Origin of the sequence: Rhizobium sp. BR 249 (genome assembly GCF_047445895.1) — a bacterium.
Lineage (GTDB): Bacteria > Pseudomonadota > Alphaproteobacteria > Rhizobiales > Rhizobiaceae > Rhizobium.
In genome coordinates, this window is sequence record NZ_JARWKX010000035.1 from 1 (window position 1) to 45203 (window position 45203).

52 protein-coding genes and 2 pseudogenes are annotated in these 45203 nt (G+C 61.8%); 29 read left to right on the forward strand and 25 right to left on the reverse strand.

The features are described 5' to 3' along the window. Window positions 1-385 precede the first annotated feature (385 nt). Window positions 386-892 (forward strand): BA14K family protein, encoded by a 507-nt coding sequence (locus tag QD408_RS24675; RefSeq protein WP_414141103.1) that lies wholly within the window; start codon window positions 386-388, stop codon window positions 890-892. 163 nt (window positions 893-1055) lie between these two features. Here QD408_RS24675 and QD408_RS24680 read toward each other — a convergent pair whose 3' ends face one another. The 4 genes from QD408_RS24680 to QD408_RS24695 all read right to left on the reverse strand — a co-directional run bounded on the left by QD408_RS24680 (window position 1056) and on the right by QD408_RS24695 (window position 5068). Beyond that, window positions 1056-1916, reverse strand: a complete 861-nt coding sequence (locus QD408_RS24680; protein ID WP_414141104.1) for a DUF3313 domain-containing protein — start codon at window positions 1914-1916, stop codon at window positions 1056-1058. 104 nt (window positions 1917-2020) lie between these two features. Continuing rightward, window positions 2021-3367, reverse strand: a complete 1347-nt coding sequence (locus QD408_RS24685) for a sensor histidine kinase (RefSeq protein WP_414141105.1) — start codon at window positions 3365-3367, stop codon at window positions 2021-2023. Beyond that, window positions 3367-4038: a response regulator transcription factor gene (locus tag QD408_RS24690; protein ID WP_414141106.1), complete on the reverse strand. Its 672-nt coding sequence runs from the start codon at window positions 4036-4038 to the stop codon at window positions 3367-3369. Before QD408_RS24690 ends, QD408_RS24685 begins: the two co-directional genes overlap by 1 nt. 514 nt (window positions 4039-4552) lie before the next feature. Next, entirely contained in the window at window positions 4553-5068 is a 516-nt protein-coding gene (locus QD408_RS24695) for a winged helix-turn-helix transcriptional regulator (RefSeq protein ID WP_088685217.1), read from the reverse strand. Between the two features lie 89 nt (window positions 5069-5157). Between QD408_RS24695 and QD408_RS24700 the strand changes: the two genes are divergently transcribed. The 3 genes and pseudogenes from QD408_RS24700 to QD408_RS24710 all read left to right on the forward strand — a co-directional run. After that, window positions 5158-5799, forward strand: a complete 642-nt coding sequence (locus tag QD408_RS24700) for a dihydrofolate reductase family protein (protein WP_414141107.1) — start codon at window positions 5158-5160, stop codon at window positions 5797-5799. A 156-nt stretch (window positions 5800-5955) separates the two neighbouring features. Beyond that, window positions 5956-6159, forward strand: a complete 204-nt coding sequence (locus QD408_RS24705) for a hypothetical protein (RefSeq protein ID WP_414141108.1) — start codon at window positions 5956-5958, stop codon at window positions 6157-6159. A gap of 195 nt (window positions 6160-6354) precedes the next feature. After that, a pseudogene (locus tag QD408_RS24710) lies at window positions 6355-7237 on the forward strand (hypothetical protein); the annotation flags it as partial. Window positions 7238-7279: 42 nt separating this feature from the next. Here the strand turns inward: QD408_RS24710 and QD408_RS24715 are convergent. Beyond that, complete coding sequence (locus QD408_RS24715) at window positions 7280-7657, reverse strand: winged helix-turn-helix transcriptional regulator (RefSeq protein ID WP_414141109.1); 378 nt, start codon at window positions 7655-7657, stop codon at window positions 7280-7282. A 146-nt stretch (window positions 7658-7803) separates the two neighbouring features. Here QD408_RS24715 and QD408_RS24720 point away from each other — a divergent pair, with 146 nt between their 5' ends. After that, window positions 7804-8643, forward strand: a complete 840-nt coding sequence (locus QD408_RS24720) for an SDR family oxidoreductase (RefSeq protein ID WP_414141110.1) — start codon at window positions 7804-7806, stop codon at window positions 8641-8643. Between the two features lie 52 nt (window positions 8644-8695). Here QD408_RS24720 and QD408_RS24725 read toward each other — a convergent pair whose 3' ends face one another. Next, window positions 8696-8947 carry a hypothetical protein gene (locus QD408_RS24725; protein ID WP_414141111.1) on the reverse strand — a complete coding sequence of 84 codons (252 nt, stop codon included), beginning with the start codon at window positions 8945-8947 and terminating at the stop codon, window positions 8696-8698. A 274-nt stretch (window positions 8948-9221) separates the two neighbouring features. Then, the gene (locus tag QD408_RS24730) at window positions 9222-9689 is read right to left on the reverse strand and encodes an Lrp/AsnC family transcriptional regulator (RefSeq protein WP_414141112.1); all 468 of its coding nucleotides are present in this window, start codon (window positions 9687-9689) and stop codon (window positions 9222-9224) included. A 124-nt stretch (window positions 9690-9813) separates the two neighbouring features. Between QD408_RS24730 and QD408_RS24735 the strand changes: the two genes are divergently transcribed. After that, window positions 9814-11028 (forward strand): argininosuccinate synthase, encoded by a 1215-nt coding sequence (locus tag QD408_RS24735; protein ID WP_414141113.1) that lies wholly within the window; start codon window positions 9814-9816, stop codon window positions 11026-11028. Between the two features lie 228 nt (window positions 11029-11256). Here the strand turns inward: QD408_RS24735 and QD408_RS24740 are convergent, their stop codons facing one another. Next, complete coding sequence (locus QD408_RS24740; RefSeq protein WP_414141114.1) at window positions 11257-11787, reverse strand: 2'-5' RNA ligase family protein; 531 nt, start codon at window positions 11785-11787, stop codon at window positions 11257-11259. Window positions 11788-12038: 251 nt separating this feature from the next. Between QD408_RS24740 and QD408_RS24745 the strand changes: the two genes are divergently transcribed. Further along, the gene (locus QD408_RS24745) at window positions 12039-12212 is read left to right on the forward strand and encodes a hypothetical protein (protein WP_190237528.1); all 174 of its coding nucleotides are present in this window, start codon (window positions 12039-12041) and stop codon (window positions 12210-12212) included. A 70-nt stretch (window positions 12213-12282) separates the two neighbouring features. Here QD408_RS24745 and QD408_RS24750 read toward each other — a convergent pair whose 3' ends face one another. Both QD408_RS24750 and cax read right to left on the reverse strand, forming a co-directional pair. Then, entirely contained in the window at window positions 12283-13659 is a 1377-nt protein-coding gene (locus QD408_RS24750; protein ID WP_414141115.1) for a TIGR02594 family protein, read from the reverse strand. Between the two features lie 138 nt (window positions 13660-13797). Beyond that, complete coding sequence (gene cax / locus QD408_RS24755) at window positions 13798-14877, reverse strand: calcium/proton exchanger (protein WP_414141147.1); 1080 nt, start codon at window positions 14875-14877, stop codon at window positions 13798-13800. A gap of 150 nt (window positions 14878-15027) precedes the next feature. On the opposite strand from cax, the gene QD408_RS24760 reads away from it, so the two are divergent. From QD408_RS24760 to QD408_RS24770, 3 genes are all read left to right on the forward strand, one after another. After that, window positions 15028-15378 carry a hypothetical protein gene (locus QD408_RS24760; RefSeq protein ID WP_414141116.1) on the forward strand — a complete coding sequence of 117 codons (351 nt, stop codon included), beginning with the start codon at window positions 15028-15030 and terminating at the stop codon, window positions 15376-15378. Between the two features lie 19 nt (window positions 15379-15397). Next, window positions 15398-15820, forward strand: coding sequence for a potassium channel family protein (locus QD408_RS24765; protein ID WP_414141117.1), 423 nt, complete (start codon window positions 15398-15400; stop codon window positions 15818-15820). 334 nt (window positions 15821-16154) lie between these two features. Further along, window positions 16155-17327, forward strand: a complete 1173-nt coding sequence (locus QD408_RS24770) for an MFS transporter (protein ID WP_414141118.1) — start codon at window positions 16155-16157, stop codon at window positions 17325-17327. Between the two features lie 190 nt (window positions 17328-17517). On the opposite strand, the gene QD408_RS24775 is transcribed toward QD408_RS24770, so the two are convergent. Together QD408_RS24775 and QD408_RS24780 are read right to left on the reverse strand one after the other, a co-directional pair. Then, window positions 17518-18099, reverse strand: a complete 582-nt coding sequence (locus tag QD408_RS24775) for a hypothetical protein (RefSeq protein ID WP_414141119.1) — start codon at window positions 18097-18099, stop codon at window positions 17518-17520. 55 nt (window positions 18100-18154) lie between these two features. Next, a complete protein-coding gene (locus tag QD408_RS24780) occupies window positions 18155-18538 on the reverse strand; it encodes a VOC family protein (RefSeq protein ID WP_088685230.1) in 384 nt (127 codons plus the stop codon). Between the two features lie 338 nt (window positions 18539-18876). Between QD408_RS24780 and QD408_RS24785 the strand changes: the two genes are divergently transcribed. Beyond that, window positions 18877-19659, forward strand: a complete 783-nt coding sequence (locus tag QD408_RS24785; protein ID WP_414141120.1) for a phosphodiester glycosidase family protein — start codon at window positions 18877-18879, stop codon at window positions 19657-19659. A gap of 411 nt (window positions 19660-20070) precedes the next feature. Beyond that, a complete protein-coding gene (locus QD408_RS24790) occupies window positions 20071-20619 on the forward strand; it encodes a DUF2087 domain-containing protein (RefSeq protein ID WP_414141121.1) in 549 nt (182 codons plus the stop codon). A 7-nt stretch (window positions 20620-20626) separates the two neighbouring features. Here QD408_RS24790 and QD408_RS24795 read toward each other — a convergent pair whose 3' ends face one another. Beyond that, on the reverse strand, window positions 20627-20794 hold the full coding sequence (locus QD408_RS24795; RefSeq protein WP_190237529.1) for a hypothetical protein: 168 nt from the start codon (window positions 20792-20794) through the stop codon (window positions 20627-20629). A gap of 327 nt (window positions 20795-21121) precedes the next feature. Here QD408_RS24795 and QD408_RS24800 point away from each other — a divergent pair, with 327 nt between their 5' ends. Continuing rightward, on the forward strand, window positions 21122-21505 hold the full coding sequence (locus tag QD408_RS24800) for a VOC family protein (protein ID WP_088685233.1): 384 nt from the start codon (window positions 21122-21124) through the stop codon (window positions 21503-21505). A gap of 25 nt (window positions 21506-21530) precedes the next feature. On the opposite strand, the gene QD408_RS24805 is transcribed toward QD408_RS24800, so the two are convergent. The 3 genes from QD408_RS24805 to QD408_RS24815 form a co-directional block, all read right to left on the reverse strand. Continuing rightward, window positions 21531-22061 carry a dihydrofolate reductase family protein gene (locus tag QD408_RS24805; protein WP_414141122.1) on the reverse strand — a complete coding sequence of 177 codons (531 nt, stop codon included), beginning with the start codon at window positions 22059-22061 and terminating at the stop codon, window positions 21531-21533. A gap of 121 nt (window positions 22062-22182) precedes the next feature. Continuing rightward, window positions 22183-22683: a GFA family protein gene (locus QD408_RS24810; RefSeq protein ID WP_414141123.1), complete on the reverse strand. Its 501-nt coding sequence runs from the start codon at window positions 22681-22683 to the stop codon at window positions 22183-22185. Between the two features lie 226 nt (window positions 22684-22909). After that, window positions 22910-23575, reverse strand: a complete 666-nt coding sequence (locus QD408_RS24815) for a TetR family transcriptional regulator (protein ID WP_414141124.1) — start codon at window positions 23573-23575, stop codon at window positions 22910-22912. Between the two features lie 45 nt (window positions 23576-23620). Here QD408_RS24815 and QD408_RS24820 point away from each other — a divergent pair, with 45 nt between their 5' ends. The 3 genes from QD408_RS24820 to QD408_RS24830 all read left to right on the forward strand — a co-directional run bounded on the left by QD408_RS24820 (window position 23621) and on the right by QD408_RS24830 (window position 25696). Further along, window positions 23621-24052, forward strand: a complete 432-nt coding sequence (locus tag QD408_RS24820) for a VOC family protein (RefSeq protein ID WP_414141125.1) — start codon at window positions 23621-23623, stop codon at window positions 24050-24052. 440 nt (window positions 24053-24492) lie between these two features. Next, window positions 24493-25170 (forward strand): glutathione S-transferase family protein, encoded by a 678-nt coding sequence (locus QD408_RS24825; protein ID WP_414141126.1) that lies wholly within the window; start codon window positions 24493-24495, stop codon window positions 25168-25170. A gap of 217 nt (window positions 25171-25387) precedes the next feature. Next, window positions 25388-25696, forward strand: coding sequence for a DUF982 domain-containing protein (locus QD408_RS24830; protein ID WP_414141127.1), 309 nt, complete (start codon window positions 25388-25390; stop codon window positions 25694-25696). 64 nt (window positions 25697-25760) lie between these two features. Here QD408_RS24830 and QD408_RS24835 read toward each other — a convergent pair whose 3' ends face one another. The 4 genes from QD408_RS24835 to QD408_RS24850 all read right to left on the reverse strand — a co-directional run bounded on the left by QD408_RS24835 (window position 25761) and on the right by QD408_RS24850 (window position 29386). After that, entirely contained in the window at window positions 25761-26732 is a 972-nt protein-coding gene (locus QD408_RS24835; protein ID WP_414141128.1) for a DMT family transporter, read from the reverse strand. Window positions 26733-26874: 142 nt separating this feature from the next. Beyond that, on the reverse strand, window positions 26875-27555 hold the full coding sequence (locus QD408_RS24840; protein WP_088685239.1) for a redoxin domain-containing protein: 681 nt from the start codon (window positions 27553-27555) through the stop codon (window positions 26875-26877). Between the two features lie 90 nt (window positions 27556-27645). Next, a complete protein-coding gene (locus QD408_RS24845; RefSeq protein WP_414141129.1) occupies window positions 27646-28029 on the reverse strand; it encodes a hypothetical protein in 384 nt (127 codons plus the stop codon). Between the two features lie 178 nt (window positions 28030-28207). Next, window positions 28208-29386 carry an AAA family ATPase gene (locus tag QD408_RS24850; protein WP_414141130.1) on the reverse strand — a complete coding sequence of 393 codons (1179 nt, stop codon included), beginning with the start codon at window positions 29384-29386 and terminating at the stop codon, window positions 28208-28210. A gap of 586 nt (window positions 29387-29972) precedes the next feature. Here QD408_RS24850 and QD408_RS24855 point away from each other — a divergent pair. The 3 genes from QD408_RS24855 to QD408_RS24865 all read left to right on the forward strand — a co-directional run bounded on the left by QD408_RS24855 (window position 29973) and on the right by QD408_RS24865 (window position 33321). Then, window positions 29973-31763 carry an ABC transporter ATP-binding protein gene (locus QD408_RS24855; RefSeq protein WP_414141131.1) on the forward strand — a complete coding sequence of 597 codons (1791 nt, stop codon included), beginning with the start codon at window positions 29973-29975 and terminating at the stop codon, window positions 31761-31763. Window positions 31764-32019: 256 nt separating this feature from the next. Continuing rightward, complete coding sequence (locus tag QD408_RS24860) at window positions 32020-32532, forward strand: AAA family ATPase (RefSeq protein WP_414141132.1); 513 nt, start codon at window positions 32020-32022, stop codon at window positions 32530-32532. Between the two features lie 63 nt (window positions 32533-32595). Further along, a complete protein-coding gene (locus QD408_RS24865; RefSeq protein WP_414141133.1) occupies window positions 32596-33321 on the forward strand; it encodes an HAD family hydrolase in 726 nt (241 codons plus the stop codon). Window positions 33322-33394: 73 nt separating this feature from the next. On the opposite strand, the gene QD408_RS24870 is transcribed toward QD408_RS24865, so the two are convergent. Beyond that, window positions 33395-33937: a methylated-DNA--[protein]-cysteine S-methyltransferase gene (locus tag QD408_RS24870; protein WP_414141134.1), complete on the reverse strand. Its 543-nt coding sequence runs from the start codon at window positions 33935-33937 to the stop codon at window positions 33395-33397. Window positions 33938-33952: 15 nt separating this feature from the next. Next, a complete protein-coding gene (locus tag QD408_RS24875) occupies window positions 33953-35377 on the reverse strand; it encodes an MFS transporter (RefSeq protein ID WP_414141135.1) in 1425 nt (474 codons plus the stop codon). A gap of 15 nt (window positions 35378-35392) precedes the next feature. On the opposite strand from QD408_RS24875, the gene QD408_RS24880 reads away from it, so the two are divergent. The 10 genes from QD408_RS24880 to QD408_RS24925 all read left to right on the forward strand — a co-directional run bounded on the left by QD408_RS24880 (window position 35393) and on the right by QD408_RS24925 (window position 43743). Continuing rightward, complete coding sequence (locus QD408_RS24880) at window positions 35393-36046, forward strand: AraC family transcriptional regulator (RefSeq protein ID WP_414141136.1); 654 nt, start codon at window positions 35393-35395, stop codon at window positions 36044-36046. 86 nt (window positions 36047-36132) lie between these two features. Then, on the forward strand, window positions 36133-36387 hold the full coding sequence (locus QD408_RS24885; RefSeq protein WP_414141137.1) for a hypothetical protein: 255 nt from the start codon (window positions 36133-36135) through the stop codon (window positions 36385-36387). Window positions 36388-36642: 255 nt separating this feature from the next. Continuing rightward, window positions 36643-36810, forward strand: coding sequence for a hypothetical protein (locus QD408_RS24890; protein ID WP_414141138.1), 168 nt, complete (start codon window positions 36643-36645; stop codon window positions 36808-36810). A 133-nt stretch (window positions 36811-36943) separates the two neighbouring features. Further along, window positions 36944-37525 carry a dienelactone hydrolase family protein gene (locus QD408_RS24895; RefSeq protein WP_414141139.1) on the forward strand — a complete coding sequence of 194 codons (582 nt, stop codon included), beginning with the start codon at window positions 36944-36946 and terminating at the stop codon, window positions 37523-37525. A 46-nt stretch (window positions 37526-37571) separates the two neighbouring features. Further along, window positions 37572-38336 (forward strand): alpha/beta hydrolase family protein, encoded by a 765-nt coding sequence (locus tag QD408_RS24900; RefSeq protein WP_414141140.1) that lies wholly within the window; start codon window positions 37572-37574, stop codon window positions 38334-38336. Window positions 38337-38444: 108 nt separating this feature from the next. Continuing rightward, complete coding sequence (locus QD408_RS24905; RefSeq protein WP_414141141.1) at window positions 38445-39938, forward strand: FAD-dependent monooxygenase; 1494 nt, start codon at window positions 38445-38447, stop codon at window positions 39936-39938. Between the two features lie 239 nt (window positions 39939-40177). Then, entirely contained in the window at window positions 40178-41179 is a 1002-nt protein-coding gene (locus tag QD408_RS24910) for an ATP-binding cassette domain-containing protein (protein ID WP_088685245.1), read from the forward strand. A gap of 43 nt (window positions 41180-41222) precedes the next feature. Continuing rightward, entirely contained in the window at window positions 41223-42023 is an 801-nt protein-coding gene (locus tag QD408_RS24915) for an ABC transporter permease (protein WP_414141142.1), read from the forward strand. A 5-nt stretch (window positions 42024-42028) separates the two neighbouring features. Beyond that, entirely contained in the window at window positions 42029-42832 is an 804-nt protein-coding gene (locus QD408_RS24920) for an ABC transporter permease (RefSeq protein ID WP_414141143.1), read from the forward strand. Between the two features lie 683 nt (window positions 42833-43515). Further along, the gene (locus QD408_RS24925; protein WP_414141144.1) at window positions 43516-43743 is read left to right on the forward strand and encodes a hypothetical protein; all 228 of its coding nucleotides are present in this window, start codon (window positions 43516-43518) and stop codon (window positions 43741-43743) included. 82 nt (window positions 43744-43825) lie between these two features. Here the strand turns inward: QD408_RS24925 and QD408_RS24930 are convergent, their stop codons facing one another. The 3 genes and pseudogenes from QD408_RS24930 to QD408_RS24940 all read right to left on the reverse strand — a co-directional run. Further along, entirely contained in the window at window positions 43826-44011 is a 186-nt protein-coding gene (locus QD408_RS24930) for a hypothetical protein (RefSeq protein ID WP_414141145.1), read from the reverse strand. A gap of 12 nt (window positions 44012-44023) precedes the next feature. Beyond that, window positions 44024-44674: a glutathione S-transferase family protein gene (locus tag QD408_RS24935; RefSeq protein WP_414141146.1), complete on the reverse strand. Its 651-nt coding sequence runs from the start codon at window positions 44672-44674 to the stop codon at window positions 44024-44026. A gap of 303 nt (window positions 44675-44977) precedes the next feature. After that, a pseudogene (locus QD408_RS24940) lies at window positions 44978-45203 on the reverse strand (IS110 family transposase); the annotation flags it as partial.

Sequence of the window (45203 nt, forward strand, 5' to 3'; positions counted from 1 at the left end):
CCGCCTCCACCGCCGCCGCCATTCCCGCCACCGCCACCTCCGCCGCCGCCGTTACCACCACCGCCGCCGTTGCCGCCCTTGGCGAAAGCCGGGGTCAGATCGGTAAAGATAATGTTGAGAGGCGCCAGCGCCACGGTCGTTGAAAGACAGAGAACGCCGAGAATCCTGGAGAGCCGCATGATAGTCCTTCCGCTACGCATGAGAATGCCGTTACATCAGGAGTATTGAAGCAGCTTGCCCATAAAGATCTCATTGAGCATCTTCTTGCAATTTGAACGTTTCGCCGAATATTCCGCCCGTGAAAGGCCCATTCATCCCAAAATGAAACCAAATCCCTTCCGTTGCGTTATCCCCTCGATACATCCGTTTACCCAAGGTGAGTGACATGAAAAGATTCGCCATCATTGCCCTGTCGATAGCGACGGCCTTCTCCGGAATGCCGGCATCCGCAGGCCCCGCCTTCGTGCCGACGCCGGTACAGCAGGCAGTGCAGCCGGCGGCCGAAGGCAGCGATGCCCGGATCATCGCGGTCGGCTGCAACAACTTCACCAACTGCCCGGGCCAGTTCAACAATGGCCGCAGGTGGTATCCAAGACGCCACTACTATCGCGATCGGAACTACTATCGGGACGACCGCTATGGCCGTTATGATCGCCGTTATGACCGCCGCTATCGTCACTACCGCGACTATGACGATAACAATGCAGGCGCCATCATCGGCGGCCTCGCAGCCGGCGCCCTCATCGGCGGCATCATCGCCTCGCAGCCGCGCGCCTACAGTTCACGTGGCTACAGCTCGCATGCCGAATATTGCTACGCCCGCTACCGGTCCTACCGGGCCTACGACAACACTTACCAGCCGAACTACGGCCCACGCCGCCAGTGCCGATAACTCCAGTCCGCCGGCACTGCAGGAGCCCCGCATCACGTGCGGGGCTTTTTGCTGCCTCTCACCTGAGAAAAACACCCGAACGCAAAGACGGACGGAGCAAGGCGTGTCGTCCCTGCCCCATCCGTCCCGTCAGCCCAGCCTCGGGGTAAGGCCGGGCGTGTTGTCAGTAAGCCGACGCCTTCGGCTTCTTCTCGGTCCATTGCGGCGGTGCGCCGTATTTGGCGGCGACCGCGCCGATCAGCCCCGGCTCGCGGCCGAAGGCATCGCAGGCGACGTATTTCGGCTTGCCCCCGAACCAGGACTTCACGCGTTGGCCTGAGGGCAGCGAGAGATCCAGCCCTTTCGGCTCCTTGCCGGCAATCAGCATGCGGGAAAATTCGCCGCTGAATTTTGCCGCAAGGCCGTAGGCATCGCCCACCTGGGAAACGCGCGGGTTGTTCTGCAGCGAGTTCGCGCCCCGCGCCCAGACCATTGCCGCGCGCTGCGCGCCCGACTTGTCGACCGCCTCGGCCTCGACAGCCAGCCCGCCGAGCCCGACCGGCAGGCGCGGCACGCCGACCGGCAGCACGAAGCCCGTGCCGACGGTCACGACCGTGGAAACCCCTGCCATCGTCTTGCTGGTCGGCACGATGTCGGTGACGACCGAGCGGACCGTCAGGTCCGCGGGCGCGCCGGGCTGCACAATCTGATATCGGTCGCTGAGGGAAATGCAGAGCGCCCGGTCGAGCGCGTTCGACACCATCGCCCGGTCATCGGGCGATTTGATGCGGCTCGCGGCGCTGAAGGCGAAGCGCGTCGGTTCGATGGCGACCGTCTTCATCGGCGCGAGGCTGAGGCCATCGACATAGACGCGTGATTTCTGGAGCTTGCCCTTGGGCGCACCGAGATTGGAATAAGAGGTCAGCGTCCCGCCCTCCTTGAGCGGCACCGAGCTGCACCCCGCCGCGGCAAGCGCCAGCGGCAAGGCGATGAAAATGGTCTTCGAAGCCCTTGAAAGGGATGAAGGGAAGGAATTGCTGTGCACTCTGTCTGGCCTCCGTCGCCGATGATGTCAGGCGAAAGTGGCGGCCAAGAATTGCCGCAGCATTACACCGTTTCCGGCAGCGTCGGCTGCCGGAAACAACCGGCCTATCCCAGTTGGATCGCCACCTCGGCGCCGGCAGCGCGGCTCTCGATGCGGACCTCGCCGCCGTGGTTCAGCGCGATCTGCTTGACCAGGCTGAGGCCGAGCCCCGCCCCCTTGCTCTTCGGCGTCACACGGTAGAAAGGCTCGAACACCAGCTCGCGATGCTCGGCCGGAATGCCGGGTCCCTCATCGGTGACACTGATCCGCCCACCGCCGGAAGCCGACACCGAAACGGTGATCATGCCGCTCCCGCCCCCATGATCGATGGCATTGCGCACCAGGTTGCTGACTGCCCGCGGCAGGGCCGAAGGGCTGCCCTTGCGCTCCAGCCTCTCGACTTCGCTCTGAAACGAGATCTGGTAGCCGTCGCCGATCGCGAGCGGCGCAAGGTCGGCAACCACCGTGCGGGCGATTTCGACGAGATCGACATTCTCATGAAGATCGGTCGCCTGATCGTTGCGCTCGAAATCGAGCAGCTGTTCGGCCGTCTCGGCCAGACGCGCGACGTCGTCGAGCAGTCGCCGGCGGTCCTGCCCCTCGGCCGTTCCATCGATCCGCGTCTGCATGATCGCGATCGGCGTCCTCAGCTCATGCGCCGCATCCATCAGGAAGTGCTGCCGCTTGCGGTGCTCGTTCTCAAGCCGGTCGAGCGCCTCGTTGAAGGCGATCACCAGCGGAGCGACCTCTCTCGGAATGCCGTCCAGCGGCAGGCGCGCATCGTAGCGGCGCGGCTCGATTTCCGACGCCTTGCGGGCAACCTCGCTGACACTGGCAAGCCCGCGCCGCACGATCCTGGGTACGGCGAGGAAAACCGCGGGGAAGGCGATGGCAAACAGCGGCACGTAGATCGGATAAACCGCCCCCATCAGGGTCAGAACCGGCCAGCCCTTGTCGGCGACGCCGCCGAACAGCACCCTGAGCTCGCCGATCGGGGTCTCCGCGCTTTCGACCGAGGCGATCTCGTCCGTGCCGGCCGATCCCCTGATATCGGCCCCTTCGAACAGATAGGTCAGCCGCGCAAGCTCGCCATAGGCGGCAGGAATGGTGCCATAGGAGACGTAAGATCCATTCCGTACGGCCGCGACATACCAGAGCCCGTCATACTCTCGTTTCAGCGCTTCCAGCTCCGGCGTATCCCGTATCTCGAGCCGCCCTTCGGCATCGAGCGCAACGGCCGGCGTCAACGCGGCGGTGACATGGTCCTCCAAAGCGACGTTCGGCGAAAGGATCGTCGCGCCATAGAAGCAGAGCCCGATGGTGACGGCCGTCACCACGCCTGCGAAAACGAGGCTGAGCTGCCAGCTCAGCCGCCACCAGAGCGACGGATTGGCCTTGCTTTCCCTGCTCATCACTCTTCCCTCATGAGATAACCGACACCACGGATATTGTGGATCGAAACCTCCGCACCCGCATCGGACAGCCGTTTGCGCAGCCGCGATATATGCGCGTCGAGCGCGTTCGACTGGATCTCTTCCTCATAATTGTAGACCGCCGCCTCCAGCGTCGAGCGCAGCACGGTCTTCTCCTTGCGCTTGGCGAGAGCGGCGAGCACCAGAAGCTCGCGCCGGGGCAGATCGAGCGGCACGTCACCGACGCTGACGCTCAAATGTAAGGGATCGATCACCATCCGCCCGGCCGTGATCTTCAGTTCGGAAAGATTGGGCGGCCGGCGCAGCACGGCCCTCAGCCGCGCCATCAGCTCCTCCACCAGAAACGGCTTGCCGAGATAATCGTCGGCGCCGAGATCGAGCCCTTCCACCCGCTGCTTCGGCTCGTTCAGCGCCGTCAGCACGATTATCGGCGTATCCCTTCCCGTCCGCCGGAGCTCCGGAATGAACCGCAGCCCCTCACCATCCGGCAGCCGCCGGTCGAGCAGGATCGCATCATAGAGATTCTGCCGCGTCAGCTCCACGGCATCGGCCAGATGCATGGTGTGATCCGTCACGATCCCATGCTTCCCAAGCGCCGCCGACAGCGCCCCGGCCAGTTCCCGCTCGTCCTCGATCAACAAAATCCGCATCGCCACCCAACCCTTGCACCCCGGTTTCGGCCGCAAGGGTTGCAGCAACATTGCGGAACTTGAAAGGCAGCCGGTCATGCTGCCGCAATTGTTGCCGCCGAGGATCGGGCATCGCAATTCAGGACACCAAGATGCCCCACCTCAAGCTCATCCTCCGTATCCTGGAGACCTACTTCCTCTCCGCCTTCATCCTCGCCAGCCTGCTGGCGGGGCCGTTGGTGATACTGTTCGTGAGGTAGATCCACTTGCGGCTAGGCGCGAATGAAAGAAACGCCCTGCCACGCAGCCCCCTCATCTGCCTGCCGGCATCAACCGGGGCGAGCCACGGGTCTCGCCCGTCCTTCGGACCCCCGCTGGGGAGAAGCGGAATCGTGGCAGCGCCTCACTCCCTCTAGAACTTCGGCTGTCGGAATGACGGCCGTGCGGCTTGGTCCCTTCTCCCCAGCGGGGAGAAGGTGGCCCGAAGGGTCGGATGAGGGGGCCACCAGGCACACCCTTCATTGTCGCCCCCAGCTTACATAGCCGCCATCCTCTCCCGCACCGCCAGAAACGCCGCCGTCAGCCGCTTCAGCACCGGCGACGTCACCGTCCCGTTCGCCCCGCCGATCGGGTCGACGACGTGGATCTGCCGGAGGTCCTCCATGAATTCGTCCCAGAGCGGCTGCCCGCCCTCTTCCAGGAGCTCGGCGCGGATGCTGAGATCCTCGCTCACCGGCAGGTGACGCCGTCCCCAGGCGCCGATCATGGCCAAAACGGGAACGAGCTGGATTGCCGGTTCCGTCAGGCTGTAGATTGCCTTCTGGCTGTGGCTCGGATCGTCCCGCTTGCTGATGAAGCCGAGCGAGAGCAGCCGCTTCAGCCGCGCCGCAAGAATGTTGGAGGCGATCCCCTCCTCCGAATGATTGAGCAGATCGCGGAAATGCCGGCGGTTGCCGAACATGATGTCGCGGATGATAATGAGGCTCCATCGGTCGCCGAGCACTTCCATCGTCAGGTTGATCGGGCAGCCGGACCGCAATTCTATATCCACGAAAAATCTCCTGCAGAAACCAGTTGCATTATAGGATCACGTATGCGAGAAAACAACTAGTTTCAATTCGCAATCAGGTGGAGGAAAACATGTCCAAGGTGCGCGTTGCAGGATTTTCCGTTTCCGTGGATGGTTTCGGCGCCGGGCCCGAGCAGAGCGTCAATGATCCGCTCGGGAAGCGCGGGCCGGAGATGTTCCAATGGTTTTTCCACACCCGCACCTTCCGCGCGATGATGGGAAAGGACGACGGCTCGACAGGTATCGACGAGGATTACGCCTCGCGCGCCATGGCCAATTTCGGCGCCTTCATCCTCGGGCGCAACATGTTCGGCCCCATCCGCGGCGAGTGGCCCGACGATACCTGGAAAGGCTGGTGGGGTCCGAACCCGCCCTATCACGCGCCGACCTACATCCTCACCCATTACCCGCGCGCGCCGATCGTCATGGAGGGCGGCACCACCTTCCACTTCATCACCGGCGGCATTCATGAGGCGCTCGATCAGGCGAAGGCCGCGGCCGGCGGCAAGGACGTCAAGATCGGCGGCGGCGTTTCGACCGTGCGCCAGTATCTCCAGGCGAATCTCGTCGACGAACTGCATTTCGTCGCCTCCCCCGTCCTGCTCGGCCAGGGCGAAGCGATGTTTGCAGGCATCGACCTGCCCGCGCTCGGCTTCCGCGTCACCGAACATGTCGCCAGCGAAAAAGCCACGCATATCGTGCTGGTAAAATAGCCGCCGCCCCGCGAGGGTGCGCAAACGAACCGTCTGAAATAGACGTGGCGTTCCCGCTCGAATAGCGTACAATCATCGGCGTCGGCCCATCAGATCATTCGGCGGGACCGCTTGGGAGTTCATACGTGCTCTTGCCGTTCAACGGAGGGCACGAAATTGCTCCAGTCTCTCATTTCCCTCGACGATAGCGAGATAAACCTCGTCACCGACGCCGTTCAGCAATGGTGCAGCGAGAAAAAGCTCGACATCGACAGCGTCGAAGGCCGCCGCGCCATCACCATCGCCGTCGACCTCGTCCAGACCAACACCGCTCCCGGGCGCCTTTTCGCCGAACTGTCGCAGCAGATGGACCACCGGTAGAATCCTGGAAGCGGCCTCGAAGACTCATCCCGAGGTGCCCCGAAGGGCCTAGAAGGACGAGGCGGGCGCGCCAACGGTCGAGTGATGCAAGAAGCAACGCGGCGGCGCGTGCTTCGAGGCTCCGCCCTACGGGCTGCGTCCTCAGCATGAGGGAGGAGAGATCGCGCCCCGCAGCAACCTCGAAGCACGAGGCGCCGCGCCCCACCTTGCGCATCCCCATCACCTCACCTAAGGCAATGCAACCTCCATACAGCAAGGCCGCCCGGTGCTCCGCTTTACCCTCCACGCCCTGATCGTTGTCATCCTCACCCTGCTCACCCAGATCGGCGGCATTGCCTATCTCCTCGCGCTTGCCGCCGCCCGCGCCATCGCCATACGGCGTCTTCCCGCAAGGCTCGCCCTCTTCCTGCTGCTTTATGCCGGTGCCGCTTTCGCCGCGAGCCTCACCGCGCCGGCATTTGGCCGGGTGCCGCTCTCCTGCCTGCCGAATGCAGCCGACAGGCTCGTGGTCCGCTCCCCGATCTACTGCCTGCTCAACCGCAATTACGTCACCTCAGAGGTCCGCGATCTCGCACAGGCGCTCGCCGCGCATATGGATCAGCAATTTCCCGGCACCGTCACCGTCGCGCTGGATGCGAATTTCCCCTTCCTCAACGGCTTTCCGCTGCTGCCGCATCTCTCGCATACCGACGGCAAGAAGCTCGACTTCGCCTATTATTACAAGGATGCCGACGGCGCCTTCCTGAATGGCGCGACCCGCTCCCCGATCGGCTATTTCGCCTTCGAGGAACCCGCCGCCGGCGACGAACTGCCCTGTGCCGGCCGCCACGACTGGCTCACCACTCGCTGGGATTTCGACGCGCTGCAGCCGCTCTTTCCGGCCTACCGGATCGAAGAGCAGCGCACCTCGGCCGCCATCGCCTGGCTCACGACGGAAGGCGTCAGCCGCTTCCGCCTGCAGAAAATCTTCATCGAGCCGCATTTGAAGAACGCGCTCGGGATCACCGATCCCCACATCCGCTTCCAGGGCTGCCGCGCCGCCCGCCACGACGACCATATTCACATCCAGGTCGAGTGACCTCCGACCCGCCCTCGGAAGTAACCTGCGAATGCGGCACCCTCACGTGGGATAGGCCTCATCATAAGCCCGTTGCGCGGCAAAGATCGCATCCATGTTCTTCTCGGCCCAATGCGTCAGGGCCGAAACCGTGTCGGTCAGGGTGCGCCCGAGCGGCGTCAGCGCATATTCGACTGTCACCGGCACGGTCGGAAAGATCGTGCGGGAGAGCAGCCCGTTGCGCTCGAGCTTCCGTAACGTCTGCGCCAGAACTTTCTGCGATATGCCTTTGATATCGCGGCGGATATGGTTGAAGCGCATCGGCCCGCCCTTCAGCCGGTCGAGAATGAGCAGCGCCCATTTGTCCGCCAGCCGGTCCAGCACCAGCCGCGTCGGGCAGCGGTCCTCATAGACGTCATAGGCCTGTTGCATCGCCGTCATCTCTGCTCCCTTCCCGGTTTCCTCGGGGAAACCAGCGGTTTCCCTGACGAAACCATGTTACGAAAAAGTGCTCTCTTTTATAATCCTGAATTGCCTGTATCTATCTCATTGTTAGATAGTTTCCAATAGATACCAAGGAGAGTGGCATGAGCAACACAATTCTCGTTCTCGGCGCGACGGGCACCGTCGGCAAGCATGTGGTGGAAGGGCTGCTGGCCAAGGGCGAGACCGTCAGGGCCGCTTCCCGCTCAGGCAAGCCGGTGGCGGGCGCCGAAGGCGTCGTCTTCGACTATGCCAGGCCGGAAACCTTCGGCCCGGCCTTCGAAGGCGTCGACCGCGCCCATGTGCTTCTCGCCTCCGGCTATGTCGATGCCAAGGGCCTGCTGCTGCCGGTCATCGAAGCGGCCGCAAGCCGCAAGGTGAAGGTGGTCTTCCAGAGCGTCATCGGCGTCGATGCCGATGATTCCATCCCCTATCGCCAGGTCGAGATCGCGCTGGAAAAATCCGGTACGCCTTACGTCATCCTGCGTCCGAACTGGTTCGCCGATAATTTCCACACCTTCTGGAAGCCGGGCATCGACCACGGCCAGATCGCGCTTCCCGCCGCCGAAGGCAAGTCGAGCTTCATCGACGCCCGCGATATCGCCGCAAGCGCCATCGCCGCCCTCACCTCGCCGGCCTTCGACGGCAAAGCCTTCAACCTCACCGGCCCGGAAGCCCTGTCCTATACACAAGCCGCCGCCATCCTTTCCGAGGCCATCGGCAAACCGGTCGCCTATGACGCCATCACCGACGAGGCCTTCATCGGCATCCTCACCGGCGCCGGCGTGCCGGCCGACTACGCCAGCTTCCTCGCCTCGATCTTCTACCCGGTCCGCCAGGGCTGGACCGCCGTCGTCACCGGCGATGTCCAGACGTTGACAGGCAAGCCGCCGCGTTCGCTGAAGACCTATGCCGCCGATTACGCCGCGGCGCTGAAGGCCTAACCGCCACCCTATCGCCATGCTCGGCCTTGCGCCGAGCATGGCGATAGGTGCGTCAGCGCCGGACGAGCACCGTGCCACGCCGCGCCCGAACGCGCCAATACCGGCAAGCTCTCCAGCCCCGGCCGATCAGTTCGTATAAAACGCCAGGTATGTAGATAAGGCCAAGGATAAGAAAAGCCGCGGCCATCGCCAGAAAAGCGATTTCTCCATCGACCTCACAAACCCCTTCGATAACAGCTTCCAACAACGACCTGAAACCATGAAGGAACCGCCGATTGCTCGCCTTCGGCCCCTGATTGCTCATGGTTTCTCCCTCGCTCCATCTGGTGGATACGTAGGAATGCGACCTGGAGGTTGCAACGGCCCGCCCCGGTCCTTCGAGGCTCCGGCCTTCGGCCTGCGCACCTCAGGATGAGGGCTGATCGTCGTGCCATGCCGCAGAAGCTCACGATGAGCCAGGCCACGACCTCTCTCCGACCTCATCCTAAGGTGCCCCGAAGGGGCCTCGAAGGACGGGGGCGGCCACCCATCTCCGCAAGCACAGGCGCCCAATGCCCGCCCGCGAGCGAGAGCACCCCTTATCGCAACGGCAATTCGTAGCTACGCTTCAGCGTCTCCATCGGCACGTCGGTCTTGACGCTCAGCACACTCGGAATGCGGGTCAGATGATCCGCCTGGAAGCGCCAGTAGCTGTGCAGATCGGCGGTGACGATCCGAAGCACGGCATCGCATTCCCCCGTCGTCAGGTAACATTCCATCACCTCGGGAAAGCGCCTGACGGCTTCGGCGAAACGCAGCGTGACTTCCGCATCCTGCGTCTTGAACCAGACGCGGGCGAACACCGTCAGCCCCGCCCCGACTTTCGCAGGGTCGAGCACCGCGACATAGCGATCGATCACCCCGGCTTCTTCCAGCAGTCGCACCCGGCGCAGGCAGGGCGAAGGCGACAATCCCACTTCCTTCGCCAGCTCGACATTCGAAATGCGCCCATCGCGCTGGAGTACGCGCAGGATATGGCGATCGATAGCGTCGAGGACGGCTGGCATTTCATAGCTCCAGATAATTTATAGGTAGCAGAATATGCCAAACTTTTGCAATTTCCGGGATAATTCGCAAGCTCATTGCGGCAGGCTTGACCTATCGTTCCATCCACAGATGTGGAGAGAACCAATGGCAAGAAAGATGGAAAAGATCGTGCTCGCTTATTCGGGCGGGCTGGATACCTCGGTCATCCTCAAATGGCTGCAGGAGACCTATGGCTGTGAGGTCGTGGCCTTCACAGCCGATCTCGGCCAGGGCGAGGAGCTGGAACCGGCACGGGCGAAGGCAGAAATGCTTGGCGTCAAAGACATCCGTATCGTCGATCTGCGAGAGGAATTCGTCCGCGACTTCGTGTTTCCGATGCTCCGGGCCAACGCACTTTATGAGGGGCAATATCTCCTCGGCAGCTCCATCGCCCGGCCGCTGATCGCCAAGCATCTCGTCGCCATAGCCCAGGAAGTCGGCGCCGATGCCGTCGCCCACGGCTCGACCGGCAAGGGCAACGATCAGGTCCGCTTCGAATTCGCTGTCAATGCGCTCGATCCGTCGATTGAAGTCATCGCTCCATGGCGCCACTGGAACATCCGCTCCCGAGCCCAGCTTCTGCAATATGCCGAAGAGCATCAGATCGCGGTGCCGAGCGACAAACGCGGCGAAGCGCCCTTCTCGATCGACGCCAACCTGCTGCACACCTCGACCGAAGGCAAGATCCTCGAAAATCCCGCCGAGGTCGCGCCCAATTACATCTACCAGCGCACGGTCGACCCCGTCGATGCGCCCGATACTCCCGAGACCGTCACCATCGGCTTCGAAAACGGCGATCCGATTTCCGTAAACGGCAGGCTGATGACGCCGGCCGTCCTGCTGACCGAACTCAACCAACTCGGCAGCCGGCATGGCGTCGGACGGCTGGATCTCGTCGAAAACCGCTTCATCGGCATGAAGTCGAGAGGTGTTTACGAGACGCCGGGAGGCACGATCCTGCTCGCGGCCCATCGAGGCATGGAATCGATCACACTCGATCGCGCCGCCGCCCACCTGAAGGACGAGATCATGCCCCGCTACGCCGAGCTGATCTATAACGGCTTCTGGTTCGCGCCCGAGCGGGAGATGCTACAAGCCCTGATCGACCGCAGCCAGGCTTTCGTCAGCGGCGAAGTGACCCTCAGGCTTTACAAGGGAAGCGCCGCGGTCATCGCCCGCACCTCCCCCTCGTCGCTCTACTCCGCCGACCTCGTCACCTTCGAGGAAAGCCCGGTCGCCTACGACCACCACGACGCCGAAGGCTTCATCCGGCTCAACGGCTTGCGGCTCAGAAACTGGGCAGCCCGCAACGCAAGATGACCCGCCTTCACCGAGCCGCAGCCTCTCTTTGGCCGCTTGTTCGTTGGGGTGCTGTGTGATGCGATCGTGTGCCGAGGATGCGTGTTTCAGGATGAGAGTGGAGGGGTTGCCACACGGCACGCCTGCAAGGGCAGGATGAAAGATCTTGTACTCAAGAGAGCCTCATCCTCAGGCGCTTTGGGCCTCGAAGGACGGGGCTGGCTACCGTATGTCCAAGGCGAAGAGCGGCTATGCCCCCGCCAGCCGCCTCTCTTCCAGAATTTCAACCGGCGGAAACCGCACGCAATCCAGAACGTCGAAAGTCACGGAGAATTCGATCCGCCTCTCACCGGCCCATCGCATTGCAGCGGCGGATACCGCCCGTGGCACGTTCATCGCGATCGTGCAATGCGGCGCCCAGCGTCCCGGCCGATAGTGCTGGTGGCATGCCGCCGGATCGATTTGGCGGTGCACCTCCGCATGCAACCGAAGCAGGGCATCATTCGGCTGAGGCTTCGCCCACAAGACCAGGGGCTCGTTTTCGAAGACGCCGATGCTCGAAAAGGTGAGCGTCATGGCAGGCAGCGCATCCGACACCCTGCCGAGGATATCCTTCAACAGCGCCGGGTCGGTCTCCTGATAAACGGCCAGCGTCACATGCGGCGGATAGGCGAGCGCCCGCATCGAAGGCGCCGTTTCGAACGCCTCGGCCTCATTCCATAGCGCCGTGACAGGCGCGGCGGTCTCGTTCGTGCATTTCAGGCAGATCCCATACGGCATCGAGGGAGTTGCTCCGGTTTACGACCGCCCGACTATAGAACCGAAATTGCTTTGTACCCGATCGGAATCTTTACCAGCGAGCGCTTTCAACAACCTCCCGCGCCCCCGGGACCCATTTAAAACGATTTTAAAAACCCCACCCCAAAATTAATCGATTTTAATTTTATCATTAAAATTTTCTTGTTGCGACGCAACAGATTCTGGATTTTAACATTATGCGGATGCTCAGTGGTTTCGTTGGAGGAACGCGCATGACCGTGACATTTCCGCTTACCGAAGAGCGCGACGCCGAGGCGTTGCTGAAGCATTTGATGCTGCACAAGCTGAGTTTTCCGGGAAACTGCGCCGTATCGCTGAAGGCCCAGGTCGCCCAGGTTTCCTCCCCTCACACGACCGCACTCGGCGCTGCCCGCACGGCCTGGTAAACGCCGAAAACGCCGGCGCGGCAGCCCCTCACGCTGGGCTGCCGCAACCGACTCCCGCCCAACGTTCCGCTCACCCCCTGCGGATGCCGAGCAGTTTGTAATGCGTGCCGCCGAGATCGCCGTCCTTCGGATAGTTCTGGTAGCAGACGCTGTCGCTCTGATTGCCGCCGAGGATCTTCACCGTCGGGCCTCCCTCGTCGGCGACGAAGAAGCCGACATGCCCGTCCGAGCCGCTCACCGCGCCGCGGGCGAAGACGGCGATGTCGCCTTCCCGCGGATTGTCGGTCACGTTCTCTCCCCAGTTCTTCCAGCTGCGCGCATCCTGCCGGTCGGTGCCGATCATGCCAGCCTGCTCGACGCAGAAATTGACGAAGGAGGAGCACCAGGCAACGCTGTCATCCGTCCCGGACCAGTGATTGGTCGATTTGTGATACATGACGATGCGCGGATTGTTGCCCGGGCCAGCCACCTCGGCCACACCCTTTGCCAGCTCCGCCCTGGCGACACGGTAAGGCGTCGTGCCGATCGCCTCTTCGATCGGGAAGCCGCCGGAGAGCACCCTCAGGAAGCTCGCATGCATATAGCCGTCGACCGTGCCGTCGCCGTCGAGATCGACCTTGGCCCATTCGCCGTTGCGTTCCAGGATCGTCACCGGCGTGCCGAGCGGAAGCGCCCTTTCCACGGCGAAGCTTTCGCCCGGCCCCCGGCGCAGGTTGAGCCCGCCGGCGGCGCTGACTTCGGCAAGCTCCGAATGCCGTTCCACGGCAGCCGCCAGCCCGCGTGAGGCGCCGAGCGCGAGGGCGCTGCCCTCCTCGCCGGCGCGGAACTGGCCGAAATCCTTCCATCTCCCGCCGACGATATTGCCGTCATAGCCGGTCCCGCGATAATTGAGCGGCGGATGGATCTGGTAGAGCGCCCATTGGTCGGTGGTGAGCATCTCCCGCGTGCCCGACCAGCCTGTCGCCGCCGCGAGCCAGATGAAGTCCACGAAACCGGCATCGCGAACCGCCTTGCCCACGGCGCCCGACCCATAGACGCCGACACGGTACTTGCCGTTCAGTGCCCTCGATACGGCCTTGAAGTAAGCTTTGATCGAAGCGATATCCGCCGCCTTGTAGTAATCATGATCGACGGAGAAGTAGATCGCCGAATTCTCCGGCTGCCCATAGGTCTCGGCGAGAGCCATGGCACGCTCGCTGTCCCGCGCCCCGGACTCGGTATCGAGATCGCCGATATTGCCGCCGGCCCCGCCTCTCTGCTGAAAAACCACGGCCAGCGAGAGCCCCGCCTCCAGAATGTCGTCATATTCGGCCTTCTCGATCCGCTTCTGCGGCAGCCGGGTCGAATTGCTGTGATTATAGTAACGAATGATCGTCTCGACGCCAGATGCTTTCAGCTCGTTGGCGTAACGGCCCAATTCCCATGGGCTATCAATGACCTTATGCATGTCTCGCCCTCTCAATATTTGAATAATAGGATTGATTCGCAAAGTATAACTATCACCTGCACCTTAAAGGTGCAATAATCACTATGGAGTAGGCATTAATTTAGCTGGAGTTGCTTCGCTTGGTTGCGCGCGAAACACTTACGAGGGCGTCGACGGCGGCAGCAGGAAGAGGGTGAGACCGAAAATAGAGTACACGGCCAGCGCCAGCACGCCGACATACCAGGCGCCGCGCCCGCCATTCGAAAGCAGTGTCGCCGCCATCGTGGCGATGAAGATCATCGTCACCGCGCCCGGCCAGAATTGCAGCGACATCGGCTCCGGGCCGATGAAATAGCTGATGACGACGAGTATGGGCGCGACGAAGAGCGCGATCTGCGAGGCGCTGCCGAGCGCGATCCCGACGCTGAGGTCGAGGCGGTTCGCGCGCGCGGCGGAAAAGGCGGTGGTCATTTCCGCCGCCGCCCCGACGAGCGCCACGACGATGAAGCCGACGAATGCCGGCGTCATGCCCATCTGCTCGGCCGCCACCTGGACCGACCCGACGAAGACTTCGCTGATCAATGCCACGAAGAGCGTGACGACGACCAGCACCGTGATGCTGGTCGACAGCGGCCAGTTGCCGTGTTCTTCCGCCGCTTCCGCCACGCTGGCGAAGAGTTCGCGATGCGTCTTCAGCGAAAACAGCATGCCCATCGCATAGACCGCGATGAGGATCAGGGAGATGCCGAGGCTGAGCGGATGCGAAATATCGGCTCCCTGATCCACGCTGCCGATCACCGAAGGCACCAGCATGGCGACGGTCGCGAGGAAAAGCAGGCAGGCCTGGAAGCGCGCGCTGACGCGGTTGAACTCCTGCACATGATATTTCAGGCCGCCGAGCAGGAAAGCCCCACCCATCATGAACAGCGTGTTGGTGACGATCGCGCCGGCGATCGATGCCTTGACGAGAAGATACTGGCCGGCCTGCAGGGCGGCGAAGGCGATCACGAGTTCCGTCAGGTTTCCGAGCGTGGCGTTCAGCAGGCCGCCGACGGCATCGCCTGTGCGGGCCGAGACCGCTTCCGTCGCGCGGCTGAGAAGTGCCGCCAGGGGCACGATGGCGAGCACCGAAAGCACGAACAACAGGGTATGGGCCTCCGGCGCGGCGATCTCGGTCAGGATGACCACCGGCACGAAGACGAGGAGACAAAGAAGCGGCGCGCTGCGAAGCTCGGCCATCACGGCGTTTCTTGCCGCGGCGAAGCGTGAGGTTCCCTGTGCCTGTCGAACCTTTTCCACGACGGAGTCCACCTGACGTTGACACCTCTACGCATACAGCGATGGCCGCCGCCGTGCATTGACCCGGATCAAGACAGGAGAAGGTGAGGATTGATCTCGCTCAATGCGGCGAACGGACGGATTGCTATGCTGGTCGATGTCGCACAGGCCCGGTTCTCGAAGAGAACAGGGATCGAGCGTCGCACCGAACCCAGGGAAGCGAGCATGCCCACGCGCTACCGATGCGTCCCGACGCGCCATAACCTGGTCAACGTCGTCGACCGGCAAACCGGGCGGCCAGCCGAGGTGGGCGCCACCGCAATCCTGCTCGAACGGCATGAGGCCCGTTGCCTCATTGCTTGGCTCCTGAGACGCGCCCGCGCCGAAGACGCCGGAAACCAGATCGCATTGTCCAAACGATTGGCCGCCCGCAGCAGCGGCCACAGCCAGCTCCCGTGTTGACGCGCGCATCGGAGGCATCGTGTTTGTCAAACTTCTCCTTGCGGCCGCGCTGATCGCGGCGACGGTTGCGATACAGGCCGTATTCATGGCGGTGGGGCTGCGTGTCTTCAGGCGAATGGAGCCGGACTATCTCAGCCGTCACGCCACCGCCGCCACGGTCGTCTGGGTCAGCTATCTCCTGATACCCATCGTGCTCGACATCGGCATCTGGGCCCTGCTCTATTATGCCTCGGGCGCACTGCCGACCCTGGAGGACGCCGTCTACTTCTCGACCGTCACCTTCACCACGGTTGGCTACGGCGACATCGTGCTCGGAAAGGACTGGCGCCAAGTCTCCGTCTTCGAAGCGGTCAACGGCTGGATTATCTTCGGCTGGGCGACCGCCCTGATCATGGCCGTCATCCAGCGGCTCTATTTCCGGGCCGACGCCGATATCGGCTAGCTCTAGATCCAGAGCCCACATGCGCTGCCGCCGCCCTTCAAGAGTTTTTCGATTCGCTTCCCGATAGTTGCGAGGTTCCGCTCAACCGGCGCCGCAGGATTGACCGACGGCGGAATCGCCCGACAGCAGCGGCCGGAAAGCCCTACGCCAATCCGCGATTTCAGAATCCACCGCCCGCCCGCGCCTTATCCGGCTATTGCGCCGAAGACCAAAGCATGCCACGCAAAAGCACTTCCAGGACATGCGCACAGCAACGATTCCAGGTGCCGGCGAACCCGAAGCATCCCACCCGCGTTTCCGCAGTCGAGTTCCCGCGCACGGAGCAAAGCCCGACATGAAGCCGCATCACCGCATTTTCTTCATCCAGTTCGCCGTCGCCGTTTCGCTCGGAGCCTTGCTGTCGCGCCTGGCGGATCTGCAGGTGAAATTCGCCTTGACCGAAGGCGAGCTCGGCGTGCTCCTCGTCGCCATGTCGTCAGGCGTCCTCTTCGGCCTGACCTTTTCGGTGCGGCTCGTCGAAAGGCTCGGCGCGCGCAGCACCGCCTTCGCCACCGTTTTCGGCGCGGCGATCCTGTTTGCGGCCATTCCCTGGATGCCGTCGGCGCTCGCCGCCGCACCGCTGTTCTTCCTTGCCGGCATTTTCACCGGCGCCTTCGAAATCAACGCCAATATCGAGACCGACCGCCACGAGGCGCTGCTCGGCTACCGCATCATGAGCCGCGCCCATGGCATGTGGAGCCTCGGCTTCTGCCTCACCGCCTTCGTTGCCGCCGGCATGCGCCAGGCGGGCATCTCCATCGAAATCCATGGCCTCATCGTGCTGGCCGCCGTGCTGATATCGGGAACCGTCGTCTTCTCCGGCATCACGAATGCGCCGAAGCGGCCAGATGCCCATCCCGGCGACGCCTCGCATATCGCCCTTCCGACACTCGGCCTCATGCCTCTCTGCCTGATTGCCGCGGCACCCCTTCTCGCCGAAGGTGCGAGCGTCGATTGGTCGACCATCTACATGCGCGATGTCTTTGCGGTCGAACCCTTCATCGGCGGGCTGAGCGTCGCCATATTCTCGCTCGCGATCGCCATCGGCCGGCTCGGCATGGACCCGATCGTCGACCGCTTCAATCCGCGCCCGGTCGCAATCGCCCTGCTTGCGCTCACGACCCTCGGCCTGATCATGGTCGCGACGGCGCCGCATCCCGCCATCGCACTGCTCGGCTTCGGCCTCACCGGCATCGGCTGCTCCTCCGTCTATCCGCTCGCCATCTCGGCAGCGGCCCGCCGCACCGACCGCCCGGCCTCGGTCAACGTCGCCGCCCTCGGCCAGACGACCTTCGTCGTCTTCTTCGCCGGCCCACCGCTTCTCGGCTTCATCGCCGAACACTTTGGCATCCGCATCTCCTACTGGACCGTCGTCCCCCTCATCCTGGCCGCCCTCTTCGTCACCAAGGCTCTGGCCCCGGCCGCACGCCGCATCGGCGAGCCCGAACTCGGTCGGCGGGGCGCGTGAACAGGAGAAAGATCGGCCACACCGTCAAAGCTAGGATTTCCCCTCCCCAACCCCTCCCCACAAGGGGGAGGGGCTAACCTGAAGTTGCCGCCTCTCTTCCGATTGCCGCGACAAGCAAGCGGCTTGGTTAAGTCCCTCCCCCTTGTGGGGAGGGGTTGGGGAGGGGAAAATCCGAGCTCAAAACTTCGCGTCAGTGACGTTCCTGATGCCAGATTTCGAACGCGGCCAGGCTGCGAACTCCGTGGTCCATGACCGCTTCGTAGACAAGCGTGCTGGAAACCGTGCCCGCATTCTGCGGCCTCTCGGCCAAGGCACCCTTAATTCGCAGGATCGCCTCCCGGTCCGCATCGGTCAGGCGAGGCATGAGGGTCTTCAGATGCGCGATATCGGGCTGCCGGTCCGGTTGATCGACCAGCCAGATGTCTATGGTCCACATCATGTCATCCGGCATGCGAACCGATAGCCAGAGATAAAGACCATCAGGATATTTTTCCGGCTCCTGGTTCCATTTTCCGCTGTCGTTGCGGAAGCGCACCGCGACCACCCGCTCCGTCATCCGCATCAGGCGAGCGCCGATTGCGGTGAATGCTTCCAATGCCTGAGCGTCGATCCTGGGGCAAACGACCGTGATGTCGATGTCGCGGCGCACCATCAGCCCCATTGCCGAGCTCCCGACCCGGATAGGCTGTCCGAGATCGCCAAGAAGCGCGTCGAGTTGCAGCGCCTGAACGACCTCATCGGCCTCGGCCTGCAGCCTCCGCTGGGCTTCCAACAGGTCAGACATTCCCAGTCCTTCTCTTGGTTCGGCCTGCGACCCCGCTTCCCCGTCACCCATTATAGACGACGGCAATCTTGTTCCCGGCCGGATCGCGCAAATAAGCGGCGTACCAGTTCGGCCCGTATTGCGGCCGTTGATCCGGTCCGCCCTCGTCCGTTCCGCCACTCGCCATGGCGGCTTCGTAGAAGGCATGCACCTCGGCGCGGGACTTGGCCATGAAGCCGATCATCGCGCCGTTTCCAGCGGTCGCCGGTTCTTCGTTGAACGGCTTGCAGACCCAGAGGATGAAACCTTCGCCCCTGCCGCCCTCGGAATAGGCGCGCCAGCCCGGAAATTCCTGATGTTTGCTCCAGCCGATCGTGGCCAGAGCGGCATCGTAAAAGGCATTCGACCTGGCGGAATCGATTGCGCCGACAGTTGCGTAGACACTCATGGACGTCCCTCTCCCCGTTGCGGAACTAAGAGACTTCATAGCGGATTGATATGAACATAACAAGAACACTGGTGGCGTTTTCTTGAATGACGTGGGCGGGTAAACCCCTCCCCAACCCCTCCCCACGAGGGGGAGGGACTAACGTGTGGCACTGGCTGCGACGACACCGACCTCTCTGCGGATGAAACGGTGATTTGGAAAAGACCGGCGCGGCATCCAAGCCCCTCCCCCTTGTGGTGATGGGTTGGGGAGGGGTTTTAACGACCTCCACCCGATCCAATCATTGCCCCTGACCCGCCGACCACATATTGCAGTCTCACCGACCCGAGAGAAAACGCATGCCGACCAAATCGCTCAAACCCGCCCTCCTCGCCGCCGTAGCCATGCTGGCGGCAACCTTCATGCTGCTTGCACCGGCCCAGGCCGCCCCCTGCGGGCCGCAAAGCTTCGAAGGCGCCGATTACATCGTCTGCACGGTCGATCCTGACAAAGCCGACCTGCGGCTGTTCTGGAAGGATGCCGCCGGCGAGCCCTACCGCTATTTCTCGAGCCTTTCCGAAGCCCTCCAGGCCGAAGGGCGCACGCTCGTCTTTGCCGTCAATGCCGGCATGTACCGGCAGGATTTCTCGCCGCTCGGCCTTTACGTCGAGAATGGTGAGGAATTGAAGCCTGTCAACAAGGCGAAGACCGATGGCTCGGCCGGGCCGGTGCCGAATTTCTACAAGAAGCCGAACGGCGTGTTCCTTCTCGATGACGCCGGCGCAAAGATCCTGCCGACCGACGAATTCCTGAAGCGCCTCCCGGCCGCGCGTTTCGCCACCCAGTCCGGGCCGATGCTGGTCATCTCAGGCAAATTGAACCCGATCTTCATCCCCGGCTCGACCGACAAGACCCGCCGCAACGGCGTCGGCATCTGCGCCGGCGGCGCGGTGCGCTTCGCGATCAGCGAGGACGCTGTGAATTTCCATGATTTCGCCCGGCTGTTCCGCGATGAGCTGCAATGCCCGGACGCCCTCTTCCTCGATGGCGGGCGCGGCGTCGGGCTTTACGATCCGGCGCTGCGCCGCAACGATTACTCATGGCACGGCGGCTACGGCCCGATCCTCGGCCTCGTCGAATAGGGGCCGGCTGCCGCGAACGAATCCAACAGGCGCCGGCGCTTCTAAAAAAGCCGTCGCACCGGACGCGCCGCAGTGCCAATATGCCCTTCTCAGCTGCTTCGGGAGGCCAACCAAGATGAGAGATGTCGTCGCTTTGGCAACTGGCGGAAGCCGCGGCATCGGTGGCATCGCGGACATCAATGGCTACCGGCCCATCCCCCTGACCGCCGCCGACTTCGCCAAAGGCTGACAGTTGAAACATCCAGCCCGCAGTGCTAATTCCTGCACTGGGTCTGCAGTTCACCCAGGCATCGCCGTTCTCCGGAACACGCTAAACCTGACAATGACTGAGATATGGACACCGATCCCGTGCCATGTCGGAAGGGCGATCACCGATCATCCGTTTGGAACGGCACGACCAAAGGATAGGTCATGTCCAGAAAACTCATTCCGCTCAGCGTGAGCGACACCTCCGCATTCGCCAAATCGCTGCGCACGCAGCTCTCCCTGCATCAGGGGCTTCCCTCTCACCTGCAATTCCTCAACATGCTCGCCAGAGCCGCCGGTCATAGCAATTTCCAGAACCTGCGCGCCAAGGCCGATCCATCGGGCAGCGAACAAATCCTTCCCGCATCGGCGCCCGCTGCCGAGCCGGAGATCGACCGCAAGCTCATCGACAGGGTTCTCCGCAGCTTCGACGGCGACCTTCGCCTGATGCGATGGCCCTCGCGGCGGATGGATCAGATAACCGCGCTTTGGGTCCTCTGGTCGCAAATTCCGGCGGCGCGCGAAATGCCGGAAAAAGAAGTCAGCGCCCTCCTCCGCGACAGGCACCTCTTCGGAGATCACGCTTTGCTGCGGCGCGAACTCTGCGATGTCGGCTTGGTGAACAGAACGCGCGACGGCAGCGTCTACAAGCGTATCGAACGGCCGATGCCGGCCAACGCGGCAGCGATCCTGCGTCAGCGCGCCTCACGCTGACGGCGGCTCACTCCGGCTTCCCATCGTCATCAGGGCTCTCGGCCTGGCGCTTGCGGCGCGAACGCAGATTGTCGAAACCCATATAGTGATCGGCATCCGATGTGTTCCATCGGCCGGCCAGATAGATGATCGCTATGGCCGCGGCGACGATGAGCAAGGCATAGATGATATCCATGCCCAAAATGTAGCGCGGGAAAAGTGACCGGAAAGCCGACCGCCTCGCAGCAGCCAGCTTGAGTTTGTCGACAGCGTCTCCTCCGTCATATCAGGCCTTGTGCCGAGCATCTGACCACGATAATTGGCTGGCTGGAAAAACACTTATTTTCAGTCACTTAACCGACAAGCGCAGATCCTCGGCACAAGGCCGAGGGTTTTGCAATGCGTTGCCGGTAGCTTCAAAAAGCACGCCCCACCTGCCCCGAGACGACCGTGAAGGCGGTTTCCCAATCGCAGGCCGGTCTGTTAAACTCGCACCGTTTTCTCCAGCCCTTGCGAGGCAGCCATGGCCGACGAGACAGTCAACGTGCGCTACATGGTCGAGAACGTCGAGGCGTCAATCGATTGGTATGTCGCCCATCTCGGCTTTTCCCTGATTTCCAAGCATGCCCCGGCCTTCGCGGACGTCAAGCGCGGCGCGCTGCGGCTGCTCTTGAGCGGCCCCGCAAGCTCGGCGGGCCGGCCGATGCCCGATGGCGAGCAGCCGGTTCCAGGCGGCTGGAACCGCATTCATCTCGTCGTCGACGATCTCGCGGCCGAGGTGGCGCGCCTGCGGGCAAGCGGCGTCCGCTTCCGCAACGATGTCGTCACCGGCCCCGGAGGCTCGCAGATCCTGCTGATAGATCCCTCCGGCAATCTCGTCGAGCTCTTTCAGCCCGCGCGGCAATAGCCCGCGCGGCAATAGCCGCGCAATATCAGTCGGGAACGTAAACCAGTCTGATCACATTCTCGTCGATCAGATCCTGGCTCAAAAGCCGCAGCGGCGGCCGGGGCGCGGCGAAATACGGCGCGCCGTGACCGAGCACGACGGGATGCAGATAGATGATATATTCATCGATCAGGCCAAGTTCGGTCAGGCTCCGCGCCAGGTTCGGGCCGGCAGCCTCGATCTCCCCGTCCCGCTCGGCCTTCAAGGCCCGCATCGCACCCTCGAGATCGCCCTTGACGAGCGTCGCGTTCGGCCCGACCGACGTCAGCGAGCGCGAGACGACCCATTTCGGCTGGCTCCGCCACGCCGCCGCGAAGGCGTGCTCGTCCGCACCCCATTCCGGATGATCCTCGTCCCAGTACCGCATGATCTCATACATTACGCGGCCATAAACACTGCCCGCCTGCTGCCGGGTGGACTCGATGAAGTGGCGAAATAGCGTCGGGCTCGGCCCAAACGCCATATGATCGACGTAACCATCCAGCGACTGGTTCATTCCGAATACGAGCTTGGCCATACCCACTTCCTTTCCCTGGAGCATACATCCGTGCGGAGGTTGTCAGCGTGTCCGAAGTTAGCGCGACTGCTTTTATTTTGCAATTGGTTTTGCACCACGGGCACAGCCGTGGGAATAGTGCTCAGCGATCCCGCTCCCTCGCCGCCCATGCGGCGGTGTCATGATCGGGATGCTGGTTGCTGCTCTTCTTGATCGCCGCCGCCCAGTCGGCGCCGTTGTTTTCGGTCGCACCGGTATTTTCCATATCGGTGATCGTATCGAACCACGCCACCATGTTTTCGGTGCAGGTATTGGCAAGCGGCGGGAAGGCGTGCGGATCGTCGAGCGAACCGATCATCAGGTTGGTGCGGCCGTTTTCGAGGTGGTGGAAAAACAGCGGCGTGCCGCAATTGGCGCAGAAACCGCGCTCGACGAGCTCCGAGCTCTTCCAGACATCAGGCTTGCCGCGTGTCCAGACGAGCGCATCATCGGGCGCGGCGACGAGCGCGGCAAAGGCATTGCCCGAGGCTTTCTGGCACATGCGGCAATGGCAGAGATGCGAATTGTCGAGCATTGCGGCCGCGTGGTAGCGCACGGCCCCGCACTGGCAGCCGCCGCTCACTTCCCTCTCGATGCGTTTCATTCTTCTCCTCCTCAAGAGATGATGCAGTGACGAGCCTTCGCCCTCACGCCTCTGCTGGTTCCTAGAATTCGAGGCCGCAACGAACCTCAAATTATTCGGCTGGAGGCGAACGAGCGTCTCGGCAGCTTTACGCCAAGAGCCGACATTGCACTTATGGATGGCCTCCTGTTCACAGAACATCAGCCACAACAGGCAAGGAGCCCAGACAATGTTTTGACTTGGCAGCCTAGCTATCCAGCGCCGCAAGGACAATCTTGTGCGCGTGTTTGAGAACGGATTTTAGCTCATCCGTGGAAGCCTCGACCAAGCCGAGTCCCTGGAGCAAAAAGATACCTTCAACGGCCAGCAATGCCTGACGGACGTCGGCAAGCTCCCCTGATTTCGATCGCAGCGGATCAAGCAACGCACGGTAAAGGCGTCGCACTGGCTCAAGCATGTCCGGGGCGTGAACCAGCGTAGTTATGAGAAAAGCTGCCATACGGGTCGAGGCGTCATCCTCATCCAGGGCCTCCTCAATATGCGCGAGGACCAACTCCACAGGCCCTGTCGGCGTGTCGGGGAGACGCCGACGCACCGCCTCCTGAAAGCGGGCGACTTCCCGCTCCAACGTGGCGTATATCAACTCATCCTTGGTCGCAAAGCTGTAGACGAGGCCACCTTTGCTAATTCCCGCCCGCTCGGCGACGGCATCAAGCGTTAGATTTCGGCCGCCGGAATCGAGGATGACGGCTTCCGCCGCGTCCAGAATCCTGGATCGTTCGATTTCCTTTTTCCGAGCCATTACAACCTCTTGATTTTCCGACTGGCCGGTCACATATAATTTCCGACTGGACAGTCGTAAAACGATTTCCGACTTTCCGGTCGAATTAGCACGGCGGTATCCGTGCTTCAAGTTTTCTCCCCAACCAACTCTTGGGACTTGATGAAAGGACCTAAAATGGAAAATCGTCTACCTGCCGCAGCGCTTGGTCACTTTGTTATGAAGGTGGCGAATGTCGAGGCGAGCTATGAATTTTATACCGGTTTGGGGCTGCGCCCCTTCGGCACATTTCCCGGGCTGGCGGTCGTCGAGCTTCGCGGCGGCACGCATATGCTGCTGTTTCAAAAGGACGATGATCGGGTTGCAACTTTGCTAAACAGCCACAACGGCCAGAGACCAGATTTCAGCGCCGAAAAAATAGATCTGATGATCGCGGGGCATGCCAAAGCGGATCTGGAACGCTATAGGGTTAGCCTGATCGATAAGGGATATTCACCGTCAAGCATCGCCGACGGTGAGCTCTACGGCCATCATTATTTCTCGCTGCTGGACCCCGATGGCAATGGGATCAGTTTTTACACAAGCCACAGCGGCGACGAGCCCGTTTGATATTCGGCCGCCGCCATTCGCAGCCGGGAAACTTCACTCGCAGCTGACTGGGCAGCGTCATGACCTAACTCCGTACGCGTCGAAAGTCCGCGTGCGGACGAACATTCCCAAACATCCCAAGCCGAATTTCACAAGGTCCGCTTTCGAGGCAGAGCCGTGTTTTCGAGTAGCCACGAGCACCAGCCTTCGCAGACCACTACATAGGGATGCAACTGTGGGACGAACGACCGATAACTGAGTTTCTGGCCATCGACTTATAACAGCAAAGGGCCAACAGGAGCCTAGCACTAGGCCTCCGAAAGCCGGATGCACCCTTTGGCCAAGGAGACAATCGGCCCAGCAAACCGATATAGTCGATCCCAGTACGACCCCCTGGATGGCCTCCCGGCACTCGGGAACGCTCACCATCGGCAGACCTGTAGTGAACGACGGAGAGCCCGATGTACATTCTTTTTGGTGGTGACTTCACCCGTGCAACGCTCGTTCAATGGGTTCTCGAAGAAGGCAAGATCGAATACGAACTGAGAAAAATCGACATTCTTAATGGCGAGCACCGTTCCGCGGAATTCTTCGCCATAAACCCGGCCGGTTTAGTCCCAGTGCTGATTACCCCGGAAGGCGACGCACTCTATGAGGCCGCCGCACTGATGCTGTATCTGGCTGACCGGCACCAGCTCACGGAACTGGCTCCTGCATCGACCGACCCGGACAGGGGGCATTTTCTCTCCTCGATATTCCATATCGCCGGGGATATACAATCCGAGATGAAGCGCTTCCATTTTCCGCACCGCTTTTCCCTGAGAAGCGAAGACAATGCCGGAATTCAGGATTTGGCAAAGTCGCTCGTCCTCAGCCGATTGAGCGTAATGAACACCAGACTGGCTCAAAGAGGTCCTTACGTACTGGGAACCCGATTTTCCCTTGCGGATTTTTATCTGAGTTTTTGGGTCGCATACCTCGACCGCGAAGCCGTATGCACGCAATTTCCGTCGATTGCCAGGCTTTATGATCTGGTTCGCACGCGCACCACCGCACTTCCGTATCTCGAAGAGACCGAGAGGATGGCAGACGCCTATGCCGAGATGATGAAACAGAATCCGCGCGGCGTCATTTACTGACCCGAAGCCCGCGCTGCTGCCCTGCTCGAATGGCAAGCGGCATGGGGCCCTCCGCTTCGAAAATGAGCCGAATGCAGCCATTCCCGCTCCGATATCTTCCCCATTCGACAGCCTCGCGTCCAAGCGGTGCTTTCACGATAAATTTCAATTCCAAATTACAAAATACGCGCGTATATTGAGTTTGGGGACAGAATACCCGTGCCTTGGGGGCGAGGACATGTGTTGGAATACCTCATCAGCATTCACGCCGGTTGGGTTCGCTTTGCGCGGCCCGAGATCTCGCAAGATCGTATGGACGCTGGGCGACGCGGCGCGTCTCCTGATCAACGACTGGCCTTGCGATGACGGCGAGGAATACGTCGCCGCCGTGAAAGCCTGCGTCGACGCATTGAGCGGCAAGATTGCCCCGGAGCAATTTCGGGAAGCGCTTCTGCGCGCGGCCGATGAGGCAGGTATCGCTGCCCTGTCGCTCGTGCCGCAGGCAGTGGCGGAGCAACGGCCGGCCCCTCCCTCAATGATGCGGTAATCGTCGGTTCGGACAACCGCCCACCTGTCGGAAGCCGTCACCGGGAAAGCCATTGCGCTCGTTCTCAGGCTTTGGTCGCCTCCGCTCCGGTCGCCGGTTTCAGCAGGATGATGAGAAGCAGGCCGGCGACGATGAGTGCTGCTCCTTCCAGATGATAGCGTTGCAGCTGTTCGCCGAGGATCAGGTAGGCGAGCACGGCGATGAAGATCGTCTGGATGTAAAGCAGCACGCCCGCCCGCGCCGCGCCCAAGGCCTCGATGCTGCGATTGAAGAGATAATACATGACCGCGCCGCCCGGGATCGCGACATAGCCGAGCGCGATGAGGCCGCTGGCATTCAGCGTCGAGCGCTCGTCGGAGACGAGCTCGAACAGGTAGAAGGGCAGCGCCGTCAGCACCGCCGCGCCGAGCAGCAGGACCAGTAGCGCAAGGCGATTGAGATCGAATTTCGCCCGGCGGAGCAGGACGGTATAGAGGCTGAAACAGAACGCGCCGGCGACGATCCACAGCTCTCCGGGATTGAGGTCGAGGCGCAGGAGCGCGGCCGGGCTGCCCTTGACGATGATGACCAAGATCCCGAGAAAGGCGAGGATCGATCCGATCACCTGCCAGCGCCCCATCGGCTCGGCCAGCATGAAACGGGCAAGGATCATGGTGATGATCGGGATCAGGGCGATGATGATGCCGGCGGTCGTGGCATCGGCATGTTCGAGGCCGACAAAAATCAGGCCCTGGCAGATCGCAAGCCCCATACCGCCGATAAAGAGCAGCTCGAGGCCGCGCGCCCGCACGAGCGCGGCCATCGCGCCGAAATGCCGGGAGACGATCGGCATCAGGATCGCCCAGGCGATCAGCACGCGCCAGAAGCAAAGCGCCCAGGGCGGCATCTCCGAAGAAACCCATTTCGCGGCGATATAGACGCCGGCCGACAGCAGCCAGCAGAAAATCCCCACGGAATAAGCGCCCGCAAGCGAACCGCCCGCCGCCCGTTCCGTCCCGACTGTGTCGCGATGGACCGCCAAGACATGTATCGCCATGGCCCAGTTATGCCACAATTCCCATGCGCTGCACAGATGGAGGCGGCGGGCCCCTCCTCCAATGATGCGGCAGTCGTCATTTCACGCGGCTCTCGCCTGTCGGCGTCAGCTTGCGACATACCGGCAGGCGGCTCGCTGCCGGTCAGCGTCCAAGCTCGCCCGCGGCGGCGATGATCTCCGCTGCGGTCGGGAAGATGCAAAGGCTGTTCGGCCCGCCCAGCGCCTCAATTCGTGCCCAGGCGATGGTGCCGTTCGCATCGACCAGGAAGTGGCCGACGAGCTGGGTAGCATGTTTCGCAAAGATCGCATGATCGGCTTCATCGAGTTCGAAGCCGTCCTTGGCGTTGAGCACCGAGTTGGCTTCCATCGGGTGCAGCGGTTCCGGCAACTCACCCGTGGGGTTGATGCGCGCCGCCTGGAACTGCGCCATCGTCGCGCGATAAGGCCATTCGGGCTGCTCGCGGCTCCCATCGGGCAGGAACTCGCCATGCGGCACGCCGTAGGCCCGATGCGTCAGGCAGTCCGGATCGCACAGCAGCGTTACCGGCGTCGGACGGTGGCGAAAATACAGCCGAGCGCGTTCCGCCGGCGTATTGATAACGGCCACGGTCTCCACCCCGGCAGCGCGCAGGGCGGGCTGTATGCCGGAAAGCTGCTCGACCTGACGCCGGCAAAACGGGCAGTGCAGCCCGCGAAAGAAGCCGATCAGGAACGGGCGCCCCCTCAAATCGGCGAAAGACACCATTCCATCGAAATTGGCCGCGGCGAGCGTAAAGGCGGGCGCGGTTTCTCCAGGTTGCAGCGGGCGCTTTTGGTCTCCCATGGAACAATTCCTTTCCCGCATCGTCTCAGGCGAAACGACCGAAATTCAACTATACCACTTGTCGGAGGAAGGTCGCGCGTATTCCGATCGCTACAGAACCCCGATACAGCGGAGCAGAGCTTGCAGTTCGGCTTCGACACCTGCCGCCCGCAGGACTGCGGCCCGATCAATGCGGCGCGCCAGATTGGCGCGGGTCATGGGCTTTTTGTATTCCGGCCATTCCTTTTCGAGCGCCTTGATCGCTCCCGGCGTATCGGGCGGGCGGTTGGCCGCCTTGCCCTCCAGATGGCGCAGCAGCACCGCCTCAAAACAGGGCCGTTGCCAGAGTATCGTGATACGGTTGTCGGCCGCGAGCTTGCGCGTCCGCTCGGCGCGCTGCGGATCGCGCTCGGCCTGGTCAAAATCCAAAAGCGCGAAGCGTTCCGCTGGCGCGCTGCGTTTCCTCTCAAGCAGCTTCAGGCGCAGCACTGCCATTTCGATACGCGACAGGGATCGCCGGTCCCAGGCCCTAATTCGTCAACGTGCAGGTGCACCGGCAAATTGGCATCGCGGACCAGATCTTGCAGAAAACCGGCATAACCGACTTCTGACGCGCCCTCGCAACCGATATATACCGGACGGCGAAGCTCTCTATATGGCGGACGACGACGGTTCATCCGAGATGTGGAACCCCGCCATATGCACCGCTCAAATATTTGCGGTAGTGGTTCTCGTCGCGGCGCACCTTCACGTCCATGAGGCTGTAAAAGTGACTGCGGCCCTGCCGGTCCTTCTCGCAGATCACGATTTCCTCCTTGTTGAGATCATCGAGCAGCGAGGCCGAATGGCAGGAAAGCCAGAGCTGTGCGCCGAATTCGTTACGCCCCGAAGTCGCATAGAACCAGCGCACCAGTTCAGGGAGAATGTTCGGGTGAATGGCCGCGTCCATTTCATCGATCACGGCGATACCCCCCGTGTCGAGCGCGCTCATGATGAACGGGAACATCTTGATAAAGGCCCGCGTGCCGTGGCTTTCCATCAGCCAAGGCATTTCGACCGCAAGCCCCGTGTGCTTGAACAGCAGCAGCGGTCCGCTGTCCGTATTCTGAAAACGCATCCCTTCCACGCCGACGTCAATGCGGCTTAGTTCATCCTTCAATCGCGAGACGACGTTGGGCTGGCTCTTCAGATAGTCGATCATGTCGCGATCGCCGAAGGAGTGCACGGGCTCGATTTGGAAGAAGGCCTTGCGCGCCATATCCACGAGAACTTGCGCGGTCGGGTGTTGGAATTTTGCAAACGATGACAATACCGTGTGATTGCCGGCGAGCGTCTTCACAAGATGTTGGAAACCCGAAAGGCTGAAGGTCTTGGAGTCCTTCACCCTGCCCTCGGCATCGCGCTCATAGACGCGCTGCCATTTCCCTTGGCCGTTCGGCTTCTGGCGCAACGCCTCGGACGCGATCCGCACCGCGAGCCCTTCCTTGAGTTCGATTTCCAGTTCGTAGCGGTAAGTGCCTTGCTCGACCTTTTCGCCGTTCGTGGCGCGCTGAAAGACTTCCGGCGTCAGGTTCATGATGCCGCCCAGCTCGATCGCAAACCGGATCGGCCGATTGGCGGATTCCACGTCGTTGAAACGCTCGATGCCAGCGAAGCCGGGCACCGTGCGCGCTACACTGTCGCGGATCATCGTCACGACGAATTCGAGCGCGCGCAGCACTGTCGTTTTGCCCGAGGCGTTCGCGCCATAGAGCGTGACGACCTTCGGCGCGCGCACGTCCGCACCCTCGAAGATGGGCGCATAACGGCCTTCAGGATCAGGCACCTTTCCATCGACCGTCAGGTCGAGCACCTGCAGATCGCGGATGGAGAAGAAGTTTTCGACCTCTAGCTTGTAGAGCATAGGATACCTCACTTATGCCTGAAATAGCATATTTAACGAGATTTCGTCAATAATACGATTACGCTCGCCTCGAGATCCGAGCTCATCTGCGATGAATGTCAGTTTGAGAACTCCCAGATCGCTACAGACGAGACATCAGTTGTGCAGAGCCTCGAAGCACAACGCCTCGTGCATTAATCACTCCAGGCCTCTCACCTTCCCCACTCCCCAAATTGTGTCGTTTCCGCATCACTTTCCGCCAGGTTGTAATTTCTCGCTTGGCAAGGCCGAAATGCTCAGCTACAAAACGCTCACCGCTTCAGATCGAACAACAGGGAGGCGTTGAATGACATCAGTGATCATCGAAACCTCCCGTGGAATGAACCGACGCTAGGTCATTTCCATTCGCGGCCCGCCTTAAGCGCGCCCGACATGCGGTTTTCTCTTTCTTCACAGCCCGATTGATCTGACGGGATCACTTCGTCTCCCGCCTGGGCTGTGCGCCTTTCAACTCTCTATTTGAGGACCGGCGCCGATATGGGCCGGGCTGTATTCAATGACGCGCAAGAAGCTCGATTTCCGTGCCGATGCCTATCGCCAGGTGCTCGGCTTTGTTTTTCATCATTGGAGCCACCGGCCTGCCTTGGTCGGCGCCATCATCGTGCTGGTGATTTCAAGCACGCTGGCCGAAGTCATGGTGCCGGTCTTCTCCGGCCGCATCGTCGATGCCATTGCCGGCGGCAATGCGCCCGACCGCGCGCTCAGCGCCTTCGTCGTCGTCGTGGTGCTCGGCTTCACCAGCGTCGCGCTGCGCTGGTTCATCTTCAACGGCATCATCCGGCTGACGCTGCGCACCATGGCTGACGTGGTCAACAACGGCTTCCATAAGGTGCAGCGCTTCTCCACGGACTGGCACGCCAACAGCTTTGCCGGCTCGACGGTGCGCAAGATCACCCGCGGCATGTGGGCGCTGGATTCGCTGAACGACCTGCTGCTGGTCGCCCTCCTGCCGTCGATCGTCATGCTGGTCGGCGCCAGCATCGTGCTCGGCAGCTATTGGCCGGTCATGGGCCTGATCGTCGCTCTGGGATCCCTGGTCTATATCGGCGCCACAGTAGCGCTTTCCATGGGTTTCGTGTCGCCGGCGGCAAGGCTTGCCAATGCCTGGGACACCAAGCTCGGCGGCGCGCTCGCCGATGCCATCAGCTGCAATTCCGTGGTCAAGGCCTTCGGCGCCGAGAAACGCGAAGAGGCGCGGCTGTCCCATGTGCTCGGCAAATGGGACAGCCGCACGCGCCGGACATGGAAGCGCGGCACCTTGAGCGGCACGATCCAGGGCTTCATGATGGTCACGATGCAGGCCGGCATTCTGGGAACGGGCCTGATCATGTGGCGGCAGGGGCTGGCGACCCCTGGCGACATCACCTTCGTGCTGGCGATGTTCTTCGTTCTGCAGGGGTATCTGCGCAATGTCGGCCAGGACATCCGCAACCTGCAGCGCGCCGTCAACGACATGGAAGAGCTGGTGCTGCTCGACAAGATGCCGCTCGGCATCGAGGACAGGCCGCACGCCGCGCCCATTGCGATCGATGAGGGCGAGATCGTCTTCGATCGCGTCACCTTCCAGTATGGCGCGCATCCGAGCCCGCTTTACGAGGACTTCTCGGTCACCATCAAGCCGGGCGAGCGCGTCGGTCTGGTCGGTCATTCGGGCTCGGGCAAGACGACCTTCGTCAAGCTCATCCAGCGCCTTTATGACGTGAACTCGGGCGCCATCCGCATCGACGGGCAGGATATATCAGCTGTCAGGCAATCGAGCCTGCGCAGCCAGATCGCCATCGTGCAGCAGGAGCCCATCCTGTTTCACCGGACGCTGGCGGAAAACATCGCCTATTCCAGGCCGAACGCCTCGCGGCGCGAGATCGAACAGGCGGCGAAACAGGCCAATGCGCACGGCTTCATCATGGACCTGCCCAAGGCCTATGAGACGATGGTCGGCGAACGCGGCGTCAAGCTCTCTGGCGGCGAGCGCCAGCGCGTCGCCATCGCCCGCGCCTTCCTCGCCGATGCGCCGGTGCTGATCCTCGACGAAGCGACCTCGAGCCTCGACAGCGAGAGCGAGGTGCAGATCCAGGAGGCGATGGAACGCCTGATGGACGGCCGCACCACGCTCGTCATCGCCCACCGCCTCTCCACGGTGCGGGCACTCGACCGCCTGCTGGTCTTCGACAAGGGCAAGATCGTCGAAGAAGGCGACCACCAGTCGCTGATCCGCCTCAACCACGGCATCTATCGCCGGCTGTTCGAACGCCAGGCGCTGGAACTGACCAAGGGACTGGTGGCGTGAGCCGAAACGCCGACTGACGGCCCCTTCTCCGTCGTCATGCTCGGGCTTGTGCCCCAAGCATCTGCAACCGGCCGATAGGGCAGCAGATCCTCGGCACAAGGCCGAGGACGACGCCGAGAGAAGGGTGACGGTTGTCGACAAATCGAAACGCGGGGGCTGATGCTCCGGCGTTCGGCCATCGATTTAAGCCATTTGCGGCCCTACGCATTTCGTGTTTTGTCCCATGCTCAAGTCATCTCAGAGGAACCCGGCACGGATGGAACACCTTCAGCGGATACTAATCTTCGGCAACGGTGGGACAGGCAAGACCTGGCTCGCCCGCAAAATCGGTGACATCCTGAAACGTCCTACTATCCATTTGGACGATGTCCGCTGGGTTCCCGGCCGATACGGCATCGCCCGAGACAATCAACTTGTTTTCAATGAAGTCGTGGAGGCCGGAAAAGCCGAGAGCTGGCTTATGGAGGGAGTATATGGATGGCTTGCCAACGCGGTTCTGTATCGGGTGACGACGTTGATTTGGATCGATTTGCCCGAGGAAGACTGCGTTGCCAATGTAACGGCCAGGGGCATTCAAGCGGCAGGCAGTGAGGAAAGCCTTCAAGAACTGATCGAGTGGGTGCGCGGGTATCGCCAGCGCGAAAACTCTTCGACCTGTTATTCGAGCCATAAGAAGCTGTTTGATGCACACGCCAATTCGAAAGTGATCCTCAAGAACAGGGCCGAGATAAACGAATATGCAGAGCACATACGAAGATCGCGGCTATGAAAGACACAGCGACGATGCGCCAGTTTCAGTCATCCGACTTCTACGATTGCGATGCATGAAATCATGGTGAGCGATGATAGGATTGAAGGGAATATGATGCTGCCTCAAATGCCGGCCGCCGTAATCTTTGATATGGACGGGCTTATTTTCGATACTGAAGCTCTTTACCAGCAAGCGTTTCAAGCAGCCTCAACCGCCGGCGGCCACAATCTGCCAACAACGCTTCTCCAAAGCACCATAGGGGTGCCCTGGGCCCAGTCCAGGCTTTCGTTCCTGGAACAAATGGGATCAGATTTCCCCGTTGACCAGTATGGAAGAGAGGTGACGGACCACTTTACGTCATTGGCTGCCACGCAACTGCGACTAAAGCCCGGCGTCGTTGAACTTCTCGATGTTCTTGATCAGCTCGAAATGCCACGGTGTATCGCGACATCGTCATCCCACTCGACAGTGCAAAGCCATCTGTCCGCTCACAACCTCGGGAGCCGCTTCGATGCGGTCATTGCGCACGGAGATTACGTCGCCGGCAAACCCGCGCCTGACCCGTTCATGGCAGCAGCGAAGGCGCTTTGTGTAGAACCCGCCCTATGCCTTGCATTGGAAGATTCCTTCAACGGGGTCCGTTCCGCCTCAGCGGCCGGAATGATGACCCTCATGGTCCCTGATCTCCTTACCCCAACACCGGAAATCCATTCCCTATGCACCGGCGTTGTCAACGACCTCCATGCCGTCCGCGAGCTGATATTAATGGCCTCGGTTGCCGGCAGCCAATTGCAAACATTGCGATGAGCGCAGCAAATCTTGTCCTGCTTTGCTTGGAGCATGTCGCGCAAAAGTGTGCAGCGACACACCGCGCCTCTCTTCAAACGAAGAGCGGCTTTACACCGCTTTCATGATCGAGGAGCCACCGTTTGCGCGGCAGGCCGCTCCCATATCCGGTCAAAGAGGCGTCCGATCCGATCACCCTATGGCATGGGACGACGATGTTGATGAAGTTCGCGCCGTTCGCGGCTCCCACTGCCCGGGTCGCGGTCGGGCTGCCGACGCGGCGGGCAAGCTCTGCATAGCTGATCGTCGATCCGGCCGGTATCAGGCGAAGTTGCTCCCAAACTTTAATCTGAAACGGCGTGCCGCTCATTTTCACCCGCAGCTTTGCAAGGGCGTCGAGTTCGCCATCAAAATAGGCCTCCAGGGCTTCGTGTGACGGGCTTCGCTTGCTGCTCACACGGTTTGCCAAGCCATCGGAGCCAAAGTGCCGCATCAACAGCCTGTCCATCCGCTCAGACATGTCTTCCCAATCCGCCAGGCGGAGCGTGCCATCTTCCTCGCTGAACAGGAACAGAGTTCCGATCGGCGTGTGCAGATGCTCTGCGAGAAGTCTCACTTTCTTCACACACGGCTTCATGGAAACCTCGCTCCGTCACGATTTCAACTCGCGCACGTTCGGGAGAAATATCGCGAGGACGCCGACGGCCGGGAGAAAGGCGCAGACATCGAACACGAAGATGATGCCCTTCCAGTCGGCCAATGCGCCAAGCATCGCCGCGCCGATGCCGCCAATGCCGAAGATGAATCCGAAGAACAGACCCGACACCATCCCAACCCGTCCCGGCATCAACTCCTGGCCGTAGACGACAATTGCCGGAAACGCGGAAGCGAGCACGAAGCCTATGACCGCGCTCAAGGCGACGGTCGGGACGAGACCGACATGCGGCAGAAGCAGCGTGAAGGGCAGCACGCCCAATATGGAGACCCAGATCACCAGCTTCCGGCCGAGCCTGTCGCCGATCGGCCCGCCGGCAATCGTGCCGGCCGCAACCGCTCCAAAGAACACAAACTGGTAGACTTGCGCGTGCTGGGTGCTCAGCCCGAACTTTTCCATCAGATAGAAAATGTAATAGCTGGTGAAGGCCGCGAGGTAGATATATTTCGAGAAAAGCAGCGCGATCAGCACCGCCATCACGGCCGAGACCTTTTTCCGGGACAGGGTCGAATGTCGCGCCGCCGCACCGGCTTTCGGGCGTCCCGCATGGCCGTTCTTCTTGTACCAACGTCCAAGCGCGGTAAGGATGATCATGCCCGCCAGCGCTGCCAGAGCGAACCAGGCAAGGCCGTCTTGTCCTCTGGGAAGGATGATGAATGCCGCGGCGAGCGGGCCGACGGCGGAGCCGAAATTTCCGCCGACCTGGAACAGGGACTGCGCCAGCCCATGCGACCCACCTGAAGCCAGACGCGCTATCCGCGAGGTTTCAGGGTGGAAGATCGACGAACCGATCCCCAGCAAAACGCCGCCGATAAGAAGAACCTCGTAGCTGGGCGCATAGGCAAGCGTGATCAGGCCGAGCATGGAAGACGCCATGCCGGCGGGGAGCGAATAGGGCATTGGCCGCCGATCCGTGTATGCGCCGATGAACGGCTGCAACAGCGATGCGGTCAATTGGTAGACAAAGGTCAGGATGCCGACCTGGGCGAAAGACAGCGTGAAATTGCCTTGCAGGATCGGGTATACGGCAGGCAGAAGAGCCTGCATCATGTCATTCAAGAAATGACACAGGCTGGCTGCTCCCAGGACGGAGAATACTGCTGTTTCGGCCTTGGCTGGCGGCGTTGCTGTAGCGATCGACACTTCACGAACCTCGATGTGGAGGTGAGCGGGTTGCTCCCTTTTGCCTTCCAGTTTAAAGCTCCGGGACGTACCCATCCACCAATGTTGGGCCGCAATATTACGAAAGTAGGCCACGGCATGGGCAGCCCCCGCATTGACAGGGTCGATCACCTTCCACGGCAGGTCATTGGACTGGCGCACGATTACACCGACGGCTTCATCATCGATCCCCACGAACACCGGCGCGGCCAGCTGATGAACGCGACTTCAGGCCTCATCGTCCTGACGACACCGGAAGGGAAGTGGGTCATGCCGCCTCATCGCGGCATGTGGATTCCTGCGGGCGTGCAACACAGCGTTCGAGCCGTGGGGCTTGTCCGGATGCAAAGCCTCTACGTCGAGACGGCTCGTGCGGAAGGCATGCCGAGCCACTGTCAGGTCCTGGAGATCACCGGTTTCATGCGGAGCCTCATCGGTGAGGTGGTCAAATTATCCCTTGATGTCGAGGCTGACGGTCGCGACTCCACACTCATGGATTTGGCCCTGTACGAAATGGCGCGGCTTCCGAACCTGCCGCTGTCTCTGCCGTTCCCCTCTAACGAGCGGCTGGCAAAGAAATGCCGCGCGTTTGTGGGGGAGCCGAATATCCATCAGACGACGGATGACTGGAGCAAGGAACTTGGAATGAGCAGGCGCGCCTTCACGCGCCTGTTCCGGCAGCAGACCGGCCTCAGCTTCGTCGCCTGGCGGCAGCAAGCCTGTCTGCTTTCCGCTCTACCGCAGCTTTCTGCCGGCCAGTCCGTCACATCAGTGGCGATGGAGCTCGGCTACGAGAACCCGGCCGCCTTCACCATCATGTTCAAGCGGGCATTCGGAAAGCCGCCCTTGGCCTATCTCGGCCTGCGCTGAGCTTCATGCCGACCAAGACCCGTTCAGTCTCCACCCTTGACGAAATTTGTAAAACTCGTATTTTACAAAAAAGGAGACTGCTAGTCATGGCTCAAACTCTAAGAGTTCCAGCGACTGAGTTTGCTCGTAAATTTACGACATTCCGTGAACAGGTACAGACGGCGGGGGTGATTGAGATCACAGCTCATAACCGTACGATCGGCGCTTTCCTGTCCGCAGCCGAACTCGAGCACTATCAGACCATGAAAAAGCGCGAACGCGAAGTCATTCGTGTCAGCGAAATGGATGACGAAACCATGGCGCTGATCGCAAGCGCTGAATACGGCAAAGCGTCCGAGTGAATTACCCGACTCCGGTTCCGGGCCTCGTCGTCCGATACAATTACCTTTGGGATAAGGAAAAAGGCGAAGGCCTGACCCTGGGAAGCAAGGACAGGCCTTGTGCCATTATCCTGTATCATTCGAAGAGCAATGATACGATCGTCGTGCCGATTACGCATTCCCCCCCCCGAACTCGGCGAGGAGGACCTGTCTATTGAGGTTCCACCGGAGCTTTGCAGTCAGCTTGGTTTGGATGATGCCGCCAATTGGGTCCGCGTGAGCGAGGTCAACAGATTCGAGTGGCCCGGCATTCACCTTCGCACGCTCCCCTCGAATCCGAACCGCTACGACTACGGCATGATCCCTCCGGAATTCTACGAAAAGATCAAGGCCAAGCTTTATGAGGCAATGATGAAGGAGCGCGTGCCGTCTGCCAAACGCTAAGTGGGTGGCGATTGCAGTCATTGCCCGCATTCAGAACGTTGATAATATCCCCGAGCACATTGGAGCGTTCGATGACCAGCAGGCGCCGCGCCGGCTGCGCTCCGCACCCAACCACTCCACGGAGGCTCCCCATATGGCCGAAGTCCTGCTGTTCCACCATGCCCAGGGGCTGACCCCCGGCGTGCGCGCCTTCGCCGATGAGATCAGCGCCGCCGGTCATATCGTGCACACGCCTGATCTGTTCGGCGGACGCACGTTCCCGAGCATCGATGAGGGCCTCGCCTATATCGGCGAGATCGGGTTCGAAGAAATGCGCGAGCGCGGCGTCCGCCTCGCCGGCGATCTGCCGCCCGGGCTCGTCTATGCCGGTTTCTCCTTCGGTGTGCTGCCGGCGCAGAAGCTGGCGCAGACACGGCCCGGCGCCCGCGGCGCCCTGCTCTTCCACTCCTGCCTGCCGATCAGCGGCGAATGGGCCTTCGGTCCCTGGCCGGAGGGCGTCCCGGTCCAGATTCACGGCATGGACAACGACCCGATCTTTGTCGGAGAGGGCGATATCGAAGCCGCCCGCGAGATCGTCGGCAAGGTCAGGGATGCGGAGCTTTTCCTCTACCCCGGCGACCGGCATTATTTCGCCGACAGCTCGCTTCCCTCTTACGATGCCGATGCGGCAGCACGCCTCACCTCCCGCGTGCTGGATTTCCTGGCCCGCGTCTGATCATCTCGCGCCTTGGCTTGAGTCCATTCCCGAAAGGCGGCCCCGCATGAGCGCTTACCCCGTGACGCGACATCTGATCGATCGAGGCGATGGAGCGGCCGTCGAGCTCTTTCAGGCGACGCCCGCCGACGCCGCGCCCGCGGGCGCGATCCTCTTCGTCCACGGCAACCAGGGCGGCCTTCTTCTCGGCGCGAAGGAGTTCGTCGATAATGGCGCGCTGGCTCGCTTCTCGTCCCGCCTGAACATCACGGCGGCAGCCGTCTCGCAGCCCGGCTTCGGCGCTTCGGATGGCCCTGCCGATTTCTGCGGCCCCTCCACCCAGCAGGCTGTTATCGCCGCCCTCGCCTTCCTGAAGCAACAGCCCGCCATCGATCCCGAGCGCATCGTTCTCTACGGCAACAGCCGAGGCGCCGTCGCCTCGGCAATGGTCGCCGCCCGGGTTCCGGGTCTCCGTGCCGTCATTCTTTCGAGCGGCGTCTATGATCTCGAAGCCGCATTCAGAACCAGTCCGCCAGGCTTGCGGCGAGCGATCGAAAGCGAGGCAGGCCCGTCGAAGCAGGCCTTCCTGGCGCGCTCGGCCCTGCACCATGTCCAGGATATCCGGGCCGAAACCCTGCTTCTGCACGGACGGCACGACGACCGCGCTCCCGTCGCCCAGGCAAAAACATTCTCCGCCGCCCTCGCCGACGCCGGAGTCCCGGTCAGCCTCAACGTCTTCGAATGCGGCCACCGTATCCCGCGCGAATATTCCCAGGCGGTTCTCCGGCCGTTCCTGGAGGGGATCTTCCGGCCGGTCGTAACTTATCATTAGGATCGCATGGCCGCTTTTGGCCGAGTTTCCGAGGCACTGCAGAAAACTATCCATTGCCGATAGCGCCCCGAGCCCTACGTCCTAGGACCGCCAGGGAGGATTTCGCCGATGACCAAACATGCAGTCGTAATCGCAGGCGCCGGCCCGACCGGCCTCACGCTGGCGGGCGAACTGGCGCTGGCGGGCATCGACGTCGCCATCGTCGAGCGCCGCCCGGACCAGGAGCTTTTCGGCACGCGAGCTGGCGGCCTCAGTGCCCGCACGCTCGAGGTTTTCGATCAGCGCGGCATCGTCGACCGCTTCCTTGCGGCAGGGCAAGTCGCCCAGGTCACGGGATTTGCGGTCACTCGCCTCGATATCAGCGATTTCGCGACCCGGCATAATTACGGGCTGGCGCTGAGGCAGAAGCATATCGAGCGCATTCTGGCCGGCTGGGTCGGCGAGCTCCGGGTGCCGATCTATCGCGGCCGCGACGTCACCTCTTTCACTGAGGACGACACCGGCGTCGCGATCGAACTCTCCGACGGCGCCTCGCTCGGGGCACGTTATCTCGTCGGCTGCGACGGCGGCCGCAGCCTCATCCGTAAGACGGCCGGCATCGCCTTCGAAGGATGGGATGCGACGACAGGCAATATCCTCGCCGAAGTAGAAATGGCGGAGGAACCGCCCTTGGGCGTCCATCGCACCGACCTCGGCATTTATGCTTTCGGCCGGGAGGAATATGAAATCCGCGACGGCAGGGTCATCTTCGCCAGCGAAGGTCCGGTCGGCCTCATGGTGCCCGACAGCAATGTGGGCGCCGCGACCGAGCCGGCGCTCGATGACCTCAGGCAAGCCCTCATCGCCGCATTCGGAACGGATTACGGCATCCATGGCCTCAAGTGGATCTCCCGTTTCACCGACATGTCGCGCCAGGCGGCGGCCTATCGCAAGGGCCGCGTCTTCCTCGCCGGCGATGCCGCCCATGTGCATTCGCCGGTCGGCGGACAGGGCCTCAATACCGGCGTGCAGGATGCCGTCAATCTCGGCTGGAAGCTCGCCCAGGTGGTAAAAGGCATCTCGCCCGATACCCTGCTCGACACCTATCACGCCGAACGGCATCCGGTAGCAGCCCGCGTGCTGCGCACCACGATGGCGCAGGTCGCCTTGCTACGGACCGACGACCGCACCGAAGCCCTGCGCGACATCGTGACCGAGCTCCTGACCATGGACGAACCACGCAAACGCGTCGCCGCCGAAATGTCCGGCCTCGCCATCCGTTACGACCTCGGCGAAGGCCACCCCCTCCTCGGCCGCCGCATGCCCGACCTAGATCTCACCACATCCGACGGCCCGACGCGCTTCTTCACACTGTTGCACGATGCCCGACCGGTTCTGCTGAACCTCGGCGCACCAGGCAGCCTCGGCGTCACGCCCTGGGCGGACCGCGTCAAATCGCTTGACGCCTCATATGGCGGTCCATGGGAACTCCCGGCGCTCGGCCCGGTCCCCGCGCCATCGGCGGTCCTGATCCGGCCCGACGGATATGTCGCCTGGGTCGGCGACGGCACGCAGAGCAGTCTTCCTCAGGTCATAAACAGCTGGTTCGGGCCACCTCGCTGAAAAGTGAGGTCAAAGAACCGCAATCCTCGTCATGGAAGGCATATGCCGGCAATTGACCGGTTCAATCGTGGCTAGCAATTGTCTTCGTCCTGGACTGGCAGCATCGCAATTGAGAGATAAAAAGCTCCGCCGAACCGCCATGCGCTCAACTTGCCCTTGCACGAATCCCACATCGCGCTAGCCTGCGTTCCCGACCCCTGCCCCTGCCGAGTCGGCTGTTTCATCCTTGGGGAATAGACATGACGGCTTTGATCGAGGCCCGTGGCGTCAGCAAGCGCTTCCGGCAGCATAAGCGATTTCCCGGTCTTCTCGGCGCCTTCAAGACGCTGGTGACGAGCGAATATACCGAGGTGGTGGCCGTTTCCGACATCGGCTTCGATATCGATGCCGGTGAAGCCGTCGGTTATCTCGGGCCGAACGGCGCCGGCAAATCGACGATGATCAAGATGATGACCGGCATTCTGGTGCCGAGCGACGGCACGGTTTCCGTGCTCGGCCGCACGCCGCATCTCTCGCGCATGGCCAACGCCCGCGAGATCGGCGTCGTCTTCGGCCAGCGCAGCCAGCTCTGGTGGGACCTGCCGCTGATCGACAGTTTCACCCTGCACCAGCGCATCTATGATATCCCGCCCGCCCGCTATGCCGATAATCTCCGGCATTTCAGCGAGCTGCTCGATCTCAAACCCTTCCTCGATCGCGCCGTGCGGCAATTGAGCCTCGGCCAGCGCATGCGCGCCGAGATCGTCATGTCGCTGCTGCACGATCCGAAGATCCTCTTCCTCGACGAACCGACGATCGGCCTCGACGTCGTCGCCAAGGATGCCGTGCGCCGCTTCCTCGCCGAGATCAACCGCGAGCGCGGCGTCTCCATCATCCTCACCACGCACGACCTGCAAGATATCGAGACGATCTGCCCGCGCCTCATCATGGTCGATCACGCCAGGCTGATCTTCGACGGCGAATTGAGAAGCCTGCGCGCCGCCCTCGGCTCGGCCCGCCGGCTGACGCTGGAATTTGCGAGCGACCCCGGCCCCTTGCATCTGAACACCGCCTCGCTCGTCAGCGACGAGGGCCTGCGCAAGAATTACCTGATCGAGCGCGAAGACGTCTCGCTGGTGCGCATCCTCTCGGAGGTCGGCGGCGATCGCGGCCTGAAGGACGTGGCGCTGCACGAGCCCGATATAGAGGAGGTCATCCGCACCTTCTACCAGCGCCGCAATGCGAGGGCCAAGGCGTCATGAGCGCTTATCTGGCTTTCGCGCGGAGCTCTCAGGCGCCCACACCATGAGCGCTTACTTCGCCTTCGCACGCAGCGCCTTTCATGCGCAGCTCGCCTACCGCAACGAGGTCTGGGCCAATATTTTCGGCAAGCTGGTGCAGGTCTTCGCCCGCGTCGCCATCTGGCTTGCCGCCTTCGCCGGCATCGGCAGCAGCGTGGTCGACGGCGTCTCGTTGCAGCAGATGGTGACCTATGCCCTGCTCGGCGGCGCGGTGATGGGCGCCACCCGGCCCGAGCGTGTCATCAACGAGATCGGCCGCTCGCTGAAATCGGGCGATATCTCGGTCTGGCTGCTGAAGCCCATCTCCTACCCGCTCTATCTCTTCGCCAATGAAAGCGGCTCCTTCGGCTATCGCCTGATGACCCAGGTGATCCCGACGATTGCCGTCACCGCGCTGTTTTACGGCATGCTGCCGCCGGCAAGCCTGTTCGATGGCGCGATGTTCCCAGCCTTCTGGGCGCTGTCGTTCATTCTCATCTTCCTGATGTCGGCACTCTTCGGCCTCATCGCCTTCTGGCTGATGACGAGCTTCTCGCTGGACTGGATCCTCGGCGCCCTGCTGCAATTGTTCTCCGGCCTGCTGGTGCCCTTCTGGTTCTTCCCCGAGCCCTTGGCGACGATCGCCCGCCACCTGCCTTTCGCCTGGGTGGTCTATTATCCCAATGCCGTCTATCTCGGCCGGCTCTCGGTCGCCGATGTCTGGTTCCATTTCGGCCTCGGCCTCGCCTGGGCGGCTCTCTTCCTGGCGGGCGTGCTCTGGCTGTGGCGCTCAGCCTCCACCCGCATCACCGTGCAGGGAGGCTGATCCCCATGATCCTTCACCACATCCGCGTCATTCCGCTCCTGGTGCGCATGTACATAAGATCGCAGATGGAATATCGCGGCGCCTTCTGGCTCGATCGTCTGGCGCAGATCCTTTCCTATGGCAGCGTCTTCGCCACCATCGGCATCCTGCTTTCGCGCTTCGATACGTTGGGCGGCTGGACCTGGCCGGAGCTCGCTCTGCTCTACAGCTTCCAACTGCTCGCCTATTCGCTCGGCGCCGCGATGAGCTTCACCCAGCTGCGCGACCTCGAGGAGCAGGTGCGCCTCGGCACTTACGATGCGCTGCTGGTCAAGCCCTTCAGCCCCTGGGTCTACCTGATCTTTTCCGGCCTCAACATCGGCTATGCCGGCCACATCATCCTGGCCGTGCCGCTGATGGGCTGGGCCATCCTCTCCGTCGATTTCGCCTGGACGCTGCCTTCGGCGCTCTTCTTCATCGCCGCACTTCTGAGCGCCACGCTGCTGACCGCCGCCCTCATCACCATGATCGGCGCCACCGCGCTGATCTGGGTGCGCTCCAACCACCTCTTCTCGATCTTCTTCGGCTTCTGGGAATTGATGCGCTATCCCCTGAACATCTTCCCCGGCGCCATCCAGCTCACCCTGCTCACCGCCGTGCCGCTCGCCCTCACCAGCTCCGTCCCCGTCGGCGCCCTCCTCGGCAAACCCATCCCCATCCTCGGCCCCTGGGCCGAAGCCACCTCCCTCGCGGCCGGCCCGCTCTGGGCGCTGCTCGCCATGGCCTATTGGCGATATGCCAACGGCAAGTATCAAGGTGCGGGCGGGTGATGAATTTTCTCGGATTGCTCAAATCGATGATCGGCATTCGCAGGCGGCACGCGAATGCGAAACATTTTGCCAAATCAAGTGGCCGACGTCCTGCCGTGCAGCCCCCTCATCCGCCTGCCGGCACCTTCTCCCCGCCGGGGAGAAGAGACGTGTAGCAGCGTCTCGCCTTATTCTATTGCCGTCCTTGAAGAATGCGTGGCGGGGATGCCCCGAGTCTCTTCTCCCCAGCGGGGAGAAGGTGCCGGCAGGCGGATGAGGGGGCCGCACGGCACACCCTCTTCATTCCTGCACCCTCAGGGCTTCTCCACCCCATGTTGGGACTTTGGTCCAACTAGCTCTAATCCCGGAATGATTTAAGATCGGCCTGTCCTTTGAAAAAAGGGCGCGGAGGAGGCCTGGCATTGAGATTGTGCCTCTGCGTAAGCCAGGCTTCCCCCCGATTTCGCCGATACGATCCGGCGACCCGTTCCCCCAAATTTCCAGGCGACATCAGGATCGCGGCAGGCTGGCGATGACGCGCGCCGCATGACCGTGGACCTGTTTCGTGGGAATACAAGCCAAAGCGGCGGAGGGCCGATAAGTTCCTTGTCGGTCCAGTTATGCCGTTCGTTGGGGGCTTTCTTGACAACGCAGGAAATTACGCCGAACCGTGCATCGACATTCAAGCGCGCGAGTGGCAATGCATGGTGCAGGTATCAAATCCCCAAGAAGCTTTCCCTGAGATAGCAACCGTCGCAAATCCGGCGGTTTTCTTCGATGGCGAGGATGCCCTCCTTTGCTATGAAGCCTTCGGCCGGACGGGAAACAGCAACGTCGTTCTGAAGTTCAGCGACGTTATCGATCTTCGGATAACGCCCGAGCCGGTACGCGAGGCACCGCACAAGACATTGAGGGATTTTTTGCGCCACTAACCACGGAACTTGCGATTGGGGTCAGCCGAAGGGGCTTGCCGGCAAATAAGTCTCTTCAAAGAAGCGGCCTCCACAAAGCCATTCAGCCTTTAGGCTCGTCTTCAAGATCTTCGGATCCGGATGACTTGTCCTGAGGCGACCAGGTGTATCTGAGCTCTTTCCAGCTCTTTTCCCATTCCAGAATCCATCGGCCATAGGGCGCGATTTTCAGCAGTTCCTCGCGCTCCCGCCGCGCTTTTTCCCTTTCATCGCTCACTGCAAACTCCAATCCAGGCTCCGCTCACCCACCCGACGCCGCCGTAAAAACCGCAAGCTGAGCGGCAAAGGCGCGCTGATATGCCGGCCGCGCCTCGCCGCGGGCGACATAGGCCGAAAGCGTCGGAAATTCCGCCAGGAGATGCGATCCCTTCAGCCGCAGCAGCACCGTCACCATCAGCAGGTCGCCGGCGCTGAAGGCGCCGTCCAGCCAGTCGGCATCGCCGAGGCGGCGGGAAAGATCGGTCAGCCGTTTGCGGATCGTGGCTTCGAGGGCGTTGAGGCGGTGCTCATACCAGGGCTGGTCGCGCTCCAGGATCGTGGCGAGCGCGCGGTCGAAGATCGGCGGCTCTATCGTGTTGAGCGCGGCAAACATCCAGGCGATCGCGCGCGCCCGGGCGCCGGCATCCCCAGGCAGCAGGCCCGCATGGCGCTCGGCGATATGGAAGACGATCGCCCCGGATTCGAACAGCGCGAGATCGCCCTCCTCATAAGTCGGAATCTGCCCGAAAGGCTGAAGCGCCATATGCGCGGGCTCCCTCATCGTCTTGAACGTGACGAGGCGGACCTCATAAGGCTCGCCCGCTTCCTCGAGCGCCCAGCGAACGCGCATGTCCCGCGCCAGCCCCCTGCCGCGATCCGGCGATTTTTCAAATACGGTGATGGTAATGGTCATTGTCGTTCTCCATAGCTGGCCCGCCTTGAAGACGGCCGGCCGAGCCCCGATCCGACATCGCGGCCGGAATAGGATAGCTTTCGAAGCATGAATTCAAAGATATGACGGAAGGTTCTGCCGTGCAGCCCCCTCATCCAGCTGCCGCCACCGACCTGGGTGAGCCACGGGTCTCACCCGTCCTTCGGACCCCCGCTGGGGCGAAGGAGTTATGCCGCGAGGCCTCACTCCCAATCTAAGCGTTTCATATGGTTACAGCCCTGCGCCCCTGGCTCCCCTTCTACCCAGCGGGGAGAAGCGCAACCATTAAGCTGAAGACCTTTGCGGCGGGGGATTTTTTACCCACGGGGTTTGGCGTTTGAGGACTGTGTTGGCGAAGATGATAAGTTTGCGCACACATGCAATGAGGGCCGTTCTGTGGGCTTTACCTTTTTCGACGAGGCGTCTGTAGAGCGCCACCAGCACCTCGTTCCAGCGCTGCGACGCCGGTAAGGCGGCATTGAACAGCGCTCTGCGCACGCGCGCCCGGCCG

Excerpts from the sequence above, each read along its gene's own strand:
- QD408_RS24675 (WP_414141103.1), top strand. The coding sequence starts at position 386 with ATGAAAAGATTCGCCATCATTGCCCTGTCGATAGCGACGGCCTTCTCC.
- QD408_RS24685 (WP_414141105.1), bottom strand. The coding sequence starts at position 3,367 with ATGAGCAGGGAAAGCAAGGCCAATCCGTCGCTCTGGTGGCGGCTGAGC.
- QD408_RS24690 (WP_414141106.1), bottom strand. The coding sequence starts at position 4,038 with ATGCGGATTTTGTTGATCGAGGACGAGCGGGAACTGGCCGGGGCGCTG.
- QD408_RS24700 (WP_414141107.1), top strand. The coding sequence starts at position 5,158 with ATGTCCAAGGTGCGCGTTGCAGGATTTTCCGTTTCCGTGGATGGTTTC.
- QD408_RS24715 (WP_414141109.1), bottom strand. The coding sequence starts at position 7,657 with ATGACGGCGATGCAACAGGCCTATGACGTCTATGAGGACCGCTGCCCG.
- QD408_RS24720 (WP_414141110.1), top strand. The coding sequence starts at position 7,804 with ATGAGCAACACAATTCTCGTTCTCGGCGCGACGGGCACCGTCGGCAAG.
- QD408_RS24725 (WP_414141111.1), bottom strand. The coding sequence starts at position 8,947 with ATGAGCAATCAGGGGCCGAAGGCGAGCAATCGGCGGTTCCTTCATGGT.
- QD408_RS24730 (WP_414141112.1), bottom strand. The coding sequence starts at position 9,689 with ATGCCAGCCGTCCTCGACGCTATCGATCGCCATATCCTGCGCGTACTC.
- QD408_RS24735 (WP_414141113.1), top strand. The coding sequence starts at position 9,814 with ATGGCAAGAAAGATGGAAAAGATCGTGCTCGCTTATTCGGGCGGGCTG.
- QD408_RS24740 (WP_414141114.1), bottom strand. The coding sequence starts at position 11,787 with ATGCCGTATGGGATCTGCCTGAAATGCACGAACGAGACCGCCGCGCCT.
- QD408_RS24745 (WP_190237528.1), top strand. The coding sequence starts at position 12,039 with ATGACCGTGACATTTCCGCTTACCGAAGAGCGCGACGCCGAGGCGTTG.
- QD408_RS24750 (WP_414141115.1), bottom strand. The coding sequence starts at position 13,659 with ATGCATAAGGTCATTGATAGCCCATGGGAATTGGGCCGTTACGCCAAC.
- cax (WP_414141147.1), bottom strand. The coding sequence starts at position 14,877 with ATGGCCGAGCTTCGCAGCGCGCCGCTTCTTTGTCTCCTCGTCTTCGTG.
- QD408_RS24770 (WP_414141118.1), top strand. The coding sequence starts at position 16,155 with ATGAAGCCGCATCACCGCATTTTCTTCATCCAGTTCGCCGTCGCCGTT.
- QD408_RS24780 (WP_088685230.1), bottom strand. The coding sequence starts at position 18,538 with ATGAGTGTCTACGCAACTGTCGGCGCAATCGATTCCGCCAGGTCGAAT.
- QD408_RS24785 (WP_414141120.1), top strand. The coding sequence starts at position 18,877 with ATGCCGACCAAATCGCTCAAACCCGCCCTCCTCGCCGCCGTAGCCATG.
- QD408_RS24790 (WP_414141121.1), top strand. The coding sequence starts at position 20,071 with ATGTCCAGAAAACTCATTCCGCTCAGCGTGAGCGACACCTCCGCATTC.
- QD408_RS24795 (WP_190237529.1), bottom strand. The coding sequence starts at position 20,794 with ATGGATATCATCTATGCCTTGCTCATCGTCGCCGCGGCCATAGCGATC.
- QD408_RS24800 (WP_088685233.1), top strand. The coding sequence starts at position 21,122 with ATGGCCGACGAGACAGTCAACGTGCGCTACATGGTCGAGAACGTCGAG.
- QD408_RS24805 (WP_414141122.1), bottom strand. The coding sequence starts at position 22,061 with ATGGCCAAGCTCGTATTCGGAATGAACCAGTCGCTGGATGGTTACGTC.
- QD408_RS24810 (WP_414141123.1), bottom strand. The coding sequence starts at position 22,683 with ATGAAACGCATCGAGAGGGAAGTGAGCGGCGGCTGCCAGTGCGGGGCC.
- QD408_RS24820 (WP_414141125.1), top strand. The coding sequence starts at position 23,621 with ATGGAAAATCGTCTACCTGCCGCAGCGCTTGGTCACTTTGTTATGAAG.
- QD408_RS24825 (WP_414141126.1), top strand. The coding sequence starts at position 24,493 with ATGTACATTCTTTTTGGTGGTGACTTCACCCGTGCAACGCTCGTTCAA.
- QD408_RS24830 (WP_414141127.1), top strand. The coding sequence starts at position 25,388 with ATGTGTTGGAATACCTCATCAGCATTCACGCCGGTTGGGTTCGCTTTG.
- QD408_RS24835 (WP_414141128.1), bottom strand. The coding sequence starts at position 26,732 with ATGGCGATACATGTCTTGGCGGTCCATCGCGACACAGTCGGGACGGAA.
- QD408_RS24840 (WP_088685239.1), bottom strand. The coding sequence starts at position 27,555 with ATGGGAGACCAAAAGCGCCCGCTGCAACCTGGAGAAACCGCGCCCGCC.
- QD408_RS24845 (WP_414141129.1), bottom strand. The coding sequence starts at position 28,029 with ATGGCAGTGCTGCGCCTGAAGCTGCTTGAGAGGAAACGCAGCGCGCCA.
- QD408_RS24855 (WP_414141131.1), top strand. The coding sequence starts at position 29,973 with ATGACGCGCAAGAAGCTCGATTTCCGTGCCGATGCCTATCGCCAGGTG.
- QD408_RS24860 (WP_414141132.1), top strand. The coding sequence starts at position 32,020 with ATGGAACACCTTCAGCGGATACTAATCTTCGGCAACGGTGGGACAGGC.
- QD408_RS24865 (WP_414141133.1), top strand. The coding sequence starts at position 32,596 with ATGGTGAGCGATGATAGGATTGAAGGGAATATGATGCTGCCTCAAATG.
- QD408_RS24870 (WP_414141134.1), bottom strand. The coding sequence starts at position 33,937 with ATGAAGCCGTGTGTGAAGAAAGTGAGACTTCTCGCAGAGCATCTGCAC.
- QD408_RS24880 (WP_414141136.1), top strand. The coding sequence starts at position 35,393 with ATGAACGCGACTTCAGGCCTCATCGTCCTGACGACACCGGAAGGGAAG.
- QD408_RS24885 (WP_414141137.1), top strand. The coding sequence starts at position 36,133 with ATGGCTCAAACTCTAAGAGTTCCAGCGACTGAGTTTGCTCGTAAATTT.
- QD408_RS24895 (WP_414141139.1), top strand. The coding sequence starts at position 36,944 with ATGGCCGAAGTCCTGCTGTTCCACCATGCCCAGGGGCTGACCCCCGGC.
- QD408_RS24900 (WP_414141140.1), top strand. The coding sequence starts at position 37,572 with ATGAGCGCTTACCCCGTGACGCGACATCTGATCGATCGAGGCGATGGA.
- QD408_RS24905 (WP_414141141.1), top strand. The coding sequence starts at position 38,445 with ATGACCAAACATGCAGTCGTAATCGCAGGCGCCGGCCCGACCGGCCTC.
- QD408_RS24910 (WP_088685245.1), top strand. The coding sequence starts at position 40,178 with ATGACGGCTTTGATCGAGGCCCGTGGCGTCAGCAAGCGCTTCCGGCAG.
- QD408_RS24915 (WP_414141142.1), top strand. The coding sequence starts at position 41,223 with ATGAGCGCTTACTTCGCCTTCGCACGCAGCGCCTTTCATGCGCAGCTC.
- QD408_RS24920 (WP_414141143.1), top strand. The coding sequence starts at position 42,029 with ATGATCCTTCACCACATCCGCGTCATTCCGCTCCTGGTGCGCATGTAC.
- QD408_RS24925 (WP_414141144.1), top strand. The coding sequence starts at position 43,516 with ATGGTGCAGGTATCAAATCCCCAAGAAGCTTTCCCTGAGATAGCAACC.
- QD408_RS24935 (WP_414141146.1), bottom strand. The coding sequence starts at position 44,674 with ATGACCATTACCATCACCGTATTTGAAAAATCGCCGGATCGCGGCAGG.